The organism is Cupriavidus sp. D39, assembly GCF_026627925.1.
Lineage (GTDB): Bacteria > Pseudomonadota > Gammaproteobacteria > Burkholderiales > Burkholderiaceae > Cupriavidus > Cupriavidus ulmosensis.
Genome location: NZ_JAPNLE010000009.1, coordinates 3,142,677 through 3,198,821 on the forward strand (window position 1 = coordinate 3,142,677; position 56,145 = coordinate 3,198,821).

Genomic DNA, 56,145 nt, shown 5'->3' on the forward strand with positions numbered 1-56,145 from the left:
TATCGCAGGCCGCCCACGCGCACCATGTCGCCGCCCTGCTGGTAGTAGGGATCCGGGTTGAACAAGTTGTCGGCCACGTCTTCGAGTATGGTCTTGATGGTCTCGCCGCTCATCGCGGTAACTGTGGTGTGGGGATACGTGATGGCGGTCTGGTCCATCAGGTGTTCCATGGTGATGGCCTGCCCGGGCAGCAACGTGGTGCCCCAGCGGAAGCCCGGCGAGAAGGCGATCTCGGCGCCCTGCACATCCATCAGGCCATCCAGGATCAGCTGGTCGAACGTGCCGTTGAAATTGCCGCGGCGGTACAGCAGGCCGCTGTTGCGCGCGAGCACCTCGCCGAGTTGCTTCTCATACGGCGCGCGCACCTTGGCGATGAGCGCGTCCATGACGGGATCGGCAGCCAGGTAGTTGGCGAAGACCGGCAGCAGGCGGTAGCGGAAATCGCTGACCTTGCCGCCCTTGACGTCGAAGTCGAGCACGCCGAGGAACTTGCCGTTGGAGCCGGCGTTGGTGACCAGCGTGGTGCCGCCGGCGTTCTTGACCGGCACCGGCGCAGGCATGCCGTCGTGCGTGTGGCCGCCGAGGATGGCGTCGAGGCCGCGCACGCGCGAGGCGAGCTTGAGGTCCACGTCCATGCCGTTGTGCGACAGCAGCACAACCACCTGCGCTCCCTTGCCGCGGGCCTGGTCGATGACCTGCTGCAGGTTTTCTTCCTGGATGCCGAAGGTCCAGTCGGGCGTGAAGTAGCGCGGGTTGGCGATCGGCGTGTAGGGAAAGGCCTGGCCGATGATGGCCACCGGCACGCCGTTCATTTCGCGGACGACGTAGGGATCGAAGACGGGATCGCCGAAGTCGTTGGTCTTGATGTTCTGCGCGAGGAAGGCGACCTTGCCCTTGAAGTCGCGCTCGACGATCTCGGTGACGCGTTCGGCGCCGAGCGTCATTTCCCAGTGCGGGGTCATCACGTCCACGCCCAGCGCCAGCGCGGCGTCGACCATGTCCTGCCCGCGCGTCCAAAGCGCGGTGGCCGAACCCTGCCAGGTATCGCCGCCGTCGAGCAGCAGCGCGCCGGGCCGGCCGGCCTTGAGCTGCTTGATCAGCGTGGCGAGATGGGCAAAGCCGCCAACCTTGCCATAGCGGCGGGCCGCTTCGGTGAATTCAAGATAGGTGAACGCATGCGCCTGCGCGCTGCCGGGGGCGATGCCGTAGTGGCGCAGGAAGGCCTGCCCGACGAGGTGCGGCGGCTTGCCCGCGTAGTCGCCCACGCCGAGGTTGACGTTGGGCTCGCGAAAATGCAGCGGGCGCAGCTGCGCGTGGCAATCGGTGAAATGCAGCAGGTGCACGTTGCCGAAGCGCGGCACGTCGTAGAGCTTGCCGGCGGCCTGCGCGGCTTGTGCGTCGGTGGCGGGAAAGGTCATGCCGCCGGCGCCGGCGATAGCCAGCACCTGCAGGAACTCGCGTCGGTTCATTGTCTCGTCCTGTGCATGTCATGTGCCGGTGTCAGGCTCTTGCGACCCGGCATCTTGTGGCTGAGGCGGCCGGTGTGGCCCAGGTGGCCGCAGGCGGCTACTTCTGCGTTGGCGTGGCGTACCTGGCCAGCGCCGCGACTTCTTCTTCCAGCATCTCGCCGACTTCCTTCTGCACGACCTTGCCGTGGCCGTCGATCACATACAGCTCGGGCAACCCCTTGCGCTTGCCGAGCGCGGCGCGCAGCGCGGGCGTGTCCATCGCGGCCGGGAAGGTGTAGCCGTGTTTCGCCATGTAGGCGGTGGCGTCCTTGGGATCCTTGTCGATGCTGAGCGCCAGCACCTGCAGCCCGCCACGCGCGCCACCGGTACTGTCGTAGAGCGTTTGCAGGCGCGGGTTCTGCAGCGCGCAGAAGGGGCACCACGATGCCCAGACTTCCACCACCAGCGGCCTGCCGGCCAGGTCGGCGGGTGTCACGACGCTGCCGTCGAGCAAGCTTCACCGGCGGCAGGCGCACTGTGTCGCCTACCTCCAGCGCGGCGGCCGCGCCGCTTCCGGCCAGCGCGGCGAGCAGCAGCGCGCATGGGAGTGCGCGCCGGAGGGTGCCGGCCATGCGCCTGGGTGTCATCGCGGTGCCTTACTGGTTGACCGGCGAGGCCGGGTCCAGCAGCAGCGCCATCACGTCGCGGATCTGCTGCTCGGTGAGGATGCCCTTGTGCCCGAAGCGCGGCATGTTGGAGCAGGCTGCGAACGCGCTGGAATCCCAGATCTTGCCCCAGGTGTACTTGAGCACGGCTTCCGAATCGCCGCGCAGCTTGCCGTACTGGTACAGCGACGGGCCGATATTGCCGAACGAGATCTCGGCCTTGGTCATCTGGTGGCAGGCGTAGCAGTTGGCGCCGTTGGTGCCGCCGACCGCGTCGGAGAACTGCATGCCGCGGCCGTTCTGGGCGGTCTTCTCGCCCTCCTTCCAGTCGCCCAGCCATTGCTTGTCGGATGGGTACTTGATCTGCTTGAATTCGGCGGCCTCGATCTTCTTGGCCACCGCGGCCGGCACCTTGGAGCGGTCCGGGTAGTCGCTGCAGGCCTTCTGCATGGCGTCGCGATCGAGCACGCCTTCGACCGTGGCGGGGCCCTTGGAGGTGAAGGAGCTTTCGATCAGCTTCTTCATGTCGGCGTCGCCTACAGCGGCGACCTTGGCGGCGACGTTGGCAGGTTTTGCGGCCTTGGCCGGCTTGGCGCTGTCCTGTGCGTTCGCCATGCCGCCCATGCAGGCCAGCATGGCGAACGTGGCCGCGGCCAGCGTGCCTTGTGCGTAGTTATGCGCTTGCTTCATCTCTGCTCTCCCTATTCTCAGCGCTTCATGGCCGGGCCATCATAGGTGCCGCCGTTGGCGTTCCTGGCGAGGAACAGGCTCAGCGCGGTGATCACGTCGGAGCCATAGGCGGGTTCGGGAAAGCGCTGCTGGCGCAGGCAGTCGTAGAGGCGGTGCTGCATCGAGCGTACCTCGCCCTGCGAGACGCGGTAGGCCGGCCACGTGGTGTAAGCGGCCTGCGCGCCCTGCTTGGTCAGCAGGTTGGGCAGCTCTTGCAGGCGGATGCGCTGGCCGTCGACGGCGTGGCAGGTAGCGCAGGCGAAGTCGTAGGCGCCGCCGCGGTAGAAGAACATCTTCTGGCCGAGGGCGTACACGCGCTTTTCTTCGGGGTGGTTCAGCTCCACGTTCATCTTGACGCCGCGCGACTCGCCGGCCAGGAAGGCCACCAGGCGCTCGATGTCGGACGGCTTGCCGGTGGAGGCGAAGGGATTCTTCAGCGCCTCTTCCTGGGTCAGGCCCTGCAGCGTTACCCGGCAGTAGGCCAGGCGTTGCTCCAGGTCCATCACGCGGCCGGTGTCCTTGAACAGGCGCGGCAGCTCGGCGTAGGCGCCCTTGGTCACGCCGGGGCCCTTGCCCAGGTCGCATTGCTCGAGCGAGGCGTTCTTGGGGCCGGCTGGCTTCTTCCAGAGTTCTTCGCCGGCGGCTTCCCACAGCTCCGCCGGGTTGCCCTCGGCGAGCATCTGCCGGTACTTGGCGATTTCCTCGGCGGTGCTGCCCTGGGCGTGCACCGCCGCGGCGGCGAGCGCCACGGTGCCGGCCAGCGCCAGCGCGGCGCCGGTGTGGCGGCGTCTGATCGTTTTCATGGGGCTTCTCCTCGGGGCCTCGGGAGCCTGCCGCCGTGTGGCGCCAGGCCGTGCGGGCCGGTCTTATTGCTTGTCTTCCCGTTGCATGGCGCCCGGTTTGTGCCGCCTTGTGCCCGGGTATGACTTACGGCTTGATGTAGGCGTAGCCTTCATCGAATTGCAGCTTGGCCACTTCCACCACGCCAGCCGGCACCACCTTGGCTTCCATCAGCAGGCTGGATTCGGGAATCTTGCGCGCCGTGAGCGTATTGCGGCAAACGCGGAACTCGACGCCGGAGGCGGCCAGCGCACCGACGGCGGCCTCGAACGTATTGCCGCGCGCGTCACGCGCGCCTTCCACGATGAAGTCCACGCCGTAGCCAAACGCCACCACCACGATCTTGGTGTCGGGTGCGGCGTTCAGATGGTTGCGCAGGTTGGCCATGGCGCGCACCGCCTGGTCCGTGCCCTCGGACAGCTGGTAGACCACCTTGACGCGCCCGCCCTTGCCGGCAGCCGCCGGCGCCGCTTGCGCCGCTGCCTTGGCCGTCAAGCCGATCGCCGCCAGTGCCGCCGTTGCTCGAATAAATGCTCGCCGCATGATTGCTATCCTTCCGGTCGCGCCCCGCGCGCACCATGCGCCGGCCCGGGCCCGACATTCGACCTGAACCATAGCAGAGGATGCAGCCGCCCGCTCGGTCAGGCCGGTACGACTAGCCAGTGCCCGGCCCGATCAGGAAATGGTCGCTTCGTCGGTCCGCTTGTCGCCGCGGTTGTCGATCCAGGTCACCGTGACCTTGTCGCCCTTGGCGCCGCCCTTGAACTTGAAGTTCAGGAAGGGATCCTTGGACACCGCCGGGCCGAACTGGGCCTGGAATACGTCCTTGCCCTTGCACTGAGCCGTCACGGTCTGGATATGCCAGGCCGGAATGGTCTTGCCGGACGCATCCTTGCGCTGGCCGGTTTCCATGTCGTGCTTCATCAGGATCTTGACGTCGACCACACCGCCGCTCTCGGCGGCACGTACGCGCATCGGGTCTGCCATGTTCTTTCCTCTTTCAGGTAATGGTGGGGCCGGAAATCCGCTTGGGTGGATGGGAGCGCAGCCTCAGCCGCCGCAGCCGCCCAGCGTCACCTTGATTTCCTTGGACGCCACGTACCATTTGCCGCCGGCCTTGACGGCGGCGTACACCATCGAGGTCTGGCCCATCTTCACCCGCGTGGAGACGAAGGGCTCGGTGCCGGCCGGGATGATGAAATCCGCTGCCAGCGTGTTGGGGTTCTTTTCCACCAGGATGGCGATCTGCTCGGTGCCAGGGATGTTGCTGGTCACGGCGACCGGCACCACGGCGCCGTTCTCGGCGATGTCGGGGGCGGTAAAGACAATGGCGGTGCTCTTGTCGGTTCCGCTGCCGCCAAACGCCTTGATGACGTCGGCCACGCTCTTGCCGTCGAAGGCGGTCTTGTTCCACTCCGCCGCCTGCGCCTTGCTGATCAGCCCGGTGGCGGCCATCAGTGCGAGCACGGAGGTGACCCGCAATACGTCTCGTCGTTTTGAATGCATTGTTTCCTTTTCTCCTGCGTTTTCCGTTCCGGCTTGGTTTTCTGTTAGCTTGCCGCGCCTTTTTCGCACGGCAGCGGGCGGTGCATTGCCGCCCTTGCATGGGGGCGCCATCGGCGCCCCCTGGGTCCCGAAGCCGTAACCGGTCCGGGCAGGGCTTGCCCTGGCTGTGCTTACTTGGCCGGGGCGCCTGCCAGCACCCACTCCACGACCGTCTTCAGGTCGGCATCGCTCAAAGCGGCATTGGCGGGCATCGGCACCGGGCCCCAGACGCCAGCACCACCGCTCTTGACCTTCTTGGTCAGCGTTGCCAGCGCGTTCTTGTCGCCCTTGTACTTGGTCGCCACGTCCTTGTAGGCCGGGCCAACCAGCTTCTTGTCGACCTGGTGGCAGCCCATGCAGGCGTTCTTGTTGGCGATTTCCTGGGCCTTGGCGGCATCGACCGCAGCGTTGGCCGAGGCGGCGCAAGCCAGCATCAGCGTTGCGATGACAAACTGCTTCATGGATATGCTCCGAACTATGAAGAGCCGTGGGGACGGCGAAAAGCCCGCTCGCTGCCAGTGTTGCCTGTCGGCACGGCCGGCGCGGCGGCGCGCTGGCCGCGCCACGGGGCATGGGGCGGCCAGTCCGCTATTTTGCCTCAAGAATCCACCCCACCACGGTGCGCAGGTCGGAATCGGGAATCTGCGCTTGCGGCGGCATCGGCATGCTGCCCCAGGCGCCCTGCCCACCCGCCCGGATCTTGTGGGCAAGCACGTCCTGCGCATCCTGCCCCTTGTACCTGCGTGCGACCTCGGCAAAGCTCGGGCCGACCAGCTTGCGATCGGTGGCGTGGCAGGCCATGCACTGGTACTGGCTGGCCAGCTTCGCGCCCGCCGTCTCGCCGGGTGCGGCCGGAATGGCTGCCGCGGGCGCGCTGGCGTCGCCACCGGCAGCCCAGCCCCGCGTGGGCCCCACGGTGCGCTGCTGCGCCGCCAGGTCGCCATGGGCATCGCGGGCGTAGGCCGGCATGGTCGAGACGACCTTGACCGTGGGCGTGCAATCCTTCATGCACGCCGTATTGCGCGTATCCGCCTGGCCGCGCCCGGGCCACAGGCCATGCTGCAGCGTCATGCCGTTGCGGTTCGGCATTCTTTGCTGCACCTCGGCGATATTGCGATCCGACAGCGTAAAGTCCGCCGGCACGATATCGCCCAGGTTGAGCAGGTAGGCCGTGACTGCGTAGACGTCGTCGGCGGACAAGCTCCTGGGTGCGTTCCACGGCATCGCGCGGTGGATGTAGTCCCACAGCGTGCTGACCGTGCTGACTTTCATCAGCGTGGTGCGGTACGGCTGGTTGCCGGTGAGCGAGGCAACGCGTCCGCGCTTGATGTCCTCGGCGGTGGTGCCGCCGACGATGGGCGAGAACACCTCGTTGGATTCACCGAAATCGCCATGGCACGATGCGCATTTGCCGTCCCAGACGGCCTGGCCCTGCGACACCGTGCCGCGGCCCTTGGGCAGGCCCTGGAAGTCGGGGCGCACATCGATATCCCACGCCTTGACCTCGGCCGGCGTGGCGGTGCGGCCGAGCGCCGCGCGCGCGCTGTCGGCCGGCGCGGCGGCCATCGCCGCTTGCCCGCACAGCGCGGCAGCGCAAACAAGTAATGCCGCGCGCCCGGCGTTGGTCAAGTTAATCAACGTGGACATTGGAGACCTCGCCGCTATCGGCCACCTGCCAGCTCTGGATGGCGTTGTTGTGATAGATCGAGCGCGCGCCGCGCACCGCGCGCAGTTGCGCCAGGCGGGGCTGCACGTAGCCGGTCTCGTCGACGGCGCGGCTTTGCAGGATGGCCGGAGAGCCGTCCCACACCCAGTCCAGGTTGAAGCGCGTCAGGCATTTGGACAGCACGGGCGTTTCCAGCCGCGCGGTGCGCCAGTTGCGCCCGCCGTCGACGGAGACATCGACGCGCTTCACGCGCCCGCGCCCGGACCACGCCAGCCCGCTGATGTTGTAGAAACCGCGCCCCACCAGTTGCTGCCCGCCCGAGGGCGTGGTGATGACGGACTTGCACTCCTGGATCGAGGTGTACTGGCGCAGCATGCCGTCGGGCATCATGTCCACGTAGTGCACGGTCTCGTCCTTGGTGTTCCACGGCTGGTCGCCGAGCTCCAGCCGCCGCAGCCACTTGACCCACGACACGCCCTGCACGCCCGGCACCACCAGGCGCAGCGGGTAGCCGTTTTCAGGGCGCAGCATCTCGCCGTTCATGCCCCAGGCCACGATGATCTCGTCGGCCAGCTCCATCGGGATGGTGCGGGTCATGCCCGAACCGTCACCGCCTTCGGCCAGCAGGTAGCGCCCGCGCTTGAAGTCCGCGCCGGCATCGTCGAGCAGGACCTTGAGCGGCACGCCGGTGAATTCGCAGCACGACAGCATGCCGTGGGTGTATTGCACCGTGGGCACCGCCACGTTGCCCCACTCCATGCCGGTATTGGCGCCGCACTCGATGAAATGCATGCGCGACACCGCGGGCAGCCGCATCAGGTCGTCCATGGTGTAGACGCGTGGCGCTTTCACCAGGCCATTGATCATCAGGCGGTGGCGAGCCGGATCCATGTCCTGCCAGCCTTGATGATGGCGCTCGAAGTGCAGGCCGTTGGGCGTGATGATGCCGAAGAAGCCTTGCAGCGGGGCGAAGGATACCGAGGCTGCCGACACCCGCGTAAGGCCGGGGGACTCGCGGCGCACCAGGTTTTTCTCGAATGAAGAGGGCTGGCCGTAGGGATGCGCGGCAACCGGCTGGCCGAGTGTGGTGGCCCAGGGTTGCGGGGTGAGGATGGCGTCGTCGCCGGCAGCGCCATCCGCTGCGCGAGCCCCGCCGGCGACGCTGGCGGCCAGCGCGGCTGCTGCGCCCAGGAAGCTCTTGCGCAGGAAGTCGCGGCGAGGGCTGTCGGACGCGCCTACGCCATGCTGCGTGATGTCTTGCTGCAGCGAGGCGCTGACGAAATGCTCCGGCGCACGCACGATGCGCCCGGGGCGGCTCTGTTCCGGCACTGCGGTCTCCTCCGGATCGCGCGTGCGGCGCCAAAGGCGCCGTCGGCGAACCTGTTGTGGGTCAGCGCCCGCGCAAGCGGACGGCTGCCGTCAAACCTGTGTGCGAGCGTGCCAGCCCGGCCGCCCGGCGCGTTGCCTTAGCGGCTGCGCCGACGCGGTGCCGGAGTGGCCTGCGGCATGAAGCGATCGACCATGCTTGCTGGCAAAGCGTTGTCTTCCAGCCGGCTGGCCACCTGCACGCAGACCGTGCGGCACAGCTCGATCACGCTCTCGTCCTCGATGGCGTAGAAGACAAGGTTGGCCTCCTTGCGGCGCGACAGCACGCCCGCGCGGTACATCGCGGTGAGATGGCGCGACACATTGGTCTGCGACGATCCCACCGTCTCCACCACGGTGCCCACCGGCTTCTCGCCATCGCACAGGGCGTGCAGGATCTTCAGCCTGGTGGGCTCCGCCAGCAGGCTGAAATACCCCGACACTTTCTCGAACACGCGATCCATCTCATCCATGCCGTTCAATATATTCGTATATGCGTAATTGCGCATATAGTGTTTACCCCTTTGTGCGGTGCTTCCAGAGCCAGGCTGCGCTGCAACCTCGGGGACATAAGCAGAACGCACCGTTGCCGGTGCGCACAGACTGCTGACAAACCCAGTACATCAGCCGAAGCCGCCGAACGGGCCAACACCGCGCACCATGACGACGGCTGTCTCTCCCTCTCCCCTCAGGGGGCCGGGGAGAGGGGTGGCTTAGCTAGGGGCTACTTCAAGCGAAGCCCATGGTGTTGTCCAGCACGCAGGCGTAACCAGCGCCCGCCCTCTCCCCCAGCCCCTCTCCCACAAGTGGGAGAGGGGAGCGAACCGGCGGCATTGAACGGAGCCGACGAGGGGGCCAATGCCGCGCACCATGACGACGGCTGCCTCCCTCTCCCCTCAGGGGAGAGAGGGGAGCACGACAACGCAGATCGGACTTTATCAGCAGCCCTAGCGCGCCGTTGCCGGTGCGCATCGTGACAGCGCCGGGCTTCTTGCCTCAGCCCAGCATATCGGTCCAGATGGCATCCGCCCACGCCTGCGCATAGGTGCCTTCCAACGTGTTCGGCGCGGGCGACAGTCCGCCCGATCCGGGCACCGTGACCATGGTCTTCTGCGCGGCATCGTAGCGATGCACGCTGGCGACATGGATGGCCTCGCGCTCGGAGGTGAAGCTGTAGCAGGTGTTGTTGTACAGCGGCTCGGGGTTGGGCCCGTGACCAGCGAGCAGCGACACGATGGCGGCGGCCGCCACCTTGCCGTGCTGGTTGGCCATATGGCCCGACTTGGGCATCAACGGCGCGATCTGGATGGCGTCGCCCAGCACATGGATGCTAGGCGCGGCCTTCGACTCGAAGGTGAGGAAGTCGACCTCGCACCAGCGGCCGTTGGCGGTGGCCAGCCCGCTTGCCACGGCGATGGCTCCGGCGCGCTGCGGCGGCAGCACGTTGAGCACATCGGCCCGCTCGTCGTCCTGCACCTCGAACTTGAGCGTGCGGGTGGCGGGGTCCACGTCGACGGTGTTGTACTGCGGCCGGTACTCGACCATGCCCTTGTAGCGCGTGGCCCAGACCTGCTTGAATAGCGCGCCCTTGGAGGTGACGTCGGGATTGGCGTCGAGGATCAGCACCTTGCTGCGCGGCTTGGCGCGGGTGAAATAGTCCGCGACCAGGCACGCGCGCTCGTAGGGGCCAGGCGGGCAGCGATACGGCGCAAGCGGAATGGTGATGGCGAAGGTGCCGCCGTCGCGCATGGCCTCGAGCTGGCGGCGCAGGGCCACCGTTTGCGGGCCGGCCTTCCAGGCATGCAGGATCTGGTCGCCGCCGGGCTCGGCCAGGCCCGGGACTTCGCTGGAGAGCACGTCCACGCCGGGCGACAGCACCAGCTTGTCATAGGCCAGCGTACCGCCGCCGGCCAGGCGCACCTCGCGGCGCGCGGCATCGATCGCGCTGACATGGTCGCGCACGACCTTGACGCCGTGGCGTTTTGCCAGCGCGTCGTAGGACAAGGTGATGTCGCCGATGCGCTTGCTGCCGGCCAGCACCAGGTTGGACAGCGGGCAAGACACAAAGCTGGCGTTGGGCTCGACCAGCGTGACCTCGATGCCCTGGCCGCTCCATTCGCGCAGGTAGCGCGCGGCAGTGGCGCCGCCATAGCCGCCGCCTACCACCACCACTTTTGCCTTGCGGGTCGCAGCCTGCGCGCCAAGCGTACCGAACATGGCCGTGCCGGCCAGCGCGCCGAGAAATTCGCGTCGTTGCATCTGGATGTCTGTTCCATAAAATCTGCTCAAAGTTGAGCATTGGATTTATCCGCACTTCGTTGACGCGGCTTGCGCCGCCCAACTGAAGCCCCTTGACGCTCAGTTGCGCCGGAGGAGCGCGCGAGCAGAATCTGCTTCACCTGGAGGTGAGGCATATACCGGGTAATGTCGCGGTCGTGAATCCTGTCCCGCACGTTCCGCGCTGCATTGGTATCCGCCTGAAGAACGTCCCCGTTGGCACGGTAAAACTTGTCGCCCTCGCGCTTGCCTTGCAGCAAGCCCGTGAACGAGTCCATTTGCGACGTATAGGCGGCGTTGACGACGACGTGCGTCGCCCCACGCTGCGTGCAAACTTCATCGAGCGCTTGAGCCAGTACCCCCTTGGCCCATGCGCTCATGCGGCGGTTGTAGTTCCGCCACTGACTCCTCCCCTTGATGGGGGACGTCAGATCTTCCGAACCGACCACTGCCGCCTTGTCCACGATGGTATGGGCGGACTGGTAGGCCATCGTGCGCAACCGCTGCTTCGTGCGGTCCCTGCGCGCCTGCAGTTTCACGCGTCCGAGGTTGCACTTCCTGATGCGCTCGGCCTTGGCGATGCGACCAGCTTTGCGATGGGCTTTTTCGAGGGCATGCAGCCGGTTCCGTACTTTGCCGGTCTTCGAAACCTGGTCGCTGTAAGCGCTCAGCACGGCGCCGAAGGTCTGACCATGACGCTCGCCATCGGAGTCGGCGAAGGCCTCGGTATAGCCTTTGTCGACGCCAATTTCCCCTGTGCCGCAGGGGCGCCCTTCGGCCTTCGAAGTAGCGTAGTGGATTTCGACCGCGTCACCCTTCACGATCACACGCAGGTTGCAACCCGTGAGGTCCACGTTCTTGCCGTTGCTGTCGTCGTGAGCTCGATCGAAGGGCCATACTGCCTGGCGATGTGGATGGTGATGACCAGCTGCCCGTCGCTGACGCGGCTCTGATGCTTGTCCGAGCGGACGATGAACTGATTGTCGCAACGCGAAACGCCGTGCCGAAAGTACTTGCGCATCATCCGGTGCAGGTACTTGTCTTCGAGCCACTTGTCACTTTTGAGCAGGGTATAGAGCCGCTTTCGCTCTGCCTCGTCGGAGGTCCGCTTCGCGATGGCTTGTCGCACCTTCGCGCAGGCGGCCGCCTTGTATGTCAGGATGTCGTTGACGGCATCCTTCGTGGTCTCGGCTCGGATCGTGCCGTCCACCGCGAGCGACGCATACCAGCCGCCAGCAGTCACTTCCTTGCGGATGTCGGCCGCACTCTTGCCGACGTTCCCCAGCGCGCCGTAGCGACGCCAGAGGTCCGCTCGGACGAACGCCGTCGCCCTGCACACCGCGCGAAGCGCAGGCACGCACGACGACGTCCCATAGAGAGTGCGGGTGACGGTTGTCATTCCAGAATTTCCTTCGGTACCTTGCTACCCGGATAGTCTTCCTTGATCTGCTTTTTGTACTTGCGCATGCCGTCCAGGCGGCATGAGAACGTATGGACGATGGCAAGCAGGTCCTCAACCATTTCCTGCTCTGGCGACAGCGATTCCTGATTAACCACGATGATCTCGCAACCGTTCTCGCGCGCGAGATGGTCGAGCAGGTCGAATCCGAAGCGAACGAGCCGGTCCTTGTGGGCGATGAGAACTCGCTCAATCTCACCACGCTGGATGCGCTCAACCAGCACGAGGAAACGCTTGCGCTTGAAGTTCATGCCGCCGCCGACTTCCTGAATCCACTCGTCAACAGCAATTGCGCCAGCCCGGCAGTATTCCTCCATCGCCGCCACCTGAGATCGCAAGTCGTCGCGCTGCCCAGCGCTACTGACGCGGCAGTACACGATTGTCGATCGCTTCTCAGGCCCGCCGCCAAGCATCGCCCGAACATCGGACTCGTCAAAGTACCGATGTCCGGAAGGCAGGCGCTTAGCCGCCAGGATGCCTTCGCGCTCCCAGCGGCGCACCGTACTGGGAGCCCGTCCGATGCGCTTTGCGAATTCGTTGATCCGATAAACCTTGGTCATGGCGAGCAATTATAGATTCTGAGCAAGAATGGAGTATCAGTCGCTCGCTCCTTGCCGGGTTTCCGGATTGCAGGGTCAGCGCACGGCGGCGAACCAGCCCGCGATGGCCTCGATCTGCTGGTCGCTGTAGCCCTTGGCGATCTGCTGCATCACGGTGGCCTCGCGCTTGCGTTGCTTGAAGTCCTGCATCTGCCGGACCAGCTCGGACTGGTCGCGCCCGGCCAGGCTTGGCACCACGCTGCCCGCAGGCGCGCGGCCTGCCGGGCCGTGGCAGCCGGCGCAGGCGGCGGCCCAGTTGCGCGCCTGCAGCGCGGTGGCGTCGGGCGCCTGTGCGCGCGCGCCGGCTGGCCAGGCCAGCAGCGCCATCGCCATCAGGGCAGCCAGTGTGGGGGTCTGGTTCATGGTGTTCGCTCCGGGGTCGCGCCGCGAGGGCGTGCCAACCCTAACACAGCGCAGCGCGCGCATGTGATGCGAAATCCGCAGATCGAACTGCGCCGGCTGCTGCCAGGCGCGGGCAGCGTAGGCAGCGTAGGCAGCGTAGGCAGAGTAGGCGAGACGGCACTGCGCGAAAAGCCGGAGCCCGTTGGCCCGGCTTTTCGCGCCGGTGCGTTCAGGGCAGGTTGCGGCCGGGCGGCAATGCCACCGGCGAGGCCACGGGCGATGTTACCGGGCTGGTCGTAGCGTCGGTGGCGGCGGGCGCCGACTGCACCGGCGCGGGTGTGCCGGGCGCTGCGTCTGGCGGTGCGGTCCGCCCGGTGGAGGCTGCGTCGAGCCTGGCGGCCTCGGCTTCGGTCACGTAGTCGAATGCCTTGACCACCTTGGCCACGCCGCTGGCATTGCGCGCCACATCGGTGGCGCGCTCGCCCTCGGGCGGCGTGACCACGCCGAGCAGGTAGACGACGCCCTTCTCGGTAACGATCTTGATCGAGTTCGAGGGCACGCCATCCGCGGTGACCAGCATGGTCTTGACCTTGCTGGTGATAAAGGCGTCCTGGCTCTGCGTGACGAACGACGGCGACGAGACGATCTCAAGCTCGTTGACCACCTCGCGCGCATTGGGCAGCCCCTTTACGTATTGGTCGATCTGCTGCTTGACCGTGTTGTCCTTGGCTTCGCCGGTCAGCAGCACCTTGCGGTTGAAGACCGACACGCTCACGCGGGCCTGGCCGTTGTAGCGCGAGTTCAGGGTGTTCTCGGCTTCGAGCTGCAGGCCGCGGTCGATGGTCTGGGTGGCGGTAGGCCGACGGTCGGTGGCCATGGTCACGCCGCCTGCCATGCCGGCGGCGATGACCGGGAAGCAGCCGGCGAGCTGCGTGGCCGCGACGGTCAGGGCCGCCACCATGGTGGCAGTGCGGGCCAGGCGTGGCAGGTGCCCGGTCAGCCGGGCGGCGCGGGATTCACGCGAGTTGGGCAGAGTCGTCATGCGGTCCTTGCTGAAAGCGGTGAGGCAAAAAAGGGCGGTGGTGGCAAAAGGCGGCAGCACCGCGCGGCAGGCTTGGGTGGGCGCAGGCCTCACCCCTCGCCCAGCAGCGCTTCGTCGATGCCGTCGCACAGGCAATGCAGGGTCAACAGGTGCACTTCCTGGATGCGCGCCGCGCGCTCGCTGGGAACGCACAGGTGGACGTCGAACTCATCGAGCAGGCCGGCGAGCTCGCCGCCGCCCTGGCCGGTCAGCGCCACCACGCTCATGTCGCGCTGCTTGGCGGCCAGCACCGCGGCGATCACGTTGGCGGCGTTGCCGGAGACGGACATGGCGAGCAGCACGTCACCCGGCTGGCCGAGCGCTTCCACCTGCTTGGAAAACACCACGCTGAAATCGTAGTCGTTGCCGATGGCGGTGAGGATGGAGCTGTCGGTGGTCAGCGCGATCGCCGCCAGGCCCGGGCGCTCGCGCTCGAAGCGGCCGATCAGGTCGGCCGCGAAATGCTGGGCATCGGCGGCGGACCCACCGTTGCCGCACGCCAGGATCTTGTTGCCGCTGGTGAGCGCGCCCACCAGGCGTTCGATCGCCGCGGCGATGTGCGGCGCCATCACGGCGGCGGCCTGGCGCTTGGTCTCCGCGCTGTCAAGGAAATGCTGCTGGATGCTATCGATATGCATGGCTCGATTGGCCTTCTTGTTTTCAAACGCTTTTCAAATACGGCATGCGCCGCAAGATACCGCGCATTATGACGCAGGCGTCCGGGCTGCCTGCCGCTTCATTGCGCCGCGCCGGCATCGAACGCATCGCGGATCCATTCGAGCCGGCCCGGCTCCAGCGCGACGACATCCAGCCGGCAGCGCGGCTCAAAGCCCTGCCCTGCCTGCGCGGCCAGGTAATGCGCCGCCGCCAGCAGGACGCGCCGCTGCTTGGCCGGCGTGACGCTGGCTGCCGCGCCGCCATAGGCGCGGCTGGCACGCTGGCGCACCTCGACAAAGACCAGCGTGCCGTCGGCCTCGCGCATGATCAGGTCGATCTCGCCGCCTTTGCAGCGATAATTGCGAACCACGAGCGCCAGGCCTTGCCCCTCCAGGTAGTCCAGCGCGCGCGACTCGGCCCGGGCTCCCCGCGCCTGCGTCGGCGACATCGTGGATTTGAATGATGGTTTCAACGGAAGTTCTCAAGCATGACTGACTGGATCTCCCTGGCGGCCGGCCAGTCCTACCCGTCCGGCACCCTGTATGTGGTTGCCACCCCGATCGGCAACCTGGCCGATCTCTCGCTGCGGGCGCTGCACGTGCTCGGCCTGGTCGACGCCGTGGCTTGCGAGGACACCCGCAATACCGGGCAACTGCTCACGCGCGTGGGGCTGCACCGCCCGCTGCTGGCGGTGCACGAGCACAACGAGCGCGAAGCGGCCGAGCGCATCAACGCGCGGCTGGCGGCCGGCGAGCGCATTGCCTATGTGTCCGATGCGGGCACGCCCGGCATCTCGGATCCGGGCGCACGGCTGGTGGAAGCGGCCCGCGCCGCCGGCCACGCGGTGGTGCCGCTGCCCGGCCCGAGCGCGACGGTGGCGGCGTTGTCGGTGGCGGGCGCGATGCTCGACAGCGGTGACGGCCGCTTCACCTTTGCCGGCTTCCTGCCGCCCAAGGCGCGTGCGCGCGCCGACGCCATCGCCGGGCTGGCCACGCTGGACCATGCCTGGGTGGTGTATGAGGCGCCGCACCGCATCGCTGACACGCTGGCGGCGCTGGCCACTGCGCTGCCGGCCGGCCGGCGGCTGCTGATCGGCCGTGAGCTGACCAAGCTGTTCGAGGAAATCAAGGTGCTGCCCGTGAGCGAGGCGCCGGCCTGGCTGGCCGCCGATCCGTCGCGCGCCAAGGGCGAGTTCGTGCTGGTGGTGGAAGGCGCATCGCCCGTGGCGGCGGAGGCAGGCCTGCCCGACGCCCGCGCCCAGCAGGTGCTGGGCCTGCTGCTGGCCGAGTTGCCGGCCAAGCGGGCCGCCAAGCTTGCCGCCGCCATTACCGGCGCCCCGACCGATGCGCTGTACCGGCTGGCGCTGGCCCAGCGCGCCGAAGACAGCGCCGACGACGAAACCACGGAGTAAATCGAACTGGAGAGTGAGGCTGGCGCCGACGGCGTCGCGGACCTGGCTTGGCTGCATGGTCCGCGCCCCGGCTCAGCGGCTCTTGCGCTTGGTGCTCGCCGGCTTGCGCGTTTTGCGTGCCGTGCGCGCTGGCTTGGCCGGGTTGTCGGCCAGTTCGGAACCGGTGTAGGCATCGTCGCCGCCGTCGCCCGCATCGTCGTCGCTTGGCGCGATCTGCGGCCCCAGCGCTGCCACCTCGGAGCGCGACAGGCGCCGGATCTCCACCTGGGTCGAGCCGTGCTCGGTGAAACCGAGTCGCTTGGCGGCGCCGTAGGACACGTCGAGGACGCGGTTGCCGTGATATGGCCCGCGATCGTTGATGCGAACAACCGCTACCTTGCTGTTGCGCAGGTTGCGCACCAGCACCCAGCTATCGAGCGGCAGCGAGGGATGCGCGGCGGTCATCGCGCGCATGTCGAAGCGCTCGCCATTGGCGGTCTTGCGGCCATGGAAGCCCTTGCCATACCAGGACGCCATGCCACGCTGCTCGTAGGAACCGAGATCGGGCCGCAGGCCTTCCAACGATCCCTGGCCCCTGCCTTCGCCCAGCGAATCGCTGCTGCCCCAGCGGAACAGGCCCCAGCCGTTGCCGTTGTCTTTCTGGGCTTGGTCCGTAGGTGCGCCCTTTGCCGCTTTGCCCGGCTTGGCGGGCTTTGCGCTTCCGGGGTGGCGGCGGTGGGCGCGCCCTCCTGCGATTGATCCGCCGGCGGGATCGCACAGGCGGCCAGCGCCAGCGCGCACGAAGCGTGCAGGCACAGGCGGACGATCCGCCCGGGGCGGGAAAGATAGGGGGCTAACCAAGGCATCGCGGGAGTCTAGCATCACGCAGTTACACCTATGGCCCTTGATTATGTTACGAATTGTCTGTAACAGACGGTAAAAACCGTACCCGATTCGGCGGCTGTGGGGCGCAATGCCAGTCCTGGCAAGGCTTTCACGGGTGTGATGCCCGCATGGCTTGATGTCTTTGCCGCGCTGCCTCGCGCAGCACGTTCCAGTGTGCCCGACGCTACAATGCGAGGACTATTCCAATCGCGGGCCCGCCGGCGGCTGCGCCAATTGTGGCGCATCAGGCGCTCGCGGCGTCCCGTATTCCCCTCCCGAATTCCACTCCATGCAAGTCCTACTGATTCCCGTGACGCCTTTCCAGCAGAACTGCGCGCTGCTGATCGACGAGACCACCGGCCGCGCCGCGGTGACCGATCCCGGCGGCGACCTTGACCGCATCCATGCCGCGGTCAAGGAGCACGGCGTGACGCTGGAGAAGATCTTCCTCACGCACGGCCATGTGGACCATTGCGCGGGCGCCGCCTCGCTCTCGCGCGAACTCGGGATCCCGATCGAGGGGCCGCACGAGGAAGAGCGTTTCTGGATCGAGCAATTGCCGGAGCAAACGCGCCGCTTCGGCTTTGGCCACGCCGAGGTCTTCGAGCCGCAGCGCTGGCTGGACACGGGCGACACCGTGCAGTTCGGCAACGAGACGCTGGAGGTCTACCACTGCCCGGGCCACACGCCCGGCCACGTGGTGTTTTTCTCGCGCGCCAACCGGCTCGCCATCGTGGGCGATGTGCTGTTCGCCGGCTCGATCGGCCGCACCGACTTTCCGCGCGGCAACCACGCCGACCTGATCCGCTCGATCCGCACCCATCTGTGGCCGCTGGGCGAAGACGTCACCTTTGTGCCCGGCCACGGACCGGTCTCCACCTTTGGCGAGGAGCGCAAGAACAACCCGTACGTGGCGGACCACCTGATTGATGTGGGCTAGTGGCCAAGTGGACTAAGCCCGCAACCCGCTTTCCCCGGACTTCATTCCCAAGGCAGGACATGGCCAAACGACAGGCACCTGACACCCGTCCCGAAATCTATGTAAGCACCGACGTGGAGGCCGACGGCCCCATCCCGGGGCCGCACTCCATGCTGTCGTTTGCCTCCGCCGCCATGCTGGCGGACAAGACCGTGCTGAGCACCTTCTCGGCCAACCTGGAAACGCTGCCGGGCGCCGCCGGTCATCCGGCCCAGATGCAGTGGTGGCAAACCCAGCCGGAAGCCTGGGCCGCCTGCCGGAAAGACCTGGAGCCACCCGAGCGGGCCATGGTGCGCTATGTGGAGTGGGTGGAAAGCCTGCCCGGCAAGCCGGTCTTCGTGGCCTTTCCGGCTGGCTTCGATTTCACCTGGATGTTCTGGTACATGATGCGTTTTGCCGGCCGCTCGCCGTTTGGCTGGGCCGCGCTCGACATCAAGACGCTGGGGTTCGCCATGACCGGGCTGCCCTACCGCAGGACCGTCAAGCCGGCGTTGCCCGCCGCATGGAAGGACCCGCTGCCGCACACCCATGTGGCGCTGGACGATGCGCTGGAGCAAGGCGCGCTGTTCTGCAACATGCTCGCGGAGCTGCGCGCGCGGCAGGCCACGCTGGCCGCCACCGATGCTGCTGCCAAGGCCGCGTCCGAAGGCGATGCATCGCCGGCCACCCCGGCAGCCTGAGCCTGCTCGCCGGCAGATTGCCGGCGGCCACCTGCGCCAGCTTCGCATCCTGTGTGGCGCCAGCTATAGTTAAGACGTATATGGCATCCGAACCCACCCTGTCTCAGGGCTGCCGCGGTGCCACGCCATATACGGCTTACACGGCCTCGCGAGCCACGCCCAGGAGGTGTCGCCCATGCGTTTCCATCCCGACCTGCACTTGCGCCATATGGTCGGCCGGTTGCACTGGCCGCACGCGACGCCATCTTCGCGCGAGTCCACCCGCCCGCATTCCCTGGAGGAAGACGCCGAAGTCGCCAAGGCCACGGTCTACGTGAGCGCGGTGACGCTGGTGATCCTGCTGGTGGTCCTGGCGGCAATCGCTTTCGGCCAGGAGGCCATGCACTGGCTGGGTGTTCATTAGACGACCCGCCTGAAGCAAATCAGCCTCCCTGACCGGGCCGGCCCCCACCTAGGTGGGGGCCGGTTTTATTCTGGGGCCAAGGTTTGCGGGTGCGCTGCCGGTGCCGGCTCAGGCCAGCAAGGGGGCGACGTTCTCCGGCGGACGCCCGATGGCGGCGCGGCGGTTGCGCACGACCAGCGGGCGTTGCAGCAGGATGGGATGGTCGGCCACCGCGCCCAGCACCTCGGCATCGGTCAGGCCCGGATCGGCCAGGCCCAGCTCCTTGTAAGGCGCCTCGTTGTTGCGCACCATCTCGCGCACCGGCACGCCCAGCATGGTATGGAGCTGCTTGAGCGTGGACAGCGTGGGCGGCGTCTTCAGGTATTCCACGATCGCCACGGGCTCGCCCAGCCGGCCGGCGGCTGCCTCGACCAACGCGAGGGTTTCACGCGATTTCGAGCAACGGGGGTTGTGATAGATGGTGATCATGGCGGTACTCCTGGTTCGACTGATGCCCCTGGCCCGTCCGGTTCCGGGGCTGAAACCCGCACTATACAAGCGGCGCTGCCTGCCCGCATGCCCCCGAGAGGTGGCATATCAGCTCAAGGCGGGCTTTCCTTTTCGGGCGCAAGCCGTAGCAGGGCCGCCACGGTGGCGCGCAGCCCTGCGCGCAGCGGCTTGTCGTGGCGCAGCACCAGCGCCAGCGTGCGCGCCAGCGGCGGGGCAAGCGGGCGCACGGCGATCCGCGCGCGCGGCTGGCCTGGCGGCAACGCCATGCCCGGCAGCACTGAGTAACCCAGCCCGGCGCCGACCAGCTCCTTGATCGCCTCGACGCTATCAAGCTCCATCACCGGGCGCGCGCTGATGCCGGCGCGCAGGAACCATTCGTCCACCAGCCGGCGCGTATTGCCGCCGGGCGAGAACAGCACCAGCGGCCTGCCGGCCAGATCGGCCGGCGTCACTGTGGCGGGCAGCGGAGCGTCGTCGGCCGGGCCGATCGCCACGAACGGGTCTTCCAGCACCGGCGTGATGTCGAACATCCGGCCGGAGGCAGGCAACGTCACGAAGGCCAGGTCCAGGGCGTTGTCTTCCACCCCTTGAGCGCCTCGCCGGTGTTTTCCGTGCTGACCACGATCTCCAGCGCCGGCATGGCGCGGCGCAGGTCGCGCAGCACCGCCGGCAGCAGGTAGATGCAGGCGGTGGCGCCGGTGCCCAGCCGCACCCGGCCGATCACCCCGCCGGCGTGGCGCGCCATGCTGTCGTCGGCGGCGGCCAGCGCCCCGGCCACGCCGCGCGCGTGCGCCAGCAGATCCTCGCCGGCTGCGGTGGGCAGCACATGGCGTCCCACCCGTTCGAGCAGGCGCAGGCCATAGCGCTGCTCAAGCTGGCGGACCTGCAGGCTGACCGCCGGCTGGCTCAAGCCGAGGCGCTCGGCAGCCGCCGAAAAGCTGCCAAGATCGCAAACCAGCGAAAAGGCCTGCAGGAAGTCGGGATTGAGATGCCGCATCACAAAGAATTTTTATGCGCCGCATAAGTCAGCGAAGCTTCCTTTATAGCATCGGCGCAAGGTAAGGTTGCGGCGTGCCCCGGCCCTTGCCTGCTGCGGGGCAACTTGCTGCAACACGGCTTCCATCCCTATTTCGCTTTTCCTCCGGCATCGACTACGCTCGATCCGGCCCACCTGTCCAGACCACTCGCCGCGCCAGCATCATGAACGCCCCTCTCGCCACACTCAGCGCCGCCTCCGCCACGCCGATGGCCGTGGCCAATGCCACCGTCGCCGTCCAGGCCTGCGCCAGTCTGTCGATCCGCGACGCCACCGGCGCGGACATCCCCGCCATCCAGGCCATCTACGCGCACCATGTGCGCCACGGCCGCGCGTCGTTCGAGGAAGTCGAGCCAGGCGTGGACGACATCCGCCTGCGCCATGCCGAGGTGAAACGCCAGGGCCTGCCCTACCTAGTGGCCGAGCGCGGCGGCGAGGTGCTGGGTTACGCCTATGCGTCCGCCTACCGCACGCGCAGCGCCTACCGCTTTGCCGTCGAGGATTCGGTCTATATCGACGAGCGCTACCGGGGCCAGGGCCTCGGCCTGGCGCTGCTAGCCGCGCTGGTGTCGCGCTGCGAGAGCGGCCCGTGGCGGCAGATGGTGGCGGTGGTGGCCTGCACCGCCAGCGGAGAAGGCGCGGGCTCGCTGGCGTTGCACGAACGGGTGGGCTTTCGCACCATCGGCAGGCTGCAATCCGTCGGCTTCAAGCACGGGCAGTGGATCGATACGGTGTTGATGCAGCGGCCGCTGGGGGATGGCGAGGAGACGCCGCCGGTGGAGCGCGCGGCCAGGGCGTGAAGCCTGGCCAGCGCAAGCTGGCAGACAGTCGATTTACGGCGATTAATTCCTGGAAAGAATTTTCAGTAAATCATGGCTAATATCGGTATTCATCCGGTGCATGATCTTGCGATCAAGGCTGACGAGGGAGCGCAGCGAGCGCCCGCCCCCTCCTCTGGCCCCAAGGCTTGAATCCGCCCTGGAACCTTCACACTTCCATCAACCGATCAGGTCCGACAGCGCCAGCGCCACCACCTTGGTGGCACGGTTCAGGTCGTTCAGGCGCAGGTTCTCGTCCGAGTTGTGGCCGCGGGCTTCCATCAGCGTGCGCGGGCCGGCGCCGTACAGCACGGTGGGGATGCCGTACTTGGTGTAGTGGCGGGCATCGGTGTAGAGCGGCACGCCTTGCACCGGAATCTCCACGCCGAACACTTCCTCGGCGCGGCCCTTCAGGGCGCCGATCAGCTTTTCCACGCCCGGCAGTTCCGACAGCGGCTCGGCCAGGATGATGCGCTCGACCTTGACCTCGATGCCCGGACGATCCTTGGCAGCCTTCTCGACCACGGCGCGCAGCTCGCCTTCGGCGTCGAAGCCGATTTCCTCGGGGATCATGCGGCGATCGACGCGGAAGGTCACCAGGTCCGGCACCACGTTGGTGTTGATGCCGCCCTTGATCAGGCCAACGTTCAACGTGGCGGTATCGATGCCCAGCGTCTTCGACTTGCGCGTGGCCAGTTCGGCGCGCAGGCCGTAGATGGCTTGCAGGATGTGGGTGGCGGCCTCGATCGCGTCCACACCGGTGTGCGGCATGGCGGCGTGGCCTTGCTTGCCCTTGACCGTCACTTCGACGTGCAGGCAGCCGTTGTGGGCCGAGGTGATGCCGTAGGAGAAGCCCGCCGAGATGGCGTAGTCGGGCTTGCTCAGGCCTTGGTCGAGCAGGAACTTGGGACCGATGTCGCCGCCGGTTTCCTCGTCGTAGGTGAATTGCAGTTCCAGCGTGCCGTTGAGCTTGGCGCCTTGCTTCTCGGCTTCCATCAGCGCCAGCACGGCGTAGGTGTAGGTGGCGAAGTCCGACTTGGACACGGCCACGCCGCGGCCGTACATGACCGGGCCGTGCTCGCTGTCGGCGATCTCGCCGCCGTACGGGTCCTTGGTCCAGCCCAGGCCCGGGGGCACCACGTCGCCGTGCGCGTTCATGGCGATGGTCGGGCCGCCCGTGCCGAAGGTCTTGCGCACCAGCAGGTTGGTGGCGCTGATCATGCCGGCGGCCTTGACCAGTTCGTCCGGCACCTTGTGCGCTTCGACCTTGAAGCCCAGGCCTTCCAGCAGCACCTTGGCGCGCGCGCCGTGCGCATCGCAGTCGCCCGGCGGGTTATCCGAAGGTACCTTGACCAGCTCGGCCAGGAAGGCTTCCTGCGCGGGGCGCTGGGCGTCGATGTAGTTGGTGAGCGTGGTCTGCAGCGGGTTCACGTTGTCTCTTGCGGTCATGGTTATTCTCGAAAAAGTCTAAGTCTCTCAGGATGACGGATGCGGGCGCTTTACTGCTGCCGCGCGGAGTGCTTGTCGAAATGCTCGACGAAATCGCTGAATACGGCGGCCGCGCTGGCGGCGTCCTCCGCGGTCATGATTTCGGTAGGGTGATGGCTGATGCCACCGTTGCCGCAGCGCACAAAGAGCATCGCCACATCGGCAATGGCCGCAATGGCCATGGCGTCATGGCCGGCGCCGGAAGGCAGGTGCCGCACAGGCAGCCCCTGGCGGGCGATGGCATCCGCCCATTGCGTTTGCAGCCAGGGCGCGCATGGCACGCTGACGGCCTCGTGGGTCTTGCGGATCTGCACCCGCACATTGCGGCGGGCGCACACGCGCTCGATTTCCGCCAGCACGTCGTTGACGGCAGCCTGGCGCACGGCGTCTTCGCCGGCACGGATGTCGATGGAGAAGACCGCGCGGCCCGGCACCACATTGGCGGCGCCGTTGGGCACGTTGAACTGGCCGATCGTGCCGACCAGTCCGGGCAGGCCGCCGCAGCGGCGCTCGATGAACAGGCCGACCTCGGCGCCAGCCATGGCGGCGTCGCGGCGCATGTCCATCGGCACGGTGCCGGCGTGGCCGGCCAGCCCTTCCAGTTCCACGATGAAGCGGCTCGCGCCGGAGATCGCGGTCACGACACCCAGCGACAGCCCTTCATTGAGCAGCACCGGGCCTTGTTCGATATGGACTTCCACGAACGCCAGCACCTGCTCGCGCGAATGCGCGGCGGCCGGCAGCCCGGCGGGATCGAAACCTGCCGCGTGCATCACTTCGCGCATGGTCTTGCCCGAATCGTCCACGTTGTCGAGCACATTGGTGTCGAAGGTGCCGGCAATGGCGCGGCTGCCCAGCAGCGTGGCCTTGAAGCGCACGCCCTCTTCCTCGGCAAAGCCAACCACCTCGATGGCGAACGGGAAGCGCTTGCCCTGGCGGTGCCACTCCGCCACGCAGGCAATCGGCAGGATCACGCCGAGGTTGCCGTCATAGCGCCCGCCATCGCGCACGGTGTCGAAGTGCGAGCCGGTGAGCAGCGCGGGCGCATCGGGCGTGGTGCCGTCGTAGCGGCCGATCACGTTGCCGGCGGCGTCGCGGCGCACTGTCATGCCGGCTTCGCGCATCCACTCGGCGAGCTGCGCGGCGGCGCCGTGGTGAGCCTCGGTGAGATAGGTGCGGGTGAGCATGCCGGGCTGCTCGGTGTGGACGGCCAGGGTATCGGCCCAGGCCATGATCCGCGCCCCGGTTTCGGTAGCGGGCTTGAGGGTTGCTGCCATGCGTGTCTCCTGCTGGAAGTGCGCGAATGCGGTGGCGCCGGATCATGCAAGCCCCGCGCCAGCGGCACCGCGCTGGTGCCGGGCCGGTGCCTAGGGAAAGTCCCAGGGGCGCCGCGACTCTCGTTCGAGAGCTCTATTCTGTGCGATTCATGGTAGCACAGTGAATTCAAAAATTGCATACAAAAATGATATGCACTATATTGGCTTCCACGTTACGACAATTCGCTGCGGACAATCCGATCCGGACAGCGAGTTGCGTGGATTCCGCTCCAACAGGAGGGCCAATCCACGAAGCGCCGCAGCCCTCACCCGGCTTTCGCGCCCGGCACGTCAGGCCGGCCTTCCCGCAAGCGGGCAGCCGGCAATTCCTGCAGCAATGACAGGACGCGCCAGCCACAGACCTGGACGTGTCCGCATGGAGACAACGATGCACCCAGCAGCCCCCTACGGCCCGCTTCCGGCCGCCCCCAGTCCGCTTTCATCCGCTTTACCCGTTCCCTGTTTGGCCAGGTCTTGATCGCCCTGGTGCTGGGCACCGCACTCGGCCTGTTCTTTCCCGAGTTCGCCGCCAAGCTCAAGCCGCTTGGCGATGCCTTTATCAAGCTGATCAAGATGCTGATTGGCCCGATCGTGTTCTGCGTGGTGGTGGCAGGCATCTGTGGCGCTGGCGAGCTGAAGAAGGTGGGCCGGGTCGGCATCAAGGCGGTGCTGTATTTCGAAGTGGTCACCACCATCGCGCTAGCGCTGGGTATTGCCCTGGCCTATATCTTCCACCCCGGCACCGGCATGAACGTGAACCCGGCCTCGCTCGACGCCTCGGCCATGTCCGCCTACGTGGACACCGCCGCCAAGGTCAAGAGCGCGGGCATGGTGGACTTCCTGCTCAAGCTGATTCCCAGCACGATCATGGGTGCGTTCGCCAGCGGCGACGTGCTGCAGGTCTTGCTGGTTTCGATCCTGTTCGGCTGCGCGCTGTCGCTGGTAGGCGAGCGCGGGCGGCCGCTGGTATCGATGATCGACACCTTTTCGCACACCTTGTTCAAGATGATGGGCTTCATCATCAAGCTGGCGCCGCTGGGCGTGCTGGGCGCGGTGGCCTTCACCGTGGGCAAGTACGGCATCGGCTCGCTCAAGCAGCTCGGTTACCTGGTGGTGGTGTTCTACGGCGCCGTGGCCCTGTTCGTGCTGGTGGTGCTGGGGACCGTGATGCGCCTGTGCGGCTTCTCGGTAATCAAGCTGATCCGCTACCTGCGCGCCGAACTGCTGGTGGTGCTGGGCACCGCGTCGTCCGACAGCGTGCTGCCGCAGATCATGAAGAAGCTTGAGTTCATGGGCATCAAGAAATCGGTGGTGGGCCTGGTGATCCCCACCGGCTATTCCTTCAATCTCGACGCCTTCTCGATCTACCTGACGCTGGCCGCGGTGTTTATCGCCCAGGCCACCAATACGCCGCTGGCGCTGGGCGACCTGCTCGGCATCCTGGCCGTCGCCCTGGTCACGTCCAAGGGCGCGCACGGCATTCCCGGCTCGGCCATCGTGATCCTGGCGGCCACGTTGTCGGCCCACCCTGCGATTCCCGCCATCGGCCTGGTGCTGGTGCTGTCGGTCGACTGGTTCATCGGCATCGCCCGTGCCGTCGGTAACCTGATCGGCAACTGCGTGGCAACCGTGGTGGTAGCCGCCTGGGAAAAGGACATCGACCGGGCGCGCGCCCACGATGTGCTCAACGGCAAGATCGACGCCAGCGACCTCGAAGCGGGCTTTGCCCCGGCGCCTCACGAGGCCGTCGCGGCCACCCCGGGGCATCCCCGCTGCCCGGCGCGGCCGCGGGGCGCTAGAATCTCGGCATTCCTCCCACGAGACGCTGCGCAAGTGCGCAACCATGCCTGAGCATATCGACCCTGCCATGACCGCCGAAGCGATCGCCGAAGACATCGTCGCGGCCATCGTTTCGCACCGCCTGCCGCCTGGCACCAAGCTGCGCGAAGAGGCCCTGGCCAGCGTCTACCGCGTCAGCCGCACCAAGGTGCGCGCGGCGCTGCTGATGCTGTCCAAGGACAAGCTCATCCAGATCGTGCCGGACAAAGGCGCCTTCGTGGCCAAGCCCAGCGCCGAGGAGGCGCGCGAAGTGTTCGCGGTGCGCCGCATCCTGGAGGCGGCCCTGGCGCGCGAGTTTGTGGCGCGCGCCACCGCCGCAGATTACAAGCGCATCGACCGGCACCTCGTCGCCGAGAAAAAGGCGCTGGGCGGCAGCGATGCGCATGTGCGCACCCGCCTGCTCAGCGATTTCCACATCATGCTGGCGGAGGTAGTGGGCAATGGCGTGCTGACGGGCATGCTGCAGGAGTTGTCGTTGCGCAGCGCGGTGATCACCATGCTGTACCAGTCCCGCCGCGACGCCGCCTGCTCGTCGGATGAGCATCGCGAGTTCATTGAGGCGGCCCGCGCAGGCGACACCGAGCGCGCGGTGACGCTGATGGTGGAACACCTGAACCATGTCGAAGCGGCGCTGCATTTCGAGCAGGTCCCCGCCGCGCGCAGCAAGGACCTGGTGACGGCGCTGCTGGCCTGAGCCTGGCATGCAGCCGCGCGCCTGACCTGGCGCCTGAGCTGGCGTTGACCCAGGTCAAGGCGCGCCACGCGCCTTTGCGCCATCATCGACCTTGTCATGAAGCTGCGGGGGCGCGCTTCATGACACACTGGCCCGTCCATCGCGGACGGCAGCCCGCACGCCGGCCTGGGTGCGGGCTTTTTCTTTGCGCGCCGCGCGCGCCACCATTGCCAGATCCGCGCGTGATCGAATCCCGTCTTCGGAGTAGGATGTCGGTGGCCCAAGTCAGAGGCCGCTTAAAAGATAAAGCCAGGAGACAGACATGACCCGTTCCAGCCGTCCGGTGGCGACGTCCGTGGCATCGCCAGAGCCTGCCCTCACCATCCTGTTCCCCGCCTTGCCGTCCCTGACGGTCCCGCCATCCGTGCGCCAGCGCGGGCGCGACTGATCTTCCCGCCCGACTCCCGTGCCGGGCCATCCGCTTTCATCATCCAACCCATCCCAGGGAGGGAAACCCATGTCCAACGCGTTCAAAGACGACGTCCTGGCCGGCAAGGTCGTGTTCATCGCCGGCGCCTCGTCCGGCATCAACCTGGGCATCGCCCGGCACTTCGCCAAGGCGGGCGCCAGCCTGGCGCTGGTCAGCCGCGACCCCGAGCGCATTGCCGCGGCGGCGGCCAGCATCGTTGATGCCGGTGGCAGCGCTATTGGCATGGCGGCCGATGTGCGCGACTACGCCGCGGTGGAAGCGGCACTCGCGCGCACGCGCGACGAACTCGGCCCGATCGACATCGTGATCTCGGGCGCGGCCGGCAACTTTGTCGCGCCGGCGCTGGGCATGTCCGCCAACGGCTTCAAGACCGTGGTGGACATCGACCTGATCGGCACCTTCAATGTCTTTCGCGCCTGCTTTGCCTTCCTCAATGCGCCGGGCGCCTCGCTGATCGCCATCACCGCGCCGCAGGCGGTCAACGCGATGATGTTCCAGGCCCATGTGTGCGCCGCCAAGGCCGGCATCAATATGCTGGTGAAGTGCCTGGCAATGGAGTGGGGCCCGGCCGGCGTACGCGTGAACGGCATCTCGCCCGGCCCCATCGCCGGCACCGAAGGCATGGCGCGGCTCGCGCCCACTCCCGAGATGGAGGCGCGCTTCAAGGCACGCCTGGCGCTGCGCGACTACGGCGACAAGGACGATATCGCCAATACCGCGCTGTTCCTGTCCACCGGCAACGCACGCTATATCACCGGCACCATCGTCGACTGCGATGGTGGCAGCAAGCTGGGCGACGCGTCGGCCGATGCGCTGCATCCGCCCAAGGCGCCGGGCAAGGCGGCCTGAGCCGCGTAGCTTTCCGCACATTCAAGCACGCATGCATTCCCACACCTACGACAAGGAGACTCCAGTGACATCCCCCGTGCTCTATCACGCCGCCGAAGGCGTGGCCACCATCACCCTGAACCGCCCCGACGTGCTCAACGCGCTCAACAGCGCGCTGATGATCGAGCTGCGCGCCGCCGTCGAGCGCGCCGCGCAGGACGAGGCCGTGCGCGCGGTGGTGCTGACCGCCAATGGCCGCGGCTTTTGCGCGGGCGCCGACCTGGCCGGGCGCGAGCCCGGGCTGCAGGATTCGGGCGCGCTGCTGCGCGAGCGCTACCACCCGATCATCCTGGCGCTGCGCAATATGCCCAAGCCTGTCATCACCTCGGTCAACGGCGTAGCGGCCGGCGCAGGCATGAGCCTGGCGCTGGCCGGCGACGTGGTGCTGGCCGCGCGCTCGGCATCGTTCCTGCAGGCGTTCTCCAAGATCGGGCTGGTGCCGGATGCCGGCAGCACTTATTTCCTTCCCCGCTACGCGGGCGAGATGCGGGCGCGCGCGCTCGCCATCCTGGCCGAGAAGATCGACGCGGAAGAAGCGCATCGCATCGGCCTGGTGTGGAAGGTGCATGAGGACGACGCCCTGCCGGCCGAGACCGCCAAGCTGGCCGCCCACCTGGCGCAGATGCCCACCTTTGCCTACGGCTTGATCAAGGAAGCGCTCAACGCCAGCCTGGAGAGCGACCTGCCGGCGCAGCTCGAGCGCGAGGCCACGCTGCAGTCGCGCGCATCGCGCAGCGAGGACTTCAAGGAAGGCGTGGCGGCGTTCCTGGAAAAGCGCAATCCGGCCTTCAAGGGCCGCTGACCGGTTTGCTCCCCGTGCCCACTTGTGGGAGAGGGGACGGGGAGAGGGCGGGCGCTCGCAGAAACGATCCGTCTCCCGCTATCACCGACTTCGCATCGCACCACGCTTCGAAACCAGGAGACGCGCATCATGCTAGGCCTCATGCAAGACCGTCCGTTGCTGATTTCCTCACTGATCGAGTACGCCGCGCAGTACCACCCGCTGCAGGAGATCGTGTCGCGCACGATCGATGGCGGCACGGTGCGCTCCAACTACGCGCAGGTGCACCGCCGCGCAAAGCGGGTCGCCAGTGCGCTCACCGGACTCGGCGGACTCGGCATCGAGCAAGGCGACCGCGTCGGCACGCTGGCGTGGAACACGCACCGCCACCTGGAGCTGTACTTTGGCGTGTCGGGCGCGGGCGTGGTGCTGCATACTGTCAATCCCCGCCTGTTCCCCGAGCAGATCGACTACATCATCAATCACGCGGAAGACCGCGTGCTCTTCTTCGACCCCTGCTTCGCGCGGCTGGTGGCGCAGCTCGCGCCGCGCCTGTCCACCGTCACGCACTACGTGGCGATGACCGATCGCGCCGGCACCGACGCGCTCGATCTTGCCGGCAAGCTGCCCAACCTGCTGTGCTACGAGGACCTGGTCGAGGCCGGCAGCGAGGACTACGCATGGCCGCAATTCGACGAGCGCACTGCGTCGTCGCTTTGCTACACATCGGGCACCACCGGCAACCCCAAGGGCGTGCTGTATTCGCATCGCTCCACCGTGCTGCACAGCCTCAAGGCCTGCGCGTTCGACACCTTTGGCGTCAACGTGGACAGCGCGATCCTGCTGGTCGTGCCGCTGTTCCACGCCAACGCATGGGGCATGCCCTACGCCTGCGCCATGACGGGCGCCAAGATGGTATTGCCCGCCCAGCACCTGGATGGCGAAAACGTCTACCGCATGCTGCGCGACGAGCGCGTGACCTTCTCCACCGCGGTGCCCACGGTGTGGCTGATGCTGTTCCAGTACCTCGACGCGCATCCCGAGATCGATCCGCGCTCGCTCGGGCTCAAGCTCGCCGGCGTGGGCGGCTCGGCCGCGCCGGCGGCGATGATCGAGCGCTTCGAGCAACAGTTCGGCGCGCGTTTCGTCCAGGGCTGGGGCATGACGGAGACCAGCCCGATCGGCGTGATCAGCACCTTGCTGCCCAAGCACCAGGCGCTCGGCACGCAAGACCAGTTGAAGATCAAGCTCAAGCAAGGCCGCGCGCTGTGGGGCGTGGACCTGCGCATTGAGGACGACCAGGGCAATGCGCTGCCGCACGACGGCCACGCCTTTGGCCGGCTCAAGGTACGCGGGCCGTGGATCGCCTCCGCGTACTTCAAGGCAGAGCATGACGCGCTCGACGCCGACGGCTGGTTCGACACCGGCGACGTCGCCAATATCGATGCGGATGGCTATGTGCAGCTGGTGGATCGCGCCAAGGATGTGATCAAGTCAGGCGGCGAATGGATCTCCTCCATCGACCTTGAAAACGCCACCATGGGCCATTCCGCCGTGGCGGAAGCCGCCGTCGTGGGCGTGCCGCATCCCAAGTGGCAGGAGCGCCCGCTGCTGGTGGTGGTACGCCGGCCCGGCAAGGACGTGAGCGCCGCCGAACTGCTCGACTATCTCGCGGCGCGCGTCGCCAAATGGTGGGTGCCCGACGACGTCGCCTTTGTCGATTCGCTGCCTCACACCGCGACCGGCAAGCTGCTCAAGGTGAAGCTGCGGGAACAATTCAAGGACTACGTCCTGCCTACAGCGCAGGATCCCAATCAAGCAAGGAGCAACGCAACATGAACACCAGCAGCGAACGCATCGTCCTGACCATCGAAGACGGCGTGGCCGAGGTCAGGCTCAACCGGCCCGACAAGATGAACGCGCTCGACCCCGCCATGTTCGACGCGCTGATCGACGCCGGCCAGCTTCTCGCGCGCGAGCCGGACTTGCGCGCGGTGGTGCTATCGGGCGAAGGCCGCGCGTTTTGCGCCGGGCTCGATATGCAGAGCATGGCCGGGCTGGGAGGCGGCCAGGGCGACGCCATCGCCGCAGGCCGGCTCGCGGCGCGCACCCATGGCATCTCCAACCGCCCGCAGTTTGCCTGCATGGTGTGGCGCGAATTGCCGGTGCCGGTGATTGCCGCCGTGCATGGCGTGGCCTTCGGCGGCGGCTTGCAGGTCGCGCTCGGCGCGGACCTGCGCTATGTCACCGCGGACACGCGCCTGTCGGTGATGGAGATCAAGTGGGGGCTGGTGCCCGACATGGCCGGCATGCTGCTGATGCGCGGCCTGGTGCGCCCCGACCGCCTGCGCGAGCTGATCTACAGCGGCCGCATCGTCACCGGCGAAGAAGCCTGCGCGCTGGGCCTGGCCACTGCCGTGGTGGAAGATCCGCGCGCAGCCGCGCTGGCCACCGCGCGCGATATCGCCGGCCGCAGCCCGGACGCAATCCGCGCCGCCAAGCGATTGATGCAGGTGAGCGAGCACGGCGACGGCGCCGCCATCCTGCTGGCCGAATCGGTCGAGCAGGACCGGCTGATCGGCGGCGCCAACCAGCGCGAAGCAGTGATCGCCAATATGGAAAAGCGGGCACCGTCGTTCAAGCCGGCGTCGTAGCGTTGCGTGGCGCCGGGCCGGTTGCTGCGTTGCGTTTTGTGCGCTCAGGCGTCCTGACGCGTCCGCTGGCGCCGCATCCGGCGAAAGAGTGCCACGTAGACCGCCAGGTTGAGCGCCAGCACCACGGCCCCGAGCACGATCTGGATCTCCCGCGTGAGGCCCTCGGGATAGATCAGCGCCAGCACGTAGTGCTGCACGAAATCCCCGCCGTAGGCCTGCTGCCCCGCGCGCAGGCGCAGCGCGCTTTCCAGCGGGGTGAGCGGGCAGATCCACCCGCTCCACTCCACCACCACGCCCCACGCCACCGCCGGCAAGTGCAGCCACGCCATGCGCGGCCAGCGCAGCACCAGCAAACCACCCAGCATCACAAAGACGATAAAGGCGAGGTGAAACAGGACGATGGCGTCCGCGAGCCAGGCTGCCATCATCGTCCTTGCCGACCGGTCCAGTAGCCCGGCACCGCGAACGCCGCCTTCAGGTGTTCGATAAAAAGCGGATCTTGGCCGGCACCGGCCGCTGCTGCGGGTACACGGCAAGGATGTCGTAATCCGGCAGCGCGTACTCGTCCAGCACGGTGATCAACTCGCCGCTCTCCAGCTGCGGCAGGATCTCCCAGGTGGAGCGCCAGCCCAGCCCCAGGCTCTCGCCGGTCCAGCGATGCAGCAACTCGCCATCGTTGCAATCGAGGTTGCCGCTCACACGCACCGTGACGGTCTTGCCATCCTGCTGGAAGTACCAGCCGCGCTGCTGGCCGCCCTGCAGGTTGAAGGCCAGGCAGTTATGCTGCGCGAGATCGTCCAACGTCTGTGGCACGCCATGGCGCGCGAAATACGCGGGCGTGCCGCACACCACCCGCTTGTTGGTCGCCAGCTTGATGGCAACAAAGTTCGGGTCGATGGCCCCGCCGATGCGGATGCCCACGTCATAGCCCTCGCGCACCAGGTCCACCACGCGATCGGTCAGGTTGAAGGAAATCTGCACCTCGGGATTCGCCGCCAGGAACGCCGGCGCATGCGGCGCCACATGCTTGCGCCCGAACGCCGCCGGCGCCGACACGATCAGGTGGCCGGTCGCCTTGTGCTTGCCTTCGGCGATCAGCATCTCGGCACGGTCAAGGTCCGCCAGCGCCTTCTTGCACTGCTCCATGAATGCCGCGCCCTGCTCCGTCACCACGATGCGCCGCGTCGAGCGGTGCAGCAGCTTCACGCCGATGCGCGCCTCCAGCGCATTGATGCGACGCCCGATCATCACCGGCGTCACCCCTTGCGTCAGCGCGGCGGCAGCCATGCTGCCGTGTTCGACGACGGCGATAAAGGCTTCGATCTGTTTTAGCTTGTCCATGCTGTGTGTCTCCTGGGCGTCATTGTGGCGCATTTGGAGGCGGGAGGCATGTGCTGGGGGCTATGAGGGCGATTTGGGTGGGGGTATGAGTGGGGAGTGTGGTTTTGTCTAGCGGGCTTTGATGGTGAACGGTTTGATGGTGTAGTTTTTGCCGTGGGTGGCACGGTCGTTCGATGGCGTGCCATGTGGCATGCGTGACCAGGCAAGTACTGCCCTGAATCAAGCGCTCAGGCCATTCATCACTGCACTCACCTGCCCGCGCGCACCGCGGGCCGCCCTCGCGGCATGGCTTGCGCGCCGTGCCGCACCTCCTTGCTGAACTCGGCACAGGCGTGAGTCATCAGGTCTTCCGAGCGGTAGACGAGGAACACGCGGAACTCGGGGAGTTCGTCGCTGATCGGCAGCCGTGCCAGTGACGAGGGATCGAGCCGCAGCGGGCCGGTGCCGTCGAACACGAAGTCCGACCACATGCTGATCAGGTCGGTGCGCGTGGCGAGTTGCAGGCCGAGCAGGTTGGAGGCGCTCTGCACCACGCGCTTGGGCATGTCGAGCCGGTGCAGGCGCATCAGGCTGGCGAGCGGGCTGCCGGGGTCGTCGAGCGGGTCGAGCACGAGCCAGTCGGCGTCGAGCAGGGGACGCAGCCGGCGTACCCGCCGCAGCGGATGGCCGGCGCGCACCGCCAGCGACATGCCGGTGGAAAACAGCGGTTCCCACTGAAACGCGCCGGTGCCGGGGCCGCTGTTGGTGGAGATCAGGCCGAGGTCGAGCCGGCCCTCGCGCAGCCCTTCGAGGATCTGTTGCGGGCGCAGCTCGAAGCCGCGCATGGCGACGTTGGGAAAGCGCTTGCGAAATGCGGCCATGGCGTCGGGCAGCGGGCCGCTGGAGGCCACCGCGGTGAAGCCGATGTTGAGCTGTGCGTCGGCGTGGCCGCGGATGGCTTCGATGTCTTCCAGCGCATGCCGCAGTTCCTGCTCCACCAGGCTGGCGCGCTTGACCAGCGCCACGCCGTAGGCGGTGAGGCTGATGCCGCGCACGGAGCGCGACATCAGCGTGACGCCAAGCTCGCGCTCCAGTTCCGCGATCGCCTTGGACAGCGCCGGCTGCGACACATGAAGGCTGCGCGAGGCTTCGTGGATGCTGCCGTGCTGGGCCACCGCCAGCAGGATGCGTAGTTGCTGCAGCTTCATCTTTGGCTTCTCCTTTTCGGGTTTTCCCGGACGCCCCGCAACGGTGCGGCCCGCCCCGGCGCCGTGCGCGAGCGCCGTTGGCGGCACTGCCGCGCGTACCCGGCCCTGCGCCGCGAATGCCCCATGGCACAAGGGTTCTCGGTACTTGTACCGATAGCGGCGCAGTCCTGGTTATGACGGCGATGCCATTTGGTTATCAAGATGAAAATATATGATTTTTGGCTTGCCGTGTTTGCCTCAATACTTCATCGCCAGGGAGTCCCCACCTTCCCCGCGATGGATGCCAGGCAACCGCCGGTCTCCACGTCCCCCTCAACCAGTTCGTGGAGAAACCGACATGAACGATGCCACCCTGCCTGCGGCGCCCTCGCTGGCCCCTTCCCAGGCCGCGCCCGCAAGCCCGGCGCGCCAGAGCCAGTCCCGCCTGATCGCTGCGTGCTCGATCGGCAATGCGCTGGAAATGTACGACTTCACCGTCTACAGCTTCTTCGCGCTGCTGATCGGCAAGCTGTTCTTTCCGTCCGACAGCGCATATGGCTCGCTGCTGCTGGCGGTGGCGACCTTCGGCATCGGCTTCGTGATGCGGCCGCTGGGCGGCTTCGTGATCGGCAACTACGCTGACCGCCATGGCCGCAAGGCGGCGATGACGCTGACCATCGGCCTGATGGTGCTTGGCACGATGTGCCTGGCCTTCGCCCCGACCTACGCGTTCGCTGGCTTGTTCGGGCCGGTGATGATCGTGGCCGGGCGCCTGCTGCAGGGCTTTTCCCTGGGTGGCGAGATTGGCGCTTCCACCGCCATGCTGATGGAGGCCGGCGGCCTCAAGGGCCGTGGCTTTCGCGTCAGCTGGCAGCTCGGCAGCCAGGGCATCGCGGCGACGCTGGGCGCGCTTACGGCAGCCATCCTTTATGGCGTGCTGCCGCAGGCTTCGCTGGAAAGCTGGGGCTGGCGCGTGCCCTTCGTGCTGGGCCTGCTGATCGCGCCGGTGGGGCTGTATATCCGCTCTCACCTGGACGAGACGCACACGGCCGAGGCGCATGCGCCGAGCCCGCTCGGCACGCTGTTCCGCGAGCATGGCGGCACCGTGGTCAAGGGCATCCTGACCATTATCGGCGGCACGGTCGCCACCTATCTGGTGGTTTATTTCATGCCCACCTACATGATCCGCGAACTGCATCTGCCGCCGTCGCTGTCGCTGCTGTCGGGCTGCGTGACGGGTGTGGTGTGCCTGGTGATGTCGCTGGTGGCCGGCACCCTGGCCGACCGTCTGCCGCGACGCAAGCCGCTGGTGCTGGGCTCGATGGCCTTTACGCTGGTGTGCCTCTATCCGGCGTTCTGGCTGATGACCCATTACCCGAGCGTGCCGCTGGTGCTGTCGCTGTCCGCTCTGCTGACCGCCAGTGTCTACCTGGGCTCCACGCCGATGCTGCTGATGATGATGGAGCTCCTGCCGGCCAACGTGCGCGCCAGCGGCCTGTCGGTGATCTACGCGGTGGGCGTGACGGTGTTCGGCGGCTCCTGCCAGTTCATCGTCACCTGGATGCTGGCCAAGACCGGCAACCCGATGGCGCCCGCCTTCTACATGATGGCCTGCGGTGCCGTGACCATCCTGGCAGTGCTGACGATCCGTGAAAACCAGGAGCATTGAGCGCTCCCTCCTCGACCTGGCCAGCCTGGCCAACTGCAGCAAAGGATAAAGACATGACCCGCGAACCTACCCTGACGCCCTTCCAGTTGCTGCCGCACCTGCTGCCGGCGATCCAGATCGATGCCGAGACCTTTATCGGCATCCGCCGCCAGATCCACGCCCAGCCCGAACTCGGCTTCGAGGTCGGCGCCACCAGCAAGCTGGTGGCCACCCTGCTGGAGAGCTGGGGCTACGAGGTGCACACCGGCATCGGCAAGAGCGGCGTGGTGGGGCAGTTGAAGCTGGGCAGCGGCAAGCGCCGCCTGGGCATCCGCGCCGACATGGATGCGTTGCCTGTCGTCGAGGCTACGGGCCTGCCGTACGCCAGCAAGGTCCCCGGCAAGATGCATGCGTGCGGCCACGACGGCCACACCGCCATCCTGCTGGCCGCCGCCAAGGCGCTGGCGGACAGCCGCGATTTCGACGGCACCCTCAACCTGATCTTCCAGCCCGACGAGGAAAACCTCTGCGGCGCGCGCGCGATGATCGAGGATGGCCTGTTCGAGCGTTTCCCGTGCGATGCCGTGTTCGCCTTGCACAACATGCCGGGCGTGCCGGCCGGCACCTTCCGCGTGCTGCCCGGCCCGGTGAGCCTGTCGTCCGACGTGGCCGACGTGACCATCAAGGGCGTGGGCGGGCACGGCGCCATGCCGCACCGCGCGCGCGATCCGATCGCGGCGTCGGCGGCCATCGTCACCGCGCTGCAAACGGTGGTGGCGCGCAATGTGGCGCCCGACGATACGGCGGTGCTGTCGGTGGGCTTTATCCGTGGCGGCGCAACGCACAACGTGATTCCGGAATCGGTCACGCTGGGCCTGAACGTACGCGCGGCGCGCCCTGAGACGCGCGCGCTGGTGGAGCAGCGCATCCGCGAGATCGTCAGCCTGACCGCGCAGGCGCACGGCGTAGAAGCGCACATCGACTATCGCCAGCTGACGCCGCCGATGGTCAACACGGAGGCCGAAACAACGCTGGCGCAGCAGGTTTGCGCCGAGTTGGTCGGCGCCGACAAAGTCGTGACGCAAGCGCCCAAGGGCCTGAACGGCAGCGAGGACTTTGCGTGGATGCTGAACGAGGTGCCGGGTTGCTACCTGATCCTGGGCAACGGCGAAGGCGAGTTCGGCGGCTGCATGGTGCACAACCCGGGCTACGACTTCAACGACCAGGTGCTGCCGCTGGGCGCGGCTTGCTGGGTCCGGCTGGCGCAGACTTACCTGGCGGGCTGAGACAGCGTGGGCGGACCCGCTGCTGCGTGGTCCGCGTCCGCCGCGACATCCTGCTCTCGCGATGTCGCGCCTGCATCCGCGAGCGTGCTCGCCTGGAGGACTTCGGGCGGAACCGGCGCCGGCGATGGGACTGCGGGTGCGGGCGCTGTAACGGGTACGGCAGTTGCCACTGCCGATGCTGCCGCGGGCGGCATCGGCGCCCTCCCCAGTTGCGCGCTGATCTCCGCCGCTTCGCCCAGCACATAGGCAAGCCGGCGCAGCGGCCGGCTGACCTGCAGCTGCAGGTAGACCGCCAGCGCGGCGCCCGACACAAAGACAAGGCCGTACAGCGAGAGCAGCGGCAGCAGGCTGGCGCCCTTGCGCGGCAATTCGAACAGGCCCGTGACCAGCATCAGCGCGGCCGGGCTCACCGCGATCAGCAAGCCGATCGTCTTCGCCATGCCCTCCCACATCCGTAGCTGCACCTCCACGCGCCGGGCCCTTGCGCGCAGCGCCTGGGCGGGGACCCGCGCCAGCGAGCGCAGCAGCGCGCTCTCCGCTTCATCGTGTCGGTCGACCTGGTCGGCCAACGCGCCCAGCGGATCGCGCAGCCTGCGCGCGAGCGCCGGCAGGTGCGTCAGCAGCAGCGCCCCCAGCCCGGCCACGCTGCCGCCCAGCAGCACGTAGACCAGGCGCGCCATCCATGGCGCGGGTGAGTGCCGGAGCTGGTACTTGGTGTAAAGCACCGCGCCGGTCACCAGCAGCGCGGCCAGCGAACAAGCCCAGAACAACCCCAGCATCCCGCGCTGCAGCCGCATCAACCGCATCAGCCGCGCGGCGGCCGGTGGCAGGCCGGTGGCATCGGCGCTATTGGCGACATTGGCGACATTGGCGGTATGGGATACGGCGGGCGGCTTCCGCTTGAGCGCGTCGAGCAATTCGCGGGTGGGAGGAGCCTGGTCAGCATGGTGGTTCAGATGGCAATGGGATTCCTGCGCGGTGTCCGGGCACTGGCGCAATACCCGCACATTGTCGCCATTTAGCGCGCCGCGAGGGCGCCCGGGGCCGCTGGCCGGCCTTTTCCAGCAATTTGCCACGTATCGTTGCCGTCACACAACGTACAGCAATGGCGCGCGCCAGGGCGGGCTGGGTGACCGTATTTTCTGTGCCCGCCACCCTCATTCGATATCAGAGGTATCGAATCAACTGATCTCCCTTCCCTTTATCCCGCACCGCTTGCGGGAATAGCATGGACTCCAACAGCAATTCAATGCCATTCACAAAACATTGCAGCAACATTGGAGACAGACATGCCCAAGATGAGAGCAGTTGACGCGGCCATCGCCGTTCTGGAAAAAGAAGGTATCACCACCGCGTTCGGCGTGCCAGGTGCCGCCATCAACCCGTTCTACTCGGCCATGCGCCGGGCCGGCACCATCGACCATTTCCTGGCCCGCCACGTGGAAGGCGCCTCGCATATGGCCGAAGGCTACACCCGCGCCGAGGCCGGCAATATCGGCGTGTGCATCGGCACCTCGGGCCCGGCCGGCACCGACATGATCACTGGCCTGTACTCGGCCTGGGCTGACTCCATCCCCATTCTCTGCATCACCGGCCAGGCACCGCGCGCGCCTGTACAAGGAAGACTTCCAGGCCGTCGATATCGAATCGATCGCCAAGCCGGTGACCAAGTGGGCCGTGACCGTGCGCGAGCCGGCGCTGGTGCCGCAAGTGTTCCAGCAAGCCTTCCACCTGATGCGCTCGGGCCGCCCGGGTCCGGTGCTGATCGACCTGCCGTTCGACGTGCAAGTGGCCGAGATCGAATTCGATCCGGAAACCTACCAGCCGCTCGCCCCGTACAAGCCGTCCGCCTCTCGCCCGCAGATCGAGAAGGCCATCGCCATGCTCAACGCAGCCGAGCGCCCGCTGATCGTGTGCGGCGGCGGCGTGATCAACGCCGACGCGGCTGACCTGCTGGTGGAGTTCGCCGAACTGGTCAACGTGCCGGTGGTCCCCACGCTGATGGGCTGGGGCGTGCTGGCCGACGACCATCCGCTGCAAGCCGGCATGGTGGGCCTGCAGACTTCGCACCGCTATGGTAATGCCACGATGCTGGCATCGGACTTCGTGCTCGGCATCGGCAACCGCTGGGCCAACCGCCACACCGGCAGCGTCGAGGTCTACACCAAGGGCCGCAAGTTCGTGCACGTGGATATCGAGCCCACCCAGATCGGCCGCGTATTCGGCCCCGACCTGGGCATCGTGTCCGACGCCAAGCTCGCGCTGGAGCAGTTCGTGGAAGTGGCGCGTGAAATGAAGATGGCCGGCCGCCTGCCGTGCCGCAAGAGCTGGGTGGCGGACGTGCAGAAGCGCCGCCGCACCATGCAGCGCAAGAGCGACTTCGACAACGTGCCGGTCAAGCCGCAGCGCGTGTACCGCGAGATGAACCAGTACTTCCCGCGCGATGTCCGCTACGTGTCCACCATCGGCCTGTCGCAGATCGCCGCCGCGCAGTTCCTGTCGGTCAACGAGCCGCGCCACTGGATCAACTGCGGCCAGGCCGGCCCGCTGGGCTGGACCATTCCCGCCGCGATTGGCGTGAAGGTGGCTTCGCCGGAATCGGATGTGGTGGCCATCTCGGGCGACTACGACTTCCAGTTCATGATCGAAGAGCTGGCCGTGGCCGCGCAGTTCAAGGTGCCGTACATCCACCTGGTGGTGAACAACTCCTACCTCGGGCTGATCCGCCAGGCGCAGCGCAATTTCGAGATGGACTACTGCGTGCAGCTGGCCTTCGACAACGTCAACTCGCCCGAGTTGAACGGCTACGGCGTGGACCACGTGAAGGTGGTGGAAGGCCTGGGCTGCAAGGCGATCCGCGTGTTCAAGCCGGAAGACATCGCGCCGGCCTTTGCCGAAGCACGCGACCTGATGGCCGAGTTCTCGGTGCCGGTGGTGGTTGAAGTGATCCTGGAACGCGTGACCAATATCGCGATGGGCACCGAGATCGACAACATCAACGAGTTCGAGCCGATCGAAGACATCGAGGAAGCCATCCTCAAGGAAGAAGTGGAAACGGCGTAAGCAAACGCAGGCTGACAAGCGCGGGCTATGAGCCCGCGCGCTTTCTGCAAACCATTACCGCTGCATTAGCGCGCCCCCAATCACCGCATCCGCGCGAGCGGAAAACACAAGACAAGTCACCCGGAGACTTCAATGCCAAAGCTTGCCGCCAACCTGACCATGCTGTTCAATGAAGTGGCCTTCCTCGACCGCTTTGAAGCCGCCGCGCGCGCGGGCTTCCGCGGCGTGGAGTTCCTCTTCCCCTACGCCTTCCACGCTGACCAGATCGCCGACCGACTCAACCGCTTCCAGCTCGACCTGGTGCTGCACAACCTGCCGGCGGGCAAGTGGGAAGCGGGCGAGCGCGGCATTGCCTGCCACCCGGACCGCGTGAGTGAATTCCAGGACGGCGTGGGCGAGGCGATCAAGTACGCCAAGGTGCTGGGCGTGCGCCAGCTCAACTGCCTGGTCGGCATCCAGCCGCAGAACGTCAAGCGTGAACAGGCACAGGAAACGCTGGTGGATAACCTGCGCTTCGCTTCGCAGGCGCTCGCCGCCGAGCAGATCGATCTGCTGGTCGAGCCGATCAACACCTTTGATATTCCCGGTTTTTCCTGTCGCGCACGCAGCAGGCGCTGGACCTGATCGCTCAGGTCAACGCCCCCAACCTCTACGTGCAGTACGACATCTATCACATGCAGCGCATGGAAGGCGAGATCGCCGCCACGCTGAAAGCCAACCTGCCGAAGATCAAGCACGTGCAGCTGGCTGACAACCCGGGGCGCAATGAACCGGGCACCGGCGAGCTGAACTACCACTTCCTGTTCCAGTGGCTCGACCAGATCGGCTACGACGGCTGGGTCGGCTGCGAGTACAAGCCGCGCACGACCACGGTTGAGGGACTGGGCTGGCGCGCGGAACACGGCGTGCAGTAATTGCGTTGAGCCGCTGTTCATGCTGCGTGCGCACGGCGCTTGTTTGCGCCCCTCTCCCGCGCGGCGGGAGAGGGGCCGGGGAGAGGGCGGGCGGTTGTCATGCCGTCGTGCTGGAAAAACCATTGGCTTCGTTTCCAGTGGCTCCTAGCTAAGCCACCCCTCTCCCCAACCCTCTCCCCCTGAGGGGAGAGGGAGCAACAGCCTGTCGTCATGGCAGGCGGCGCTGGCGCATCCGGTGGCTTCGTTCAACGCCCCAAACATCACCAAAACAGATTTCAACATCCCATCAAGGAGACATCACATGGCAAACCAACGCAACGTCGGCTTTATCGGCCTGGGCATCATGGGCGCACCGATGGCGGGCCACCTGCGCGCGGCCGGCCACACGCTGTTCGTGCATGACGTCAACCCCGCTCCGCAAGTGCTGGTCGATGCCGGCGTCACGGTCTGCACCAGCGCCGAGGAAGTCGCCAAGCGCGCGGACATCATCGTGATCATGGTGCCGGACACCCCGCACGTGGAAGCCGTGCTGTTCGCCGAGAAGGGCGTGGCCGCCGCGCTCAAGAGCGCCGGCAAGGAAGCCGCGCACGGCAAGATCGTAGTCGACATGAGCTCGATCTCGCCGATCGCCACCAAGGACTTCGCCGCGCGCGTCAACAAGCTGGGCGCCGCCTACCTGGACGCACCGGTCTCCGGCGGCGAAGTGGGCGCCAAGGCGGCATCGCTGACGATCATGGTCGGCGGCCCGCAAGAATCGTTCGATGAGGTCAAGCCGCTGTTCGACCTGATGGGCAAGAACGTGACGCTGGTCGGCGGCAACGGCGACGGCCAGACCACCAAGGTGGCCAACCAGATCATCGTGGCGCTGAATATCCAGGCCGTGTCCGAAGCGCTGCTGTTCGCCTCCAAGGCGGGCGCCGATCCGGCGCGCGTGCGCCAGGCGCTGATGGGCGGCTTCGCCGCTTCGCGCATCCTGGAAGTGCATGGCGAGCGCATGGTCAAGCGTACCTTCGATCCGGGCTTTCGCATCGAGCTGCACCAGAAGGACCTGAACCTGGCGCTGCAAGGCGCGAAGGCGCTGGGCGTGGCACTGCCCAACACCGCCACCGCGCAGGAGCTGTTCAACACCTGCGCCGCCAACGGCCTGGGCAAGCAAGACCACTCGGCACTGTGCCGCGCCATCGAGATCATGTCGAACCATGAGATCGCCAAGGGCGGCGCCAAGTAAGCAGCACCACCACGGCCTGCCTGCGTAGGCAGGCCAGCGTCATTCCCCGGCTGTTCGCGGCCGGGGCGCAGCACTTCCGGATCCAGTCATGTACGCCACCGATTCCCACTCCACCCTGTTGGTGCCTGCCCGCCCCGCCGGACTCACCGATCCGCGCGCCCTGCTGCGCGACCTGTTCGATAACGCGGTTGCCGCGGTCAGCGCCAGCCATTGCCTGCCGCCGCAACTGCCCACGCCGCCCAAGGGCCGCACGGTGGTGATCGGTGCCGGCAAGGCCGCCGCTGCCATGGCGCAGGCTGTGGAGGCGCACTGGCAAGGCGAGATCTCCGGACTGGTTGTTACGCGCTATGGACATGGCGCGCCGTGCCAGCGCATCGAGGTAGTGGAAGCCGCGCACCCGGTGCCCGACGAAGCCGGGCAGCGCGCCGCGCAGCGCATGGTGGAACTGGTCAAGGGCCTCACCGCCGATGACCTGGTGCTGTGCCTGATCTCGGGCGGCGGCTCCGCGCTGCTGGCCGCGCCGGCAGACGGCATAACGCTTGCCGACAAGCAGGCCGTGAACAAAGCGCTGCTAAAGAGCGGCGCCAACATCGGCGAGATGAACTGCGTGCGCAAGCACCTGTCGGCGCTCAAGGGCGGCCGGCTGGCATTGCACTGCGCGCCGGCCCGCGTCGAGACGCTGTTGATTTCCGATATCCCCGGTGACGATCCCACGTTGATCGCCAGCGGCCCGACCCTGCCTGACGCCACCACCTGCGCCGACGCGCTGGCGGTGATCGCCAAGTACGGCATCGAAGTGCCCGCCAATGTGCGCGCCCACCTGGAGAGCGGCGCGGGTGAAACGCCCAAGCCCGGCGATGCGCGTTTCAACGGCCATCGCAGCGTCACGCTCGCCACCGCGCAGCAATCGCTGGAAGCCGCGGCAGCGCGTGCGCGCGAGCTGGGCGTTGAAGCCCACATCCTGTCCGACAGCATCGAAGGCGAATCGCGCGACGTGGCACTGGTGCATGCCGCCATCGCGCGCCAGGTTGCGCAGCATGGCGAGCCGTTCAGGAAGCCCTGCGTGATCCTGTCCGGTGGCGAGACCACGGTGACGGTGCGCGGCAGCGGTCGCGGCGGGCGCAATGCCGAATTTCTGCTGGCGCTCGCGGTCTCACTGGACGGGCTGCCGGGCGTGCATGCCATTGCCTGCGACACCGACGGCATCGACGGCTCCGAAGACAACGCCGGCGCGCTGCTAGCGCCCGATACGCTGACCCGTGCCGCGGCACGCGGACTGTGCGCACGCGCGCACCTCGGCAACAACGACGGCTACGGTTTCTTCGCCGGCCTGGACGACCTGATCGTCACCGGCCCGACCCGTACCAACGTGAATGATTTCCGCGCCATCCTGATTGTGTAAGTGTGTAAGCCACGTGTTTGAACAAAGGCGCGCCGTTTGCTGCGCGCCGCCCGAGATTGGAAGAGGAGACAAAATGAGACGCCAGCGCAAAGCCAAGATCGTTGCCACGCTCGGACCGGCCAGCACCGACATCGAAGTGATCCGGCAGTTGTTCGAAGCCGGGGCGGATGTATTCCGCCTGAACTTCAGCCACGGCTCGCACGACGACCACAAGCGCCGCTACGACGCGGTGCGCCAGGTGGAGGCCGAGACCGGCCGGCCCATCGCCGTGCTGGCCGACCTGCAAGGCCCCAAGCTGCGCATCGGCACCTTTGCCGCGGGCAAGGTCGCGCTCAAGGCCGGCGACGCGTTCGTGCTCGACAGCGATCCCAGCCCGGGCGACGCCACCCGCGTGCACCTGCCGCATCCGGAGCTGTTCCGCGTGGCAGCGCCGGGCCAGTCGCTGCTGATCGACGACGGCAAGGTGCAGTTGAGGATCGAGGCGGTGGCCAGCGGCAGCATTGCCACGCGCGTGGTCAACCACGGCACGCTGTCCGACCGCAAGGGCGTGAACGTGCCCGACGCCGTGATTCCGATCCCCGCGCTGACTGAGAAGGACCGCAAGGATCTCGACTTCGCGCTGGCGCTGGGCGCGGACTGGATCGCGCTGTCGTTCGTGCAGCGCCCGGCCGACATTGTGGAAGCGCGCGAGATCATCGGCACCCGTGCCGGCGTGCTGTCCAAGATCGAGAAGCCCGCCGCCCTGCAGCAGCTCGAAGAAATCGTGCGCGTGTCCGACGCGGTGATGGTGGCGCGCGGCGACCTGGGCGTGGAACTGCCGCCGGAGCGCGTGCCGGGTGTGCAAAAGCGCATCCTGCGCATCTGCCGACAGCATGGCAAGCCCATCGTGATCGCCACGCAGATGCTGGAATCGATGATCGATTCGCCGGTGCCCACGCGCGCCGAGGCGTCCGATGTGGCGAGCGCGATCTATGACGGTGCCGATGCGGTGATGCTGTCGGCCGAGTCGGCCAACGGCCGCCACCCGGTGCCAGCGGTGGCCATCATGAACCGCATCATCACCGAGGTGGAACGCGACCCGCTGTACCGCAACCTGCTGGACGCGGGCCACGAAGCGCCGCTGTCCACGCGCCAGGATGCGATCTGCGCAGCGCTGCGCGAAGTCACCCAGATCATCGGTGCGGTGGCCACCGTCACCTACACCTCGTCGGGCTCCACCGCGTTGCGCGCGGCGCGCGAGCGGCCGTGCGCGCCCATCGTCAGCATCACGCCGAACCTGGAGATCGCGCGGCGGCTGGCGCTTGCCTGGGGCGTGCATTCCACCGTCAGCCCGGATGTGCAAAGCGTGGACGAGATGGTGAATGCCGCCACCCGCGCCGCGCTGGTCGAAGGCTATGCGGTACCCGGCGACCAGATCACGATCGCGGCGGGCATGCCGTTTGGCCAGGGCGGCACCACCAACCTGCTGCGCGTGGCTGAGATCAGCGGCGCGGAGCCGGGCAAGACGCAGGCGCTGGGTGCTGCCAGCACGACGCCAGCGGTTACCGCCTGATACACCCCGCGCATGGGCCGGCGGCATTGCCGTTGCTATACTGATCGACACGCCGCGGCCAACTGTTTGCCGCGGCGATCAACCAGTAATGCGGAGCCACCATGCGTCTCGACGACGAAGCCGAAAGCCAGAATGTTGAAGACCGCCGGGGTGAAGGTTCCGGCGGTTTCGGCGGCTTCGGCGCGGGGCCCAAGACGCTCGGCATCGGCACCATCCTGGTGGCGCTGGCAGCGTCTTATTTCTTTGGCATCGACCCCTCCGTGATCATGCAGGGCGCCTCGGTGCTGCAGGGCTCGCAGCAGCACGCGCCGCAACAGCAGCATGTGCCCAGCCATCCCCCGCTAACGACAAGATGACGGTCTTCGTGCGCAAGGTGCTCGGCAACACCGAGCGCACCTGGTCGCATATTTTCGAGACCGATCTCAACCGCCGCTATGCGCCGCCCACGCTGGTGATCTTCTCGGGCGCGACGCCCACCGCCTGCGGCAGCGGCCAGTCGGCCATGGGGCCGTTCTATTGCCCGGGCGACCAGAAGGTCTACATCGACCTGGCCTTCTACGATGAATTGCGCCAGCGCTTCGGGGCCGGCGGCGATTTTGCCCAGGCCTACGTGATTGCCCACGAGATCGGCCACCATGTGCAGAACCTGCTCGGCGTGTCGGGCAAGGTCGACGCCGCGCGCCGGCGCATGGGCGAGGCGCAGGCCAACCAGCTGTCGGTGCGCGTGGAGCTGCAGGCGGATTGCCTGGCCGGCGTGTGGGCCGCCACCGCGGAACGCTTGAACCAGCAACTGCTGGAGCCCGGCGATATCGAGGAAGGCCTCAAGGCCGCCGCCGCGATCGGCGACGACCGCCTGCAAAAGCAAGCCCAGGGCTATGTCGTGCCGGAAGCATTCACCCACGGCACCAGCGAGCAACGTACGCGCTGGTTGCGCCAGGGCCTGACCAGCGGCGACATCCGCAAGTGCGACACCTTCGCGGCCAAGCAACTCTGATTCATCCACCCATAATGCTGCGCTGCGCCGGGGCCCCGGGCAGCGTTCCCCTCGCTTGAGGGGCTATGGTTTGTGCTGAATTCGCCATGTAAACGTTGTTCACAAAGTGCGCGGTGTTTATAATCGCGGCCATGTCCGCCACCCGCCCAACGCAATCCAGCCTGTCGGCCCCGCCCGCGAACGCACCCGCTGCAGCAACACCCGCCACGCCGGTTGCCGCACGTGCCGGCGCGTCCGTTGTGCGGGCCGGCGGCGCCGCGCTGCGGCGCGAAAGCGTGCGCGAAGCCTTTTTCAATGCCGCCCGCGCCTTGTTTGCCGAGGCGGGATTCAGCGGCGTCACGCTGCGCCGCATCGGCGAGCGCTGCGGCTATAGCGCGGCCGCCATCTACCGGCATTTCGAAGACAAGACCGCGCTGCTGTTCGAGCTGTGCGCGCAGGACTGGGTACGCCTGGCCGCGGCGCTGGGCGACGCGCGCGCCGCCGCCGGCACGCCTGCACTGGCGCTGCCGGCCGTGCTCGATGCCTATGTGGCATGGGCCCTGGCCAACCGCCACAGCTATCACCTGATGATGATGATGGGCCTGCCGGCTGACGCCGAGCGCGCGATCGACCTGCGCTGGGGCGAGCGTTTCCCGGAAGACCCGGTAAGCGCCGTGCTGCTGGCGTGCGTGCATGACCAGCAGGCCGCCGCGCTGATCGATGCCATGTACGACCCCGGCGATGTCACCGACGCGCTATGGACTGCCGTGCATGGGCTGGCGGCGCTCGACATCACCTTCGAGCACCTGCCGCGCGAGGACTGGCAGCCCCTGGCGCATCGCCAGCAGGTGCTGCTCGCGGCGGTTCTGCGCGGCTTCACCCGACCGTCCCGCTAGAGCGGCGGCCAAACACACTTCCCCCAGCGTTTCTGCCACGCTGCCCGGCGCGTTTCGCATCTCGCGTTTCGTCTTGCCTGCGCGCCGGATCCATTCCACTGCGCCTGCGCGGCGGCTAGTTGCCGCGCAGGCGCAAATTAATCCAAAAGTGCCATGGCGTCCTTCTTTCTTCGCCGGCCCGCGTTCGCGTGGGTTATTGCCATCCTCACCATGGTGGCGGGCCTGATCGCCCTCACCCGTATTCCCATCGCGCAGTATCCCGCGGTGGCGCCGCCCACCGTGATCGTCTACGCCGACTATCCCGGTGCGTCGGCGCGCACCGTGGAAGACGCGGTGACCGCGGTGCTGGAGCAGCAGATGCACGGCATTCCCGGCCTGCTCTACCTGGATGCCAGCAGCGAGGGCGGCGGCGCCACCATCACGCTGGGATTTCGCCAGGGCACCGATGCGCAACTGGCCCAGGTCAACGTGCGCAACCGCGTCATGCAGGCCGAGCCGCTGTTGCCGGAGGCGGTGCGCCGCGGCGGCATCTTTGTGGACCAGGCCGGCAGCAGTCCCTTCATGTATGTCTCGCTGGTGTCGGGGAACAGCCAGCTCAATGAAACCGCGCTCGGCGATTTTGCCGCCGCCTCGGTGCTGCCGATGCTGCGCCGCCTGCCCGGCATCGGCAAGGCGGAGCCCTATGGGTCCGAGTACGCGCTGCGCATCTGGTTCGACCCCGACAAGCTCAACGCCTACGGCCTCACGGCCGCGGATGTCGAGCTGGCCATCAAGGCGCGCAACGGCGACGTCACCCCGGGCCAGCTCGGCGGCGCGCCGGCGGCGCCGGGCCAGCCCTACCAGGCGCTGGTGCGCCCGCCCCGGCCGCTCGCCGAGCCGGAAGCCTTCGGCCAGATCGTGGTGCGCGCCGGCGGCGACGCCTCGCTGGTACGGCTGCGCGACGTGGCGCGGGTGGAGCTGGGCGCGAGCGACTACCGCTACAGCTCGCGCCACGACGGCCAGGTGGCAGCCTCCATCGGCCTCAAGCTGGCGGACGGCGCCAACGTGCTCGCCACCTCGCGCGCGGTGCGCGCCGCGCTGGACGAAGCCGCGCGCGGCTTCCCCGCGGGCATGCGCTACGAGATCTCTTCCGACAACGCGCAGTTCGTCGAGCGCTCGATCTGGCGCGTGCTGACCACGCTGGGCGAAGCTACGGCGCTGGTCTTCCTGATTCTCTACCTGTTCCTCGGCAACCTGCGCGCCACGCTGATCCCGGTGATCGTGGTGCCGGTCTCGCTGCTTGGCACGGTTGCCTGCCTGTACGCGCTTGGCTTGTCGCTCAACGTGATCACGCTGTTCGGTGTGGTGCTGGCGATCGGCATCCTGGTCGACGACGCCATCGGGGTAGTGGAAAACGTCGAGCGGATCATGCGCGAGGACGGCGTGGACGCCATGGAGGCGGCGACCCGCTCGATGCGCGAAGTGTCCGGCGCGCTGGTAGCGGTCACGCTGGTGCTGTGCGCGGTGTTCGTGCCGATGGCGTTCCTGGGCAGCGCGGTCGGCGTGATCTACCGGCACTTCGCCATCACGCTGGCGATTTCCATCGCCTTCTCGCTGTTCTTCGCGCTCTCGCTGGCGCCGGCCATGTGCGCCAGCCTGCTGCGCCATGCGGCGCATCCGCAGCGCGGCCCGCTGGCCTGGTTCGAGCGCGGCTTCACGGCGTTCACCGCGCGCTATGCCGGCTGGGTACTGGCGCTGCAGCGGCGCCGACTGCGCTGGCTGGGCATCTACCTGACGCTGGCGGTGGCCGGCGGTGTGCTGATGTGGCAGATCCCCGCCGGCTTCCTGCCGGAGGAGGACACCGGCGAATTGGTGATCGATATGGAGCTGCCGGCCGGCGCCACGCAGGAAGAGACACGCGCCGCCGTGGCGGCGCTGGAGACCTGGCTGGAAGCGAGCAAATATCCCGTGCGCTCGACCTTTGCCGTGCTGGGCTGGAGCAATTCCGGCAGCGGCGAGCAACGTGCCAGCATGTACCTGGCGCTGCGGGACTGGTCGGAGCGCGGCGCCGACGAACGCGCGCACGCCGTGCTGGCCAGGCTCCAGGCCGGGCTGGAAGCCTGGCCTGGCCGGGGACAGGCGCAGCTGTACGCGTACAACGGCGCGGCCCTGCCCGAGCTGGGCAGCACCGGCGGGCTCGACATGCGGCTGGTGGCGCAGGCCGGTTCCGGGCGCGAAGCGCTGTTTGCCGCGCGCGACAAGCTGCTTGCCGCCGTCGAGGATGAGCCGTCGCTGGGCGAGGTGCGCGCCACCACTGCCCAGCCGGCGCCAGCGCTCGACCTGCACATCGACTACGAGCGCGCGCGCAGCTTTGGCGTGGAGCCGGAGGCCATCCATCATGCGCTGTCCGCCACGCTGGGCTCGCGCTATATCGACGAAGTGGCGCGCGAAGGCCGTATCCGCCGGGTGATCCTGCAAGCGGACGCGCCCTACCGGATGGACCCGGCCAAGCTGTCCCGCGTGCATGTGCGCAATGCGCGCGGCGGCATGGTATCGCTGGGCGCTTTCGCCGAACTGGTCTGGGGCAAGGGCGAAGCCACGCTGGAGCGGTTCAACGGGCTCACCTCGATGCGCATCAACGCCGGAGTGGCGCCGGGCCACAGCACCGGCACGGCCATGGAACGCCTCACGGCCAGGGTGCGCGACCTGGGCGGCGCCTACGACGCGCACTGGACCGGACGCGCCTTCGAGCAGCAGCAAAGCGGTGCGCAGGCGCCGTGGCTGTTCGCCTTGTCGATGTTGTTCATCTTCTTGTGCCTGGTGGCGCTTTACGAAAACTGGACCCTGCCGCTGGCGGTGCTGCTGATCGTGCCGGCGGGCCTCGTCGGCGCGCTGGTGGCGATCTGGCTGCGCGGCATGCCGAACGACGTCTACTTCAAGGTGGGCGGGGTGGTGATCATGGGGCTGGCGGCCAAGAACGCCATCCTGGTGGTGGAATACGCCGAGCAGTTGCGCCGGGGCGGCATGGACCTGCTGGACGCCGCCGGCCAGGCCGCCCGCCAGCGGCTGCGCCCGGTGGTGATGACCTCGCTGGCCTTTATCCTCGGCGTGGTGCCGCTGGCGATCAGCACCGGGCCGGGCGCGGCCGCGCAGCGCGCGGTCGGCACGGGGGTGCTGGGCGGCATGCTGGGCGCCACCGTGATCGGCTCGCTGGCGGTGCCGCTGCTCTATGTCCTGATCGGGCGCAGGCGTGCCGGGCGCGAACGGGAATGACAAGGCGCGTGCCGGCCAGTGGCGTTCAGGATGGTCGGGGGTCGGGGTGGAGGGTGCTGCGAGACTGCCGGAGGAAAAACGAAAGGCAGCTAAGACGGGGTGCGATGGGGTGCGGCGGGTAAAAATCACCCACCCGGCGGGAGAGAGAAGGAGGAGGAGGTCAGCCGGGCAGGTGGGAGATAAAACGGGGAAGCAAATGTACTACCCAAGCGGCCACCGAAGTGGCCGTCAGATAACACGGGGTCAGGATCAGACCCGGTAGCCGTACAGCGAGCCGTCGCCGCTGCGCGAGTTGTCCAGCGAACTGGCAGCGATCTCGCCACTGAAAGCGGCGCGGGCACCGTCCGTGAACGTATCGAACTTGCCGGCCTTGGCGCCGTCGGTGTACGGATCGAACTTGCCTTGGCGTGCGCCGTCGGTGAACGTATCGAACTTGCCGGCCTTCGCGCCATCGGTGAACGTGTCGAACTTGCCGGCGCGCAACGCATCGGCGTACACGTCGAACTTGCCGACCTTGCTGTTGGCGGGGGCCGCCAGTGCCGCGGCCGACGAGGCCACCATCAACACGGCGAGCGCGCTGCCAAGGATGCGTTTGGCATTCATTTGGGACTCCTTCAACTGATTGTGTAATTCTTGTTTTTAATTTGCTGTACTAGCTGCCCCGGCAAATCTATGTTGCGCTGCAGGCACGGACTGAAGATTAGTGGCTCGGCGGGCAAGGAGAAATACCACTGCGACGAATGGTGCGTTGCGAGTCGTGAAACGCTGGAAAGTCGGACGAACGGCGCGGCTTGGCCGCTGGATGGCGTGGCGGGGGGACGTGCAAGGGGGCGCGGCGGGTGGCCGAAGCGATGCCTGATGGCCCGCCAGCCCAGGCCAGAGGCCGGTCCGCCGGCGCAGAGCCTGCTCGCGGGCTAGCGGTTGGCCGGGTGCGCGGCGCTGATGAGCGCGCGCCGGGACGCCGCGACCGGCACCCGGAATAAGCCTGGAATAGGCTCGAAAATGCCGAGAAAGTGCCGGATAAGTTTTTGGCCAGGCCTTAGACGGTGTACTGACCGTTGGCCTCGGGCTGGAACGACAGCTCCACCACGGTGACGCTTTGCTCACGTCCGTCCGGCAGGCGGTAGCTCACGGTCTGCCCGGCGCGCGCGCCCAGCAGCACACGGCCAATCGGCGACAGGACCGACAGGCGGCCTTCCTCGAAATCGGCGGTATCCGGATAGACTAGCGTCCAGCGGCGCGGCGTGGCCTCGCCCTCCAGCGCACAGAGCAGGCTGGAGTTCATGGTGACCACATCCTTGGGAATGGCCTCGGCCGGCACGATGGCCGCGCGCTCGAGGATGCTGTCGAGCATTTCGGCCAGCGGCGCGGCGCCGGCGCGGCCCGCGATGCGCTCCAGACGGGTCACGTCGAGCTCGGTCAGGTAAAGGGTCGGTTGTTGTTTGGACGATGCCGTCATGATGAATCCTCGCTAAGTGGCGATGCGGCGACCCGGAACAGGCTGGAGCCATCCGTCAGGGATCGGCTCCTGGCGTTACCAGGTCAAGAAATAAGGTGGGCCGTTACCGGCGGTCAGAACCGGCTGGAAAACCGCGAACAGGGAGTGACTAGGCCCGGTTCAGCGTTTGTCTGCGTTGGGGGGAACGTCAGGCTGGGAACCGGGCAGGATCAAGCGGTACGCTGATCCGGCGGCAGGCAATCGCCTGTTTGGCTTGTGCGCGCGGCGCCTGGACTGCGCGCGCGGTCGCGCCGGCCTGCCCGATAGGGGCAAGCTCGACAGCAATCGGCGACAGGCAGCAAGGCGTCATTGGGTGCGGCAGCAATTGGATGGAAATTCGGGAAAGCGCGCCACGCGGTGAAACTGACGAGAGCAATGGCTCACTCAAAGGCTTCGTCGCGGGCTCGACCCGCCGCTTTTTTCACCAGCTTGGTGCGCGGCAGGTAAAGGGATCGTAGCATAGCCGGCACCTTCAGGCACCGGGGCGCAACCCTTAGGCGTGGCTCGCCGGATGCGGATGGCACTCGCAGGCGGCGCCGGCGGCGGCCTGCTGCAGGTTCTGCAGGATGCCGCATTCGCTGGCCGGATGGGGCTGGTCGCAAGTATGGCGAAGTGCCCGCAACTGCCCTTCCAGCCCCTCCAGCGCCACGCGCTGGGCGTGGATCTGCTCGATCTGGCGATCCAGCAGGCTGTTGATATCGTCGCAGGCAAGGGTCGGATCGCGCTCGAAGTCGCGCAGCCGGCGCACATCGGACAGGCTCATGCCGAGGGAGCGGCAGTGCCGCACGAAGTTCAGCTGCAACAGATGGCCGTCGCCGTAGCGGCGATAGCCGTTTTCCTCGCGCTGGGGCGCGTCGAGCAACCCTTCGCGCTCGTAATAGCGGATGGTTTCCACGTCGCAACTGCTGTGCTTTGCAAGCTCACCGATACGCATCCCGACTCCAGGCCAGACCTGACTTCCGCAAATACCCTGTAGTAATTACGGGGTTGCTTGCCAGTGTAGACCATCGCGGCAAACCTTGCCAGCTTCTCAGCCCGGCGCCGGGCCCCGAGCCTGGTCGCGCAGCGTGAGCGTGCGCGGCGCGAAGGCCGTGCGCATGACTTCCACCGCCAGCTCGGGCCGGGCGGCGCCGCACATGAACGCATCCACGGCGGCAAAGCCGTACTCGGGCCAGGTATGGATGCTGATGTGCGACTCCTTGAGCAGCAGCACCCCGGTCACGCCCAGCCCCGGCCCGAAATGCCGGAAGCGCGCATCGACCACGGTGGCGCCGGCGGCCTGCGCCGCCTGGTAAAGCACGCGCTCGACCAGCGCGGCATCGGCCAGCAGATCGCTCGCCACGCCTTGCAGGTCGGCAAGCAAGTGGTGGCCGAGCACGGCCGGGCAAGGCAGGACAGGCGCGTTCATGGCAGCCTGCTCATTTGTGGCCGCCGCCGGAGGACCAGCCGCTGGCGCCGGAAGAACCACCGCTCCAGCCACGCGAGCTCGCGTATCCGGACGAGCCGGAGCCGGTGGCTTCGCCAAGATTGAAGAAGGTCGTGCCGAACAGCACGATGATGCCGTAGACGAGATAAAGCAGGCGCACGCTGACTCAATCCTTTCCGGCCCAGCGCTGGACCAGCCAGATCGGCACCCATAGCAACAGGAAGCCGATGACGATAGTGAACCAGCCCCGATCGGTGACGAGCGCCACCGGGACGTTGAGGATGGCGAGGAGGATGGCGTAGACTTTGGCGCTCTTGCGGCAAAAGGCGAGGTCGGCGCTATTGCCCGAAGCCGGCGCGCGCGCTGCCTGCGGGGCGCGGGCGGCCTCGGCCAGCCCCGGGCTGGACTTGAACCACTGCGCCAGCTGCGCCCGCGCCACGGTGGTGGACAAGGTCCAGACGATCTCCGTGTCGGAGGTCTCGCGCGTGAGCCGGCGCGCCGGCTTGCCGAATTCGGTCAGGCGCGTGGTGTCGCCCACCTTGACCCGCCAGTTGAAGGTGCCGGCCGCGTACAGCACCTCGCTCTCGTAGTCGTAGCCCTGCTGGAAGGTCTGGCCCTGGTAGCTTGCGGCCGTGCCGGAGACCATGCGCGGCCAGGTATCCAGCACCTCGACCCGGTCCCAGCCGCTGTCCTGCTCCACCAGCCACATCAGGCCGCGCTGCTCGTTGAACAGCAGGTACTCGACCCAGGTGGAGGCTTCTTCCTCGTCGTTGTCGGTGCACTGCATCAGGCCCAGCACCGTGTACGGCTTGCCGTCGATGCTGCCGATATCGCCCGGCGACAAGCTGGTCTTGAGCGCATCGAGCTCGCGCTGCTTTTCCAGCACCAGCGCGGTGGAGTTGGAGCAATCGATCTCGCTGTGGCAACTCGGGCAGACCACAAAGCTGGCCACGCCCGCGCGGTAGGCGATCGGTCCGCCGCAGCCCGGGCAGGCCAGCGGCATGGCCTTGCCGCGGTAACGATCGGCGGTGCCGGCGATCTGGTCGGCCTCGCGCAGCAACTGGCATTTGAGCTGGTCGAGCGTGACCGGCTGGCCGGTATAGATGGCGGGCGGATCGCCGTCGGCGTAGTCGAGCGTGAGGAAACGGCCTTCGTCGCGGAAGTCCGCTACCTGCGCGGTCCAGCCCGCGCCCACCGCGAACGGCAGCTCGCCCTGCCCGCCGGTGCAGCGCGCGCTGCGCACGTCGCTGGCGAGGTAGCGATGCTTGTCGAAGTACAGAGGCGTGCCGGGCGTGAGCTGCGCATAGCTCGGAAGCGATACGCCGTTAAGCTGTGCGGCGGACTGTTCCGCCGTGACGCGCCGGGTCAGCATGTACTGGCCGGAGGCATCCGCCAGCCAGCCGTCGCTGCCGTCGTCGAACAGCAGGTACCACTCGTTCCACAGGCCGGAGTCGTAGCGCAGCTGGATGCGGCCGACCAGGGTGAAGCCCTGGCCGTCCCACTGGCCCGCGGTGTGGAGCTGCAGCGGGGTGTAGTCCTCCAGCACGGTGGACATCTTGCCGATGTCCTTGACGGTGTCGGCGTCCTTGAGCAGCGTGCTGTGGCAAAACTCGCACACCACCATCACCGCGGCGGACGAGCGGAAGGCCGCCGGCGCGCCACAGCTTGGGCAGTTGATTTCTTGCATGCTTAAGGGATAAGGGTGCGCTCAGCCGATCAGTTTCTTGAGGATCTCGGCCTTCGCGGTGTCGAACTCAGCCTGGGAGATCAGGCTCTTGTCGAGCAGGTCCTTGAGCTTTTGCAGGCGCGCGGCGGGATCGTCGGCGGGCGCTGCTGCCGGCGCCGCTGCCACGGCGGGTGCGGGTGCGGCAGGCTGGACGCCCGCGGCGGCGCCCAGCCCGCCCGCCATCGCCTGGCCCATCACCGCGCCAGCCGCCAGGCTGGCGCCAAGTCCGGCCACGCCGCCCTCGTTCTGCGCGGCCAGCGGGATCGAGGTGGCGACCTGGTACTGCGTGAACTTCGCCATATCGCCCATCATGCCCATGGAGATGCGGGTGTCGATGGCCTTTTGCAGTTCCTCCGGCAGCGACACATTGGTCACCGCGAAATTGTCCAGCGCCACGCCATAGCGCTCGAACTCGGGCACCAGCTTGTCGCGGATGGTCTGCGACATCAGCGCCTGGTTGGCGGCCATGTCCAGGAAAGGCACCGAGGCGCCGCCCAGCGTGGCGGTCATGGTGGCGATCAGCAGGTTGCGCAACTGCTCTTCTACCTCGTCGCGGGTGTACTCGGCGCGCGTGCCGCTGATCTCGGTATAGAACCTGGCGGCGTCTGCCACCTTGTACGAGTACAGGCCGAAGGCGCGCAGCCGCACCATGCCGAAATCGGCGTCGCGGATGGTAATCGGCTGGGCGGTGCCCCACTTGCGGCCGATCTGCAGGCGCGTGCTGAAGAAGTACACGTCCGACTTGAAGGGCGACTCGAACAGCTTGTCCCAGTTCTTCAGGTAGGTCAGCACCGGCAGCGTCTGCGTGGTGAGCTTGTGCATGCCGGGCCCGAACACGTCGGCGATCTTGCCTTCGTTGACGAACACCGCCATCTGCGACTCGCGCACGGTCAGGCTGCCGCCGTACTGGATTTCCATATCCTCCATCGGATAGCGCCAGGCCAGCACGCCGTCGGTGTCCTCCGTCCATTGGAGGATGTCGATAAACTGCTTCTTGATGAACGATCCGATGCTCATGGCAATCCCCAGGTTCTCAGCGTTGTTCCAGCATGTTCGGTCCAATCAGGACAGGCAGGCGGCGTTGATCGCGCCCACCGTCACCGAGATGGCGCCCATCAGCCCACCCATGCCGATATTGTTCGATTCGATCGCTGCGTCCATGTCGGGCAGCGCGCGCGCCAGGCCCGCATAGGCCAGCGCCTGCACCAGCATCGCACCCACCGACCACACCAGGAACAAGAGGAAGGTGTCGTTGTGCTGGATGCTGGACGACAGCGTAAAGCAAAATCCGA

Annotated in this window: 51 protein-coding genes and 7 pseudogenes (2 of these 58 running past the window's edge); 22 read left to right on the top strand and 36 right to left on the bottom strand. The window is 67.2% G+C overall.

Features of this window, described 5'->3' with window-relative positions; genetic code table 11:
• The 19 genes and pseudogenes from soxB to OMK73_RS26920 form a co-directional block, all read right to left on the bottom strand.
• Positions 1-1,469 carry the 5' portion of a thiosulfohydrolase SoxB gene (gene soxB, locus OMK73_RS26830; protein WP_267604671.1) on the bottom strand. Its footprint begins 253 nt before the window's first position, so only the first 1,469 of its 1,722 coding nucleotides appear in the window; it begins with the start codon at positions 1,467-1,469; its stop codon lies off the left edge, out of view.
• A gap of 97 nt (positions 1,470-1,566) precedes the next feature.
• A pseudogene (locus tag OMK73_RS26835) lies at positions 1,567-2,095 on the bottom strand (TlpA family protein disulfide reductase).
• Between the two features lie 9 nt (positions 2,096-2,104).
• Entirely contained in the window at positions 2,105-2,803 is a 699-nt protein-coding gene (gene soxX / locus OMK73_RS26840) for a sulfur oxidation c-type cytochrome SoxX (RefSeq protein ID WP_420715581.1), read from the bottom strand.
• Positions 2,804-2,820: 17 nt separating this feature from the next.
• Positions 2,821-3,645, bottom strand: coding sequence for a sulfur oxidation c-type cytochrome SoxA (gene soxA, locus OMK73_RS26845; RefSeq protein ID WP_267604673.1), 825 nt, complete (start codon positions 3,643-3,645; stop codon positions 2,821-2,823).
• Positions 3,646-3,769: 124 nt separating this feature from the next.
• On the bottom strand, positions 3,770-4,225 hold the full coding sequence (locus OMK73_RS26850) for a DsrE family protein (protein ID WP_267604674.1): 456 nt from the start codon (positions 4,223-4,225) through the stop codon (positions 3,770-3,772).
• A 132-nt stretch (positions 4,226-4,357) separates the two neighbouring features.
• Entirely contained in the window at positions 4,358-4,669 is a 312-nt protein-coding gene (gene soxZ, locus OMK73_RS26855; protein WP_267604675.1) for a thiosulfate oxidation carrier complex protein SoxZ, read from the bottom strand.
• Between the two features lie 63 nt (positions 4,670-4,732).
• Positions 4,733-5,188: a thiosulfate oxidation carrier protein SoxY gene (soxY, locus tag OMK73_RS26860; RefSeq protein ID WP_267604676.1), complete on the bottom strand. Its 456-nt coding sequence runs from the start codon at positions 5,186-5,188 to the stop codon at positions 4,733-4,735.
• 170 nt (positions 5,189-5,358) lie between these two features.
• Complete coding sequence (locus OMK73_RS26865) at positions 5,359-5,688, bottom strand: c-type cytochrome (RefSeq protein WP_267604677.1); 330 nt, start codon at positions 5,686-5,688, stop codon at positions 5,359-5,361.
• A 127-nt stretch (positions 5,689-5,815) separates the two neighbouring features.
• On the bottom strand, positions 5,816-6,874 hold the full coding sequence (locus OMK73_RS26870) for a c-type cytochrome (protein ID WP_420715582.1): 1,059 nt from the start codon (positions 6,872-6,874) through the stop codon (positions 5,816-5,818).
• Positions 6,858-8,222: a sulfite dehydrogenase gene (gene soxC / locus OMK73_RS26875; protein WP_267604678.1), complete on the bottom strand. Its 1,365-nt coding sequence runs from the start codon at positions 8,220-8,222 to the stop codon at positions 6,858-6,860. The genes OMK73_RS26870 and soxC overlap by 17 nt, the downstream gene beginning before the upstream one ends.
• Before the next feature lie 137 nt (positions 8,223-8,359).
• Positions 8,360-8,767 carry an ArsR/SmtB family transcription factor gene (locus OMK73_RS26880; RefSeq protein WP_043350505.1) on the bottom strand — a complete coding sequence of 136 codons (408 nt, stop codon included), beginning with the start codon at positions 8,765-8,767 and terminating at the stop codon, positions 8,360-8,362.
• Between the two features lie 487 nt (positions 8,768-9,254).
• The gene (locus tag OMK73_RS26885) at positions 9,255-10,517 is read right to left on the bottom strand and encodes an NAD(P)/FAD-dependent oxidoreductase (RefSeq protein ID WP_267604680.1); all 1,263 of its coding nucleotides are present in this window, start codon (positions 10,515-10,517) and stop codon (positions 9,255-9,257) included.
• Positions 10,518-10,543: 26 nt separating this feature from the next.
• Positions 10,544-11,389, bottom strand: a complete 846-nt coding sequence (locus tag OMK73_RS26890) for a hypothetical protein (RefSeq protein ID WP_267604681.1) — start codon at positions 11,387-11,389, stop codon at positions 10,544-10,546.
• On the bottom strand, positions 11,359-11,934 hold the full coding sequence (locus OMK73_RS26895; RefSeq protein ID WP_267604682.1) for a hypothetical protein: 576 nt from the start codon (positions 11,932-11,934) through the stop codon (positions 11,359-11,361). The genes OMK73_RS26890 and OMK73_RS26895 overlap by 31 nt, the downstream gene beginning before the upstream one ends.
• Complete coding sequence (locus tag OMK73_RS26900; RefSeq protein ID WP_267606525.1) at positions 11,931-12,554, bottom strand: IS607 family transposase; 624 nt, start codon at positions 12,552-12,554, stop codon at positions 11,931-11,933. The genes OMK73_RS26895 and OMK73_RS26900 overlap by 4 nt, the downstream gene beginning before the upstream one ends.
• Positions 12,555-12,629: 75 nt before the next feature.
• On the bottom strand, positions 12,630-12,956 hold the full coding sequence (locus tag OMK73_RS26905; protein WP_267604684.1) for a c-type cytochrome: 327 nt from the start codon (positions 12,954-12,956) through the stop codon (positions 12,630-12,632).
• Between the two features lie 208 nt (positions 12,957-13,164).
• Positions 13,165-13,977: a BON domain-containing protein gene (locus OMK73_RS26910; protein WP_420715583.1), complete on the bottom strand. Its 813-nt coding sequence runs from the start codon at positions 13,975-13,977 to the stop codon at positions 13,165-13,167.
• Between the two features lie 89 nt (positions 13,978-14,066).
• Positions 14,067-14,654, bottom strand: coding sequence for a phosphoheptose isomerase (locus tag OMK73_RS26915; RefSeq protein WP_267604685.1), 588 nt, complete (start codon positions 14,652-14,654; stop codon positions 14,067-14,069).
• A 98-nt stretch (positions 14,655-14,752) separates the two neighbouring features.
• Positions 14,753-15,121, bottom strand: coding sequence for a YraN family protein (locus OMK73_RS26920; RefSeq protein ID WP_267606527.1), 369 nt, complete (start codon positions 15,119-15,121; stop codon positions 14,753-14,755).
• Between the two features lie 39 nt (positions 15,122-15,160).
• Here OMK73_RS26920 and rsmI point away from each other — a divergent pair, with 39 nt between their 5' ends.
• Positions 15,161-16,084, top strand: a complete 924-nt coding sequence (rsmI, locus tag OMK73_RS26925; RefSeq protein WP_267604686.1) for a 16S rRNA (cytidine(1402)-2'-O)-methyltransferase — start codon at positions 15,161-15,163, stop codon at positions 16,082-16,084.
• A 72-nt stretch (positions 16,085-16,156) separates the two neighbouring features.
• Here rsmI and OMK73_RS26930 read toward each other — a convergent pair whose 3' ends face one another.
• Positions 16,157-16,879: a septal ring lytic transglycosylase RlpA family protein gene (locus tag OMK73_RS26930; protein WP_267604687.1), complete on the bottom strand. Its 723-nt coding sequence runs from the start codon at positions 16,877-16,879 to the stop codon at positions 16,157-16,159.
• Positions 16,880-17,237: 358 nt separating this feature from the next.
• On the opposite strand from OMK73_RS26930, the gene OMK73_RS26935 reads away from it, so the two are divergent.
• From OMK73_RS26935 to OMK73_RS26945, 3 genes are all read left to right on the top strand, one after another.
• Entirely contained in the window at positions 17,238-17,888 is a 651-nt protein-coding gene (locus OMK73_RS26935; RefSeq protein WP_267604688.1) for an MBL fold metallo-hydrolase, read from the top strand.
• Positions 17,889-17,947: 59 nt separating this feature from the next.
• Entirely contained in the window at positions 17,948-18,607 is a 660-nt protein-coding gene (locus OMK73_RS26940; protein ID WP_267604689.1) for an exonuclease, read from the top strand.
• A gap of 175 nt (positions 18,608-18,782) precedes the next feature.
• Positions 18,783-19,010: a hypothetical protein gene (locus OMK73_RS26945; protein ID WP_267604691.1), complete on the top strand. Its 228-nt coding sequence runs from the start codon at positions 18,783-18,785 to the stop codon at positions 19,008-19,010.
• A 108-nt stretch (positions 19,011-19,118) separates the two neighbouring features.
• Here OMK73_RS26945 and arsC read toward each other — a convergent pair whose 3' ends face one another.
• Both arsC and OMK73_RS26955 read right to left on the bottom strand, forming a co-directional pair.
• Positions 19,119-19,478 (bottom strand): arsenate reductase (glutaredoxin), encoded by a 360-nt coding sequence (gene arsC / locus OMK73_RS26950; RefSeq protein WP_267604693.1) that lies wholly within the window; start codon positions 19,476-19,478, stop codon positions 19,119-19,121.
• 113 nt (positions 19,479-19,591) lie between these two features.
• Positions 19,592-20,496 (bottom strand): annotated as a pseudogene (locus OMK73_RS26955) (LysR family transcriptional regulator).
• A gap of 248 nt (positions 20,497-20,744) precedes the next feature.
• Between OMK73_RS26955 and OMK73_RS26960 the strand changes: the two are divergent.
• Entirely contained in the window at positions 20,745-21,335 is a 591-nt protein-coding gene (locus OMK73_RS26960; protein WP_267606528.1) for a GNAT family N-acetyltransferase, read from the top strand.
• 198 nt (positions 21,336-21,533) lie between these two features.
• Here the strand turns inward: OMK73_RS26960 and OMK73_RS26965 are convergent, their stop codons facing one another.
• Positions 21,534-22,802, bottom strand: coding sequence for a M20/M25/M40 family metallo-hydrolase (locus tag OMK73_RS26965; protein ID WP_150992545.1), 1,269 nt, complete (start codon positions 22,800-22,802; stop codon positions 21,534-21,536).
• 50 nt (positions 22,803-22,852) lie between these two features.
• On the bottom strand, positions 22,853-24,118 hold the full coding sequence (locus OMK73_RS26970) for an allantoate amidohydrolase (RefSeq protein ID WP_267604695.1): 1,266 nt from the start codon (positions 24,116-24,118) through the stop codon (positions 22,853-22,855).
• Between the two features lie 427 nt (positions 24,119-24,545).
• On the opposite strand from OMK73_RS26970, the pseudogene OMK73_RS26975 reads away from it, so the two are divergent.
• From OMK73_RS26975 to OMK73_RS27005, 7 genes and pseudogenes are all read left to right on the top strand, one after another.
• Positions 24,546-25,956: pseudogene (locus tag OMK73_RS26975) on the top strand (C4-dicarboxylate transporter DctA).
• Between the two features lie 44 nt (positions 25,957-26,000).
• Entirely contained in the window at positions 26,001-26,690 is a 690-nt protein-coding gene (locus tag OMK73_RS26980) for a GntR family transcriptional regulator (RefSeq protein ID WP_267604696.1), read from the top strand.
• Positions 26,691-26,991: 301 nt separating this feature from the next.
• Entirely contained in the window at positions 26,992-27,117 is a 126-nt protein-coding gene (locus OMK73_RS26985; RefSeq protein WP_267604698.1) for a hypothetical protein, read from the top strand.
• Positions 27,118-27,186: 69 nt separating this feature from the next.
• On the top strand, positions 27,187-28,008 hold the full coding sequence (locus tag OMK73_RS26990) for an SDR family oxidoreductase (protein WP_267604699.1): 822 nt from the start codon (positions 27,187-27,189) through the stop codon (positions 28,006-28,008).
• Between the two features lie 64 nt (positions 28,009-28,072).
• The gene (locus tag OMK73_RS26995) at positions 28,073-28,849 is read left to right on the top strand and encodes an enoyl-CoA hydratase-related protein (protein ID WP_267604700.1); all 777 of its coding nucleotides are present in this window, start codon (positions 28,073-28,075) and stop codon (positions 28,847-28,849) included.
• Between the two features lie 129 nt (positions 28,850-28,978).
• Positions 28,979-30,667, top strand: a complete 1,689-nt coding sequence (locus OMK73_RS27000; protein WP_267604701.1) for a long-chain-fatty-acid--CoA ligase — start codon at positions 28,979-28,981, stop codon at positions 30,665-30,667.
• A complete protein-coding gene (locus OMK73_RS27005) occupies positions 30,664-31,482 on the top strand; it encodes a crotonase/enoyl-CoA hydratase family protein (protein WP_267604702.1) in 819 nt (272 codons plus the stop codon). Before OMK73_RS27000 ends, OMK73_RS27005 begins: the two co-directional genes overlap by 4 nt.
• A gap of 44 nt (positions 31,483-31,526) precedes the next feature.
• Here OMK73_RS27005 and OMK73_RS27010 read toward each other — a convergent pair whose 3' ends face one another.
• From OMK73_RS27010 to OMK73_RS27020, 3 genes and pseudogenes are all read right to left on the bottom strand, one after another.
• Entirely contained in the window at positions 31,527-31,910 is a 384-nt protein-coding gene (locus OMK73_RS27010) for a DUF2784 domain-containing protein (protein ID WP_267604703.1), read from the bottom strand.
• A pseudogene (locus OMK73_RS27015) lies at positions 31,907-32,823 on the bottom strand (LysR family transcriptional regulator). The gene OMK73_RS27010 and the pseudogene OMK73_RS27015 overlap by 4 nt, the downstream one beginning before the upstream one ends.
• 248 nt (positions 32,824-33,071) lie before the next feature.
• Positions 33,072-34,010, bottom strand: coding sequence for a LysR family transcriptional regulator (locus tag OMK73_RS27020; protein WP_267604704.1), 939 nt, complete (start codon positions 34,008-34,010; stop codon positions 33,072-33,074).
• Between the two features lie 337 nt (positions 34,011-34,347).
• Between OMK73_RS27020 and OMK73_RS27025 the strand changes: the two genes are divergently transcribed.
• Together OMK73_RS27025 and OMK73_RS27030 are read left to right on the top strand one after the other, a co-directional pair.
• Positions 34,348-35,658 (top strand): MFS transporter, encoded by a 1,311-nt coding sequence (locus OMK73_RS27025; RefSeq protein WP_267604705.1) that lies wholly within the window; start codon positions 34,348-34,350, stop codon positions 35,656-35,658.
• A gap of 53 nt (positions 35,659-35,711) precedes the next feature.
• Positions 35,712-36,923 (top strand): M20 aminoacylase family protein, encoded by a 1,212-nt coding sequence (locus OMK73_RS27030; protein WP_267604706.1) that lies wholly within the window; start codon positions 35,712-35,714, stop codon positions 36,921-36,923.
• On the opposite strand, the gene OMK73_RS27035 is transcribed toward OMK73_RS27030, so the two are convergent.
• On the bottom strand, positions 36,908-37,930 hold the full coding sequence (locus OMK73_RS27035; protein WP_267604707.1) for a hypothetical protein: 1,023 nt from the start codon (positions 37,928-37,930) through the stop codon (positions 36,908-36,910). The two genes, OMK73_RS27030 and OMK73_RS27035, sit on opposite strands and share 16 nt — an antisense overlap.
• A gap of 282 nt (positions 37,931-38,212) precedes the next feature.
• On the opposite strand from OMK73_RS27035, the pseudogene gcl reads away from it, so the two are divergent.
• The 8 genes and pseudogenes from gcl to OMK73_RS27075 all read left to right on the top strand — a co-directional run bounded on the left by gcl (position 38,213) and on the right by OMK73_RS27075 (position 50,203).
• Positions 38,213-39,986 (top strand): annotated as a pseudogene (gcl, locus tag OMK73_RS27040) (glyoxylate carboligase).
• Between the two features lie 132 nt (positions 39,987-40,118).
• Positions 40,119-40,900, top strand: a pseudogene (hyi, locus tag OMK73_RS27045) (hydroxypyruvate isomerase).
• 301 nt (positions 40,901-41,201) lie between these two features.
• Positions 41,202-42,128, top strand: a complete 927-nt coding sequence (gene glxR / locus OMK73_RS27050) for a 2-hydroxy-3-oxopropionate reductase (protein ID WP_318231795.1) — start codon at positions 41,202-41,204, stop codon at positions 42,126-42,128.
• Positions 42,129-42,216: 88 nt separating this feature from the next.
• Positions 42,217-43,530, top strand: coding sequence for a glycerate kinase type-2 family protein (locus OMK73_RS27055; protein ID WP_267604708.1), 1,314 nt, complete (start codon positions 42,217-42,219; stop codon positions 43,528-43,530).
• 73 nt (positions 43,531-43,603) lie between these two features.
• Positions 43,604-45,082, top strand: a complete 1,479-nt coding sequence (gene pyk, locus OMK73_RS27060; RefSeq protein WP_267604710.1) for a pyruvate kinase — start codon at positions 43,604-43,606, stop codon at positions 45,080-45,082.
• Positions 45,083-45,183: 101 nt separating this feature from the next.
• A pseudogene (locus OMK73_RS27065) lies at positions 45,184-46,076 on the top strand (neutral zinc metallopeptidase).
• Positions 46,077-46,207: 131 nt separating this feature from the next.
• Complete coding sequence (locus tag OMK73_RS27070) at positions 46,208-46,951, top strand: TetR/AcrR family transcriptional regulator (protein ID WP_267604711.1); 744 nt, start codon at positions 46,208-46,210, stop codon at positions 46,949-46,951.
• Positions 46,952-47,104: 153 nt separating this feature from the next.
• Entirely contained in the window at positions 47,105-50,203 is a 3,099-nt protein-coding gene (locus OMK73_RS27075; protein WP_267604712.1) for an efflux RND transporter permease subunit, read from the top strand.
• Between the two features lie 249 nt (positions 50,204-50,452).
• On the opposite strand, the gene OMK73_RS27080 is transcribed toward OMK73_RS27075, so the two are convergent.
• The 8 genes from OMK73_RS27080 to OMK73_RS27115 form a co-directional block, all read right to left on the bottom strand.
• Positions 50,453-50,806, bottom strand: a complete 354-nt coding sequence (locus OMK73_RS27080) for a hypothetical protein (protein WP_267604713.1) — start codon at positions 50,804-50,806, stop codon at positions 50,453-50,455.
• A gap of 436 nt (positions 50,807-51,242) precedes the next feature.
• Positions 51,243-51,662: a nucleoside diphosphate kinase regulator gene (rnk, locus tag OMK73_RS27085; protein WP_043350617.1), complete on the bottom strand. Its 420-nt coding sequence runs from the start codon at positions 51,660-51,662 to the stop codon at positions 51,243-51,245.
• 532 nt (positions 51,663-52,194) lie between these two features.
• Positions 52,195-52,635 (bottom strand): Cd(II)/Pb(II)-responsive transcriptional regulator, encoded by a 441-nt coding sequence (locus tag OMK73_RS27090; RefSeq protein WP_267604714.1) that lies wholly within the window; start codon positions 52,633-52,635, stop codon positions 52,195-52,197.
• A 96-nt stretch (positions 52,636-52,731) separates the two neighbouring features.
• Positions 52,732-53,109 carry an adenosylmethionine decarboxylase gene (speD, locus tag OMK73_RS27095; RefSeq protein WP_267604715.1) on the bottom strand — a complete coding sequence of 126 codons (378 nt, stop codon included), beginning with the start codon at positions 53,107-53,109 and terminating at the stop codon, positions 52,732-52,734.
• A 10-nt stretch (positions 53,110-53,119) separates the two neighbouring features.
• Entirely contained in the window at positions 53,120-53,287 is a 168-nt protein-coding gene (locus OMK73_RS27100) for a hypothetical protein (protein ID WP_267604716.1), read from the bottom strand.
• 6 nt (positions 53,288-53,293) lie between these two features.
• Entirely contained in the window at positions 53,294-54,814 is a 1,521-nt protein-coding gene (locus tag OMK73_RS27105) for a DUF4178 domain-containing protein (RefSeq protein ID WP_267604717.1), read from the bottom strand.
• A gap of 21 nt (positions 54,815-54,835) precedes the next feature.
• Positions 54,836-55,870 carry an SPFH domain-containing protein gene (locus OMK73_RS27110; RefSeq protein WP_267604718.1) on the bottom strand — a complete coding sequence of 345 codons (1,035 nt, stop codon included), beginning with the start codon at positions 55,868-55,870 and terminating at the stop codon, positions 54,836-54,838.
• A 45-nt stretch (positions 55,871-55,915) separates the two neighbouring features.
• Positions 55,916-56,145 carry the 3' portion of a DUF350 domain-containing protein gene (locus OMK73_RS27115; protein WP_267604719.1) on the bottom strand. It continues 157 nt past the right edge of the window, so only the last 230 of its 387 coding nucleotides appear in the window; the start codon falls outside the window, past its right edge; it ends in the stop codon at positions 55,916-55,918.

Excerpts from the sequence above, each read along its gene's own strand:
- soxX (WP_420715581.1), bottom strand. The coding sequence starts at position 2,803 with ATGAAGCAAGCGCATAACTACGCACAAGGCACGCTGGCCGCGGCCACG.
- soxA (WP_267604673.1), bottom strand. The coding sequence starts at position 3,645 with ATGAAAACGATCAGACGCCGCCACACCGGCGCCGCGCTGGCGCTGGCC.
- OMK73_RS26850 (WP_267604674.1), bottom strand. The coding sequence starts at position 4,225 with ATGCGGCGAGCATTTATTCGAGCAACGGCGGCACTGGCGGCGATCGGC.
- soxZ (WP_267604675.1), bottom strand. The coding sequence starts at position 4,669 with ATGGCAGACCCGATGCGCGTACGTGCCGCCGAGAGCGGCGGTGTGGTC.
- soxY (WP_267604676.1), bottom strand. The coding sequence starts at position 5,188 with ATGCATTCAAAACGACGAGACGTATTGCGGGTCACCTCCGTGCTCGCA.
- OMK73_RS26865 (WP_267604677.1), bottom strand. The coding sequence starts at position 5,688 with ATGAAGCAGTTTGTCATCGCAACGCTGATGCTGGCTTGCGCCGCCTCG.
- OMK73_RS26870 (WP_420715582.1), bottom strand. The coding sequence starts at position 6,874 with ATGTCCACGTTGATTAACTTGACCAACGCCGGGCGCGCGGCATTACTT.
- OMK73_RS26880 (WP_043350505.1), bottom strand. The coding sequence starts at position 8,767 with ATGCGCAATTACGCATATACGAATATATTGAACGGCATGGATGAGATG.
- OMK73_RS26885 (WP_267604680.1), bottom strand. The coding sequence starts at position 10,517 with ATGCAACGACGCGAATTTCTCGGCGCGCTGGCCGGCACGGCCATGTTC.
- OMK73_RS26895 (WP_267604682.1), bottom strand. The coding sequence starts at position 11,934 with ATGACAACCGTCACCCGCACTCTCTATGGGACGTCGTCGTGCGTGCCT.
- OMK73_RS26900 (WP_267606525.1), bottom strand. The coding sequence starts at position 12,554 with ATGACCAAGGTTTATCGGATCAACGAATTCGCAAAGCGCATCGGACGG.
- OMK73_RS26905 (WP_267604684.1), bottom strand. The coding sequence starts at position 12,956 with ATGAACCAGACCCCCACACTGGCTGCCCTGATGGCGATGGCGCTGCTG.
- OMK73_RS26910 (WP_420715583.1), bottom strand. The coding sequence starts at position 13,977 with ATGACGACTCTGCCCAACTCGCGTGAATCCCGCGCCGCCCGGCTGACC.
- OMK73_RS26915 (WP_267604685.1), bottom strand. The coding sequence starts at position 14,654 with ATGCATATCGATAGCATCCAGCAGCATTTCCTTGACAGCGCGGAGACC.
- OMK73_RS26920 (WP_267606527.1), bottom strand. The coding sequence starts at position 15,121 with ATGTCGCCGACGCAGGCGCGGGGAGCCCGGGCCGAGTCGCGCGCGCTG.
- rsmI (WP_267604686.1), top strand. The coding sequence starts at position 15,161 with ATGACTGACTGGATCTCCCTGGCGGCCGGCCAGTCCTACCCGTCCGGC.
- OMK73_RS26935 (WP_267604688.1), top strand. The coding sequence starts at position 17,238 with ATGCAAGTCCTACTGATTCCCGTGACGCCTTTCCAGCAGAACTGCGCG.
- OMK73_RS26940 (WP_267604689.1), top strand. The coding sequence starts at position 17,948 with ATGGCCAAACGACAGGCACCTGACACCCGTCCCGAAATCTATGTAAGC.
- OMK73_RS26945 (WP_267604691.1), top strand. The coding sequence starts at position 18,783 with ATGCGTTTCCATCCCGACCTGCACTTGCGCCATATGGTCGGCCGGTTG.
- arsC (WP_267604693.1), bottom strand. The coding sequence starts at position 19,478 with ATGATCACCATCTATCACAACCCCCGTTGCTCGAAATCGCGTGAAACC.
- OMK73_RS26960 (WP_267606528.1), top strand. The coding sequence starts at position 20,745 with ATGGCCGTGGCCAATGCCACCGTCGCCGTCCAGGCCTGCGCCAGTCTG.
- OMK73_RS26965 (WP_150992545.1), bottom strand. The coding sequence starts at position 22,802 with ATGACCGCAAGAGACAACGTGAACCCGCTGCAGACCACGCTCACCAAC.
- OMK73_RS26970 (WP_267604695.1), bottom strand. The coding sequence starts at position 24,118 with ATGGCAGCAACCCTCAAGCCCGCTACCGAAACCGGGGCGCGGATCATG.
- OMK73_RS26980 (WP_267604696.1), top strand. The coding sequence starts at position 26,001 with ATGCCTGAGCATATCGACCCTGCCATGACCGCCGAAGCGATCGCCGAA.
- OMK73_RS26985 (WP_267604698.1), top strand. The coding sequence starts at position 26,992 with ATGACCCGTTCCAGCCGTCCGGTGGCGACGTCCGTGGCATCGCCAGAG.
- OMK73_RS26990 (WP_267604699.1), top strand. The coding sequence starts at position 27,187 with ATGTCCAACGCGTTCAAAGACGACGTCCTGGCCGGCAAGGTCGTGTTC.
- OMK73_RS27000 (WP_267604701.1), top strand. The coding sequence starts at position 28,979 with ATGCTAGGCCTCATGCAAGACCGTCCGTTGCTGATTTCCTCACTGATC.
- OMK73_RS27005 (WP_267604702.1), top strand. The coding sequence starts at position 30,664 with ATGAACACCAGCAGCGAACGCATCGTCCTGACCATCGAAGACGGCGTG.
- OMK73_RS27010 (WP_267604703.1), bottom strand. The coding sequence starts at position 31,910 with ATGATGGCAGCCTGGCTCGCGGACGCCATCGTCCTGTTTCACCTCGCC.
- OMK73_RS27020 (WP_267604704.1), bottom strand. The coding sequence starts at position 34,010 with ATGAAGCTGCAGCAACTACGCATCCTGCTGGCGGTGGCCCAGCACGGC.
- OMK73_RS27025 (WP_267604705.1), top strand. The coding sequence starts at position 34,348 with ATGAACGATGCCACCCTGCCTGCGGCGCCCTCGCTGGCCCCTTCCCAG.
- OMK73_RS27030 (WP_267604706.1), top strand. The coding sequence starts at position 35,712 with ATGACCCGCGAACCTACCCTGACGCCCTTCCAGTTGCTGCCGCACCTG.
- glxR (WP_318231795.1), top strand. The coding sequence starts at position 41,202 with ATGGCAAACCAACGCAACGTCGGCTTTATCGGCCTGGGCATCATGGGC.
- OMK73_RS27055 (WP_267604708.1), top strand. The coding sequence starts at position 42,217 with ATGTACGCCACCGATTCCCACTCCACCCTGTTGGTGCCTGCCCGCCCC.
- pyk (WP_267604710.1), top strand. The coding sequence starts at position 43,604 with ATGAGACGCCAGCGCAAAGCCAAGATCGTTGCCACGCTCGGACCGGCC.
- OMK73_RS27070 (WP_267604711.1), top strand. The coding sequence starts at position 46,208 with ATGTCCGCCACCCGCCCAACGCAATCCAGCCTGTCGGCCCCGCCCGCG.
- OMK73_RS27075 (WP_267604712.1), top strand. The coding sequence starts at position 47,105 with ATGGCGTCCTTCTTTCTTCGCCGGCCCGCGTTCGCGTGGGTTATTGCC.
- OMK73_RS27080 (WP_267604713.1), bottom strand. The coding sequence starts at position 50,806 with ATGAATGCCAAACGCATCCTTGGCAGCGCGCTCGCCGTGTTGATGGTG.
- rnk (WP_043350617.1), bottom strand. The coding sequence starts at position 51,662 with ATGACGGCATCGTCCAAACAACAACCGACCCTTTACCTGACCGAGCTC.
- OMK73_RS27090 (WP_267604714.1), bottom strand. The coding sequence starts at position 52,635 with ATGCGTATCGGTGAGCTTGCAAAGCACAGCAGTTGCGACGTGGAAACC.
- speD (WP_267604715.1), bottom strand. The coding sequence starts at position 53,109 with ATGAACGCGCCTGTCCTGCCTTGCCCGGCCGTGCTCGGCCACCACTTG.
- OMK73_RS27105 (WP_267604717.1), bottom strand. The coding sequence starts at position 54,814 with ATGCAAGAAATCAACTGCCCAAGCTGTGGCGCGCCGGCGGCCTTCCGC.
- OMK73_RS27110 (WP_267604718.1), bottom strand. The coding sequence starts at position 55,870 with ATGAGCATCGGATCGTTCATCAAGAAGCAGTTTATCGACATCCTCCAA.